We start from the raw sequence: 53869 nt of genomic DNA on the forward strand, positions 1-53869 counted from the left end.
AGCGCATGCAGGTGCCGATGATGGCCGCCCTGCTGGCCGGTATCGTGCTTGCCGCGGCGGGTGGCGGTGACGCTGGTTTCGCGGCCATCGCCGGCCACGGCGTATTGCTTGGGCATTTCGACGCTGAAGGTTTCCTGGGCAATGGCGCGCAGGAACGCATCAGGTTTTTGAATCAGCAGACCGCAACCGTCGCCGGTCTTGCCGTCCGCGTTGATCCCACCGCGGTGGGTCATGCAGGTCAGGGCCTCGATGGCCGTTTGCAATAGGGTATGACTGGGTTCGCCCTGCATATGGGCTATCAAACCGAAACCGCAGTTATCCTTGAATTCATCTGGTTGGTACAGACCTGCTTTCATAGACACTTTCTCACCAGGCTGCCTCTTATCGAGACAAATTTCTTTTCAATTCAACCAGTTGCTATCCACGCTGAACGTACGCCAGCTTTGTGGGGGCAAAAGGGAGGTCATTGTACACACCGACACAGACGCCCACAAATTTGACGACGAAATGTCGCAAATTCATGTCGCATTTATGAAAGGTTTAAAGCGATATTCCGTGCTAGTCAAAACTTTTTTTAGTTCGGACCGCGACGACTCAAAAGCTACTGTGACGCAGACACCACAACGCACGCGGCCCTGAAGGCAGCATGCGGATGCGGATTTTTGAGGTGCTGGGAGAGGCGGCCTGGGTAAGGCCGCCGAATCTTCAGCGAGTTGCTGCCAGTTCCTGTTGGACGCTGGCGACAGTGCGAGGCCAAGGTTTACCAGCCTGAACCTTCGCTGGCAAGGCCTTGATAGCGGTAACGGCTGCATCACGGCTGGTGAAGCTGCCGTAAGTGATCACATACAGCGGTTTGCCGTTGAGGACTTTCTTGAAATAACGGTACTGAGCGCCCTGCTCCTTGACGAAGTTCTGAGCAGTGGCTTCAGAACTGGTGCCCAGGATTTGCACGACATAGTTGCCTGGCGCCTGACCGGCGTACCAGCTACCGCCGGTGGCAGCGGCCTTGGCGACGGTGACAGGCTTCTCGGCGGGTTTCTCCACTGGCTTGGCGGCTGGAGCCGCCGGCTTGCTGACTGGAGCTGGAGCCGGCTTGACCACAGGCGCCGGCTTGGCGGCAGCGACCTGGGTCGGGGCCGGGGTCGGACGCACCTCAGGAGTCGGCGCCGGGCCGGCCGGCACACCTGCGGGCGGCGCAATGGTGGTCACGGTCGGCGGCGTGGCGCTGGAGCCTTCCACCGGAACGCCATCGTCGCCCTCGGTGATACCACCGGCGGCTTCAGCCAGCGGACCGCGCATGACCGGCTGCGACTGGCCGACCAATGGCAGCGGCATCGGCTGGGAGGAACCGGCGAACTCGACAGCCGGGCTGCCATTCCCCTTCGGTGCCTGCCCCAGCGGCAACTGAGCCTGTTCGTTCGCAGGCGCACCGGCGGTGTTTGGCGCCTTGCTGCGACCCGGCATCAGCCAGGCAGCGGCAACGGCCACCACGACCACTGCTGATATCGCCAATACGTGTTTCTTCGGCATATTGAACCCCATACTTGGACGCTTGACCGCTGAGCGGCTAGCAATCATGGCTTCGATCATTGCATCCCGGGCGACCTGGTTGATGTTGCCAGGCCAGCCATCGGAGCCTTCGTGAATATCACTGATCTGATCCGCGGAAAAAAGTTCGATCCCCCGCCCTGCGCCTTCGAGACGCTGCGCCAGGTATTCGCGGGTTTCTTCTTCGGTGTAAGGCTGCAGTTCGATGACATGGAAGCGTTCCTCTTCCTCGCTCAACTGCTCCAGGCCGGCAATCAGCGACGACTCGCCGAACAGGAACACATGCGGACGCCCTTCCGGCGCGCCGGCGGCGAGCGCCAGCAGCGCTTCGAGGGCGGACTCGTCGAGCTGCTCGGCGTCATCCACCAGCAGATAGACTTCCTGGCCGGTCAGCGCCAGTTGCACCACTTGCGCCAAGATCGGGCCGATCTCGGCCTGTTCGACGTTCAGCGCCTGGGCCACCTGCCGCAGCACGCCCGCCGCGTCACCGGCGCCGCGGGCGGAAACCACCACGCTCTGCACCGACTGCTTGTTGGTGCTGGCCACCAGCGCCTGGCGCAGCAACGTCTTACCGCTGCCCTGCGGGCCGGTCACGACCAGCAGCAGCTGGCTGTAGCGCGCCAGATGGTGCAACTGACCCAGCACAGGCTTGCGCTGGGCGGGAAAGAACTTGAAGCCCGGCACCCGTGGAGCGAAAGGGTCGTGGCTCAACTGATAATGGCCGAGGAAAGCCTCGTCGGCATGCAAACTAGTCATGGGAATCTTATTAACCTTTAAGCTGAGCCAGGGCGCGGTAATCCGCGCCCAGCGTGGCCTGTAAAACCTCTTTCGGATAATCGTCGGTCACTACGGCTTCGCCCATGCGGCGCAATAGCACCAGACGCAAACGACCATCGATCACTTTTTTGTCAATTGCCATGTGTTCGAGAAAATCCGCTTCGGTCATTTCCTCGGGCGGAATGACCGGCAAGCCCGCGCGCTGGAACAGGCGAATACCGCGGTCACGCTCCTCGGTGGTGATCCAGCCGAGGCGCGCGGACATTTCCAGGGCCATTACGGTGCCAGCAGCGACCGCCTCACCGTGCAACCAGACACCGTAGCCCATATGGGTTTCGATGGCGTGGCCGAAGGTGTGCCCCAGGTTGAGGGTGGCTCGCACGCCGGACTCACGCTCGTCGGCGCCGACCACGGCCGCCTTGGCCGCGCAGGAGCGTTCGATGGCATAGGTCAGCGCCTGCTGGTCCAGGGCGCGCAGGCGGTCGACGTTGGCTTCGAGCCAGGTAAGGAAAGGCTCGTCGCAGATCAAGCCGTACTTGATGACTTCCGCCAGGCCCGCCGACAGCTCGCGAGCCGGCAGGCTGTTGAGCGAGGCGGTATCGATCAGGACCACGTTCGGCTGATAGAAGGCGCCGACCATGTTCTTGCCCAGCGGATGGTTGATACCGGTCTTGCCCCCCACTGACGAATCGACCTGGGACAGCAAGGTGGTAGGAATCTGGATGAAATCGACGCCGCGCTGGTAGCAGGCCGCGGCAAAACCGGCCATGTCGCCAATCACACCGCCGCCGAGGGCGATGATCGTGGTGCGACGGTCGTGCCGCGCAGTCAGCAGGCCGTCGAAAATAAGCTGCAGGGTTTCCCAGTTCTTGAACGCTTCGCCGTCGGGCAAGACCACCGAGATCACCGAGAACTGCGCAAGGCTGCGTTTCAGACGCTCAAGGTACAGCGGCGCTACGGTTTCATTGGAAACGATCGCCACTTGCCGCCCGGCGATGTGCGGCGCCAGCAACTCGGGCCGGTCCAACAAACCTTCGCCAATATGAATCGGGTAGCTGCGCTCGCCTAGATCGACCTTAAGTGTCTGCATGTGTCCCCACAGTGAAGATGGAAGCTGGTGTCCTGCCCTGCATCAACGACGGGCATCGCCTGGTTTTCTGACGCTGCGCAATAGCCATGCGCCACACCTCCAGACGATTACGACAAGGCGCCGAGGATAGCGCATTTCCCGCCGGGCATTAACGGGGAGGCAGTTGCTGCAGGCGGTCCAGTATGTCCAGCACCACCAGGCGCGGTGGCCGTTCATCGGTTTCGACCACCAGATCGGCGATTTCCCGGTAGAGCGGGTCACGGATCGCCAACAGGTCGCGCAGGGTTTTCGCCGGATCGGCGGTGCGCAGCAGCGGCCGGTTGCGATCCCGCGCCGTACGGCCGACCTGCTGTTCGACCGAGGCATGCAGATAGACCACCCGGCCGCCGGCATGCAGCGCCAGGCGATTGGCCTCGCGCATCACCGCGCCGCCGCCGGTCGCCAGAACCACGCCGTCGGCAGCGCACAGCTCGGCGATCATGGCCTGCTCGCGATCACGAAAGCCCGGCTCGCCTTCCTTATCGAAGATCCACGGGATATTGGCGCCCGTGCGCAACTCAATTTCCTTATCGGAATCTTTGAATGGCAGGCGCAGCTCTTTGGCCAGCAAGCGACCAATGGTGCTCTTTCCAGCCCCCATTGGCCCAACAAGAATCAAATTTCGCACAGAATCAACGACTCACAGCAATCGCCTGGTTGTTCATGATACGCGGAGTGAGAAATACCAGCAGCTCGGATTTTTTCTCCGACACCACGTCACGCCGGAAAAGGCGGCCAAGATACGGCACATCGCCAAGAAATGGCACCTTATCTACAACCTTGCTTTGGGTATTGGAGAAAACCCCGCCGATGACGATGGTTTCTCCGTCGTTGACCAGTACCTTGGCGTTGACCTCGTTCTTCTTGATCGGCGGCACATCCTGGACCTTGTTCAGGTAATCCGGCTCATCCTTGGTGACCTTGACCTCCATGATGATGCGGTTATCCGGAGTGATCTGCGGCGTCACCTCCAGCGACAGCGACGCCTCCTTGAAAGACACCGATGTCGCCCCGCTGGAAGCGGCTTCCTGGTAGGGAATTTCCGTGCCCTTGAGGATCTTCGCCGTCTCCTTGTCGGAGGTAACGACCTTGGGCTGGGAGACGATTTCCCCGTTGCCGGTCTTTTCCATGGCCGTCAGCTCAAGGTCCAGCAACACGTTGTCGGTGATGAAGGCGATCCCCAGGCCGGAAGTATTGGCAGTGGCGCCCAGGTCGACGAAGGGTGAGTTGCTGCTGGTGCTGCCCGGCGTGCCTATGGTGGAAGAGCCGTTGGCGCCGTTGCTGACCCCCGAGGCGTTCCAGTTGCCCTGGTTCTGGAGCGAACCGCCCCAGCGCACGCCCAGGCTTTTGTCGTAGTCGACGTTCGCCTCGACGATGCGCGCCTCGATCATCACCTGGCGCACCGGGATATCCAGCTGGCTGACGATCCTGCGCAGCTCGTCCAGGCGTTCCCGGGTCTGGTAGGCAATGATGTTGTTGGTCCGCTCATCGACCGTGATCGAGCCACGCTCGTCGGACTTGTCCTCGGCCCGGGTGACCGACTGGAACAATTTGGCGATTTCCGTGGCCTTGGCGTAGTTGACTTGCAGCAGTTCGCGACGCAGCGGCTCCAGGTCGGCTATCTGTTTCTGCGATTCCAGCTCCTGGCGTTCGCGGGCGGCGATCTCATCGGCCGGCGCCACCAGCAGCACATTGCCGACCTTGCGCTTGTCCAGCCCCTTGGTCTTGAGTACCAGGTCCAGAGCCTGGTCCCACGGCACATTCTGCAGGCGCAGGGTGATGCCGCCCTGCACCGTGTCGCTGGCCACCAGGTTGAGGTTGGTGAAGTCGGCAATCAGTTGCAGCACCGAGCGGACCTCGATGTCCTGGAAGTTCAGCGAGAGTTTTTCGCCGTTGTAGACCGAGCGCTCAGCATTACGTTTCTGCAGGTCGCCTGAAGTCATCGGCCTGACGCTCACCGTCAGCTTGTTGTCTGTCTGGTAGGTCGAGTAATCGAAGGTGCCACCGGGCTCGATGGTGACAATGGCCTTGCCGGACTCCGCCCGGGCACTGACGAACTGCACGGGCGTGGCGAAATCCTTGACGTCCAGCCTGACCCGCAGGGGTTCCGGCAGGCGGGCCTTGGCAAACATGAGGACGAGCTTGCCGTCGCGTTCCTGTATATCTGGGCTCATTCCCGAATCGGAGAGGTCGATCAGCACATTGCCCTCGCCCTGCTCTCCACGCTGGAAATCCACGCTGCGAATCGACCGGCCCGCGGCAACCTTGGCCCGGCCGAGCGCTGCTGCAGAGAATCCCGCGGCATGCTGCTCCGCCGTCGCTCCCTGACCGATCACCACAAACAGCTGATTACCCGCGATCCGGGTGCTGTAGGGCGCCAACGTCGTCAGGCTGACCACCACCCGGGTGCGTTGCCCCGACTCGACCACCGTCACGCTACGGGCGTTGCCGTTCCCCAGGTCGCGGCTCTTGCTCGCCAGCTGGCTGACCACACCCGGCAAATCGAGGGCGATCCGCGCCGGCTGGTCGGTGGTGTAGCCACGCGGTTCGGGCACTGGCCCGTCGAAGCTCAGCTTCAGCTCCAGACGATCCCCCGGCAACGCCGCGACATCCAGGGCCTTGAGGTTGGCCGCCATGGCCATCGGCGAAAGCAGCGCCATCCATAGCGCAATGCCGAAGGCTGCAAAGATCCTGTTCATGATGCGAGTTCCACTATGAATGCTCTTTTAATGGAAGGGTCCGCGGTCGCTCCAGCCATGCTCCCGCTCCATCGGGAACGATCTCGACCACCTCGACCTGTGATTCGCTGATCGCGACGATCCGCCCTTCGTTACGCCCCAGGTAGTCGCCGACCTTCAGCCGATGCACGCCACCGGCGCCGCGCAACAGCGCAAAGACGCCGGACGCATTGGAAAGAGTGCCCACCATCTCGAACTGCTCGATGCTGAAACCCTCGAGAAACGCCTTGCTGCGGTTCGGGTCCGGCCTGACCCCGGGCGCCCCCATTCGGCGGCCCGCCAGATCCACCCGGACCGCGGGCTGAAACGGGCTGCGCAGGGGTGAAGCGTCGTAGATGAATGTTGGGTAAGACCCGAATACCGGCATTGGTTCAATCTCACCCGGCGGCCGCGACCGCGCCTCATTCATATAGGCATCCAGGTCGCTGAAGTCGTCATCGCCGCCACAACCGGCCAGCCCGACGGCGATCAGCACCAGCATCAAGCCGTGAATACGCTTCATGGACGTGGCACCTTGTAGCGGTAGGTCCTGGCCAGAATGTTCATGCGCAGCTTCGAGCCAGCCTGCGGCGTGACCGGTTTGATCTGGAAATCATGCAGGGTGACGATGCGCGGCAAGCCGGCCACGCCGCTGACGAAGGTCGCCAGCTCGTGATAGCCGCCCGTGACCGTGATCTGGATCGGCAACTCGACGTAAAACGGCCGGACCACCTCCGGCAGCAGCTTGATCTCTTCGAACTCCAGCCCGCTGCCAAGCCCGGTGCGACTGATGTCCTCGAGCAGGCCCGGCACCTCGGTATCGCTCGGCAACTGGCGCAGCATCAGATCAAAGGCCGTCTCCATGGCCTTCATCTGTTCGTTGTAGGGCCCCAGATTGGCCACCTGGCGCGCCTTGCTGGCGAACTGCTGTTTCAGCACCGCCTCATCCGCCCGGCGCTCGTCGAGTTGCAGCAGCTGGTCCTTGAGGTAAAGGTTGTAGCCAAGGGCCAGCACCAGCAGCATCACCGCTGCCGCGACCACGCCTTTGACCAGCGCCGGCCACGCCCCCATGTTGTGCATGTCCAGCTCGCCGAGATCGATCCGGCGCACTTGCCCCCACCCGCCAGACAGACTCATTGCCCATCCTCGCCCACAGCGGGCCGGGTCTGATGGACGGTCAGCTGGAACACATTGACCTGCTCGACGCCGTCCGCCCCGGCGGCCTTGACCTCGGTCAGGCTTGGCGTATCGAACCAGTCGGAAGCGTCCAGGTTGCGCATCAGGTCCGAAACCCGGTGGTTCGACTCAGCTGCCCCGGTAATCGAGAGGGTCTGTCCGCTCATCCTGACATCGGTGAAATACACCCCGTCCGGCAGGGTCCGGACCAACTGGTCAAAGACTCGGGCACTGGTGGAACGATTACCCTGCAGGTCCTGGATGATCTTCATCCGCTCCACCAACTGCTCGCGATGCAGCTTCAGCTCGCCGATCTTGGCAATCCTCTGGTCCAGCAAGGTGATCTGGGCCCCCACGTGATTGTTGCGCGCCAGCTGTCTGTCAATCGCCCGATCGATGATCCGGTCGCCCGCCAGCACCGCCCCCAGCGCCAGCGCCGCAGCTGCCGCCACCCCCAACAGGAAACGACGCCGCCGGCGCTCGCGCCGCTCTTCGCGCCAGGGAAGAAGATTGATCCGCGCCATCAGTCGAAACTCCGCAAGGCCAGCCCACAGGCAATCATCAAGGCCGGCGCATCACTGGCCAGCGCCGCGGCGTCGAACTTGCCGCCGATGCTCATGCCCGCAAAGGGGTTGGCCAGCAGTACCGGCAGGCCCAGGCGCTGCTCGATCAAGGGGGCAAGCCCCGGAACGGAGGCGCTGCCGCCCGCCAACAGAATGGAATCGAGCTGGCGCTGCAGGCTGGAGGCCTGGAAAAACTGCAGCGACCGCGCCACCTGCTGCACCACCGCCTCCTGGAAAGGTTGCAGCACCTCGCCGAGATAGTCGTCCGGCAGGCCACCCTGTTTTTTCGCCAGGTCGGCCTCCTCTTGCGACAGCCCGTAACGACGCTGGATGTGCTCGGTCAGTTGTTGCCCACCAAACAATTGCTCGCGGGAATAGATGACCTGCCCGGCCTGCATGATGCTCAGGGTGGTTAGAGTGGCGCCGATGTCGAGCAGCGCCACGGTCCCTGAAAGCGTCGGGCCAGCGGCCTGGGCGAACGAACGCTCCAGCGCGCAGACCTCCAGGTCCACCACCCGAGGCGTCAACCCCGCAAGTTCGAGTGCCGCCTCGCGAATCTCAATGTGTTCCCTGCGGCAGGCCGCCAACAGTACCTCGACGCGCTCGGGGTTGCGGGGCGAATAGCCGAGGACGTCGAAATCGATGGCCGCCTCGTCCAGGGGATAGGGAATGTACTGGTCGGCGTCGACCTTGAGCTGGCTTTCCCGGTCGTCGTCGGACAACCCGGCCTCCATCTCGATGACCTTGCTGATCACCGCCGAACCGGCCATCGCCAGTGCCGCGTTCTTCACCCCCGGCCGGGTCCTGGCCAGCAGGCGGGACAGGGCCTGCCCCACCCCCTCGGGCTCGACGATGTTCTTTTCGACCACGGCGTTGGCCGGCAACGGTTCCACCCCATAGGCCTCGACCCGGAAACAGTCGCCGGCACGGCTCAATTCGAGAAGCTTGACCGAGGTGGAACTGATATCGATCCCGAGAAGGGAACTCGCCTTTTTACTGAAGAGTCCTAGCACTACCAATTCCCTATGACTATCCGTGACTTACGGACTCTGTAATGTCCATTGCGTTCAATCGCCACGTCTTGACAGATGCGCAAATGACGCTCTCGGCGGAAAAGTGCTTATAATGCCCGGCGATTTTTCCGCTTTTATCTGCAGCGCGGGCCGCTCCCTGAACGCAAATGCCCTGACGCCTAATTCATTCCTTTCTCTGGAAATCCAAAAGCCTTGATTCGTCTGCTGAAGTTTTTCGGGTGGTCCATCGTCGCTGTGTTCTGCGGGCTGCTCCTCGCTCTCTCCGGCGCGTTTCTCTATCTTAGTCCTGGCCTGCCGTCGGTAGAGGCGCTCAGAAGTATCCAGTTGCAGATTCCCCTGCGGGTGTACAGCAGCGACGGCAAGTTGATCGCAGAATATGGCGAAATGCGCCGCACTCCGATCCGTTTCGCCGACATTCCCCCCAACTTCATCAATGCGTTACTAAGTGCTGAAGACGACAATTTCGCCAACCACTACGGCGTCGATCCCAGCAGCCTGATGCGTGCCGCGACCCAGTTGGTCAAGAGCGGACACATCCAGTCCGGCGGCAGCACCATCACCATGCAGGTGGCGAAGAACTTCTTCCTGAGCAGCGAACGCAGCTTCTCGCGCAAGACCACCGAGATCCTCTTGGCCCTGCAGATCGAGCGCCAGCTGACCAAGGACGAGATCCTCGAGCTGTACGTCAACAAGATCTACCTGGGTAACCGCGCCTACGGCATCGAGGCCGCGGCGCAGGTGTATTACGGCAAGTCGATCCGCGACGTCAGCCTGGCGCAGATGGCCATGATCGCCGGCCTGCCCAAGGCCCCCTCGCGGTTCAACCCGCTGGCCAACCCGGCGCGCAGCAAGGAGCGCCGCGACTGGATCCTTGGGCGCATGTACAAGCTCGGCAAGATCAGCGAGACCGATTACCAGGCCGCCATCGCCGAGCCGCTGAACGCCAGCTACCACGTGCCGACACCGGAAGTGAACGCGCCTTACGTCGCCGAAATGGCCCGCGCCGAGATGGTCGGCCGTTATGGCAGCGACGCCTATACCGAAGGTTTCCGCGTCACCACCACGGTGCCCAGCAACCTGCAGGAAATGGCCAATAACGCCATCCATGAAGGCCTGATCATCTACGACCAGCGCCACGGCTACCGCGGCCCCGAATCGCGCCTGCCGGGCAAGACCCACGCCGCCTGGGCCACCGAGCTGACCAAGCAACGCACTATCAGCGGCCTGGAGCCGGCGATCGTCACCCAGGTCGACAAGAATGGCCTGCAGGTGCTGACCCGCACCGGCGCCGAGCACGTCGGCTGGGACAGCATGAAATGGGCGCGGCCGTTCCTGAACACCAACAGCATGGGCGCCGCGCCCAAGCAGCCGAGCGATGTCGCTCAGGTCGGCGACCTGATTCGCGTGCAGCGCCAGGCGGACAACTCGCTCAAGTTCCGGCAGATCCCGGTCGTCCAGGGCGCGCTGGTGTCCCTCGACCCGCAAAACGGCGCCATCCGCTCGCTGGTGGGCGGCTTCGCCTTCGAGCAGAGCAACTACAACCGGGCGATGCAGGCCAAGCGCCAGCCGGGTTCCAGCTTCAAGCCGTTCATCTATAGCGCGGCACTGGATAATGGCTACACCGCCGCCAGCCTGGTGAACGATGCACCGATCGTGTTCGTCGACGAGTACCTGGACAAGGTCTGGCGCCCGAAAAACGACACCAATACCTTCCTCGGCCCGATCCGCATGCGCGAGGCGCTGTACAAGTCGCGCAACCTGGTTTCGATCCGCCTCCTGCAAAGCCTGGGCGTGGACCGCACCATCGACTACATCAGCAAGTTCGGCTTCAACAAGCAGGACCTGCCGCGCAACCTGTCCCTGGCCCTGGGCACCGCGACCCTGACGCCGATGGAAATCGCCACCGGCTGGAGCGTGTTCGCCAACGGCGGCTACAAGGTCACGCCGTACATCATCGACAAGATCGAGAGCCGCAACGGCGAAACCCTGTTCACCGCCAACCCGCCGAGCGTCCCGGTGGGCGACCTGGCCAGCAGCGGGATCGCCGCGCCGGAACCCCAGGGCTTCACGGTGAACAGCGTCGCCGGCGAAACCCCGGGCCAGGTCCCTGTGCGGGCGCCTGTGGCGGCCGAGCGCATCATCGACGGCCGCACCACTTACATCCTCAACAGCATGCTGGAGGACGTGATCAAGCTCGGCACCGGGCGACGCGCCCTGGCCCTGGGCCGCAGCGACCTGGCCGGCAAGACCGGTACCACCAACGAATCCAAGGACGCCTGGTTCTCCGGCTACAACGCCGACTACGTGACCACGGTCTGGACCGGTTTCGACCAGCCGGAAAGCCTGGGCCGTCGGGAATACGGCGGCACCGTGGCCCTGCCGATCTGGATGAGCTACATGGGCGCCGCCCTCAAGGACAAGCCGGCCCATACCCAGGCCGAGCCGGAAGGCATCCTCAGCCTGCGGGTGGACCCGGTCAGCGGCCGCGCCGCGACGCCGGGCACGCCGAATGCCTACTTCGAGCTGTTCAAGAGCGAAGACACGCCGCCTTCGGTCAACGAACTGGGTAATGGCTATGCGCCTGGCAGCCCGCTGCCGGCGGATGAGGCGGCGCCGATCGATCTGTTCTAAAGCGCAGCTACAAGCCTCAAGCTGCAGGAAAGAGCAACACTGGCTTTCTCTTGCGGCTTGAGGCCTGAAACCTCCCCATAAAAAAACCCGGCTCGAAGGCCGGGTTTTTTTATGGGCTGCTGTTAGCCGTTGAACACGTCATCCACGCTTTTCAGCGGGTAGTTCTTCGGATACGGCAGGGTCGCCACACCGGTCTCGATCGCGGCCTTGGCCACGGCATCGGATACCACGGTGATCAGACGAGCATCCATCGGCTTCGGAATGATGTACTCACGACCGAACTCCAGGGAGTCGACGCCATAGGCTGCGCACACTTCCTTCGGCACTGGCAGCTTGGCCAGGTCCTTCAGGGCGTTGGCTGCGGCGATCTTCATTTCCTCGTTGATGCGCTTGGCGCGAACGTCCAGGGCACCACGGAAGATGAACGGGAAGCCCAGTACGTTGTTGACCTGGTTCGGGTAGTCCGAACGGCCGGTGGCCATGATCACGTCGTCACGGGTGGCGTGGGCCAGTTCCGGGGCGATTTCCGGATCGGGGTTCGAGCAGGCGAACACGATCGGGTTCGCGGCCATGGAGCTCAGGCCTTCGGCGCTCAGCAGGTTCGGTCCGGACAGACCGACGAACACGTCGGCGCCTTTCAGGGCGTCGGCCAGGGTGCGCTTGTCGGTGGCGTGGGCGAAGACCGCCTTGTACTGGTTCAGGTCGTCACGCTCGGAGTGGATCACGCCGGTACGGTCGACCATGAAGATGTTTTCGATCTTGGCGCCCATGCTCACCAGCAGTTTCATGCAGGAGATAGCGGCGGCGCCGGCGCCCAGGCAGACGATCTTGGCTTCCGACAGGGTCTTGCCGGCGATTTCCAGGGCGTTGATCATGCCGGCTGCGGTCACGATCGCGGTGCCATGCTGGTCATCGTGGAATACCGGGATGTCGCACTGTTCGATCAGGGCGCGCTCGATCTCGAAGCACTCTGGTGCCTTGATGTCTTCCAGGTTGATGCCACCGAAGGTGATGGAGATGCGCTTGACGGTGTCGATGAAGGCTTGCGGGCTTTCGGAATCGACTTCGATGTCGAATACGTCGATGCCGGCGAAGCGCTTGAACAGCACGCCCTTGCCTTCCATGACCGGCTTGGAGGCCAGTGGGCCGAGGTTACCCAGGCCGAGAATCGCGGTGCCATCGGAAATGACTGCAACCAGGTTGCCCTTGCCGGTGTACTTGTAGGCCAGCTCAGGATCGCGGGCGATTTCGCGTACTGGTTCGGCTACGCCGGGGCTGTAGGCCAGCGACAGGTCGCGGGCGGTAGCGGTGGCCTTGGTGAGCTCGACACTCAGTTTCCCTGGACGGGGATTGGCGTGATATTCGAGAGCGGCAGTTTTCAAATCAGACATGTGGGCAATTCCGCTTTTACTGTTGGACAGACGGACCGCCGAGGATACTCGCGTCGCAAAGTCCCCACAAGACTGACCGGTCACCCCTGTCAAGGCCCCTAGCCTACGACTTTGGGCCAAGAGCCGCGGAACACAAGGGGTAGACTGTTCACAATCCAAATAAAAAATGTCTACAATTTTTTATTCATTGAACCAGTTCGAACATTCCCGGATGGGTCAGCGGCAACATCCAGCGCGCCTGACCCGATTTCAAACCGCCCTTGCGCGATCGGTCGAGCACCCAGCCGCGTGCCTCGATCTGCCGCCCCGGCAGGCGCTCCAGCAACGCGGCATCGAATTGGCCGAGCAGATTGGGTGCAATGCGCAATACAACCGAGTCCTGCAATTCGATCCAGACACCGCCACGATTGCGTTGCACCTTGCTCACCCGACCGCTGAGCAGGGCGAAGCCGGACGCCTTGATCTGATCCGCTTTCAGAACAGAGGATTGCCGCCACAAGCCCAGCCGGGCCTGGCGCGCACTGCGCTCGGCGGCCTGCTGGCAACTCAACAAATCGACGTTCGGCGCGACCGCCACCTGGTAACCCAGGCCTTCGGCCAGCAATTGCGCTTCGAGGTTGGCGCCATCGGCGCCATAGACATGGGCCAGGGTCCGCCCATAGCGATCCTGGCCTTCCCGACCAAGGCGCAGGCCGACCCGGCCGTCGCTGGCCTTCACCAGCGCCTGCAGCCGCTGGCGGGCGGCGACCGCGAAGGGTTCGTCCGCGCGGCCTTTCTTGCCCAGCTCCGGCGCATTGAGGCCGATCATGCGCACGCTGCGACCATCGGCAAGGCGCAAGGTGTCGCCATCCACCACCCGCTGCACCTGCGCGAAGGCCAGCCCGTCAGGCGCCGGGCAGAACGCCTGGGCGCTGGAGAGCCAAATCGCGGACATAAAAAAGGCGCCCGCAAGGGACGCCTTTTTCATCAGCGAGGAAAAGCTGTAGCAGCTTTCCAGACCGATCAGCCTTAGGCCTTTTTCGCGCCGAAAGCACCGAAACGGTCGGCGAACTTCTGAACGCGACCACCGGTGTCCAGAGTCTTCTGCTTACCGGTGTAGAACGGGTGGCATTCGTTGCAAACGTCGATCGCCAGCGGCTTAGCGAAGGTCGAACGAGTTTCGAACTTGTTGCCGCAGCTGCAAGTTACGGCAACGACTGGGTATTCTGGATGGATATCGGCTTTCATGGTGTCTTCCTCAGGCTAGCGTGCCGCCACCCAACACTATTGTTGAATACCGCACGTAATTAGGGCGCGGATTCTACCAGACCTTGGCGATCACGCAAGCTGTCCCTCACTCCGACCGTCTGCTAGGCTCCCGGCCTTCTTTGCCGCCCGTTCGATGAGACTTCCCCGCGTGCCCAACGCCATTCTGCGCCTCGCCCTGCCCTCGCCCCTGCGCCGCCTGTTCGACTACCGGGCCCCGGCCGGTGTGCGGCGTAACCAGCTGCATCCGGGCATGCGCCTGCGGGTCCCGTTCGGCCGCCGGGAGATGATCGGCATCCTGGTCGAGGTCACGGACAGCAGCGAAGTGCCGGCCGACAAGCTCAAGCCGGCGCTGGCCCTGCTGGACGCCGCCCCGCCGCTGCCGCCCACGCTGTTCAAGCTGTGCCTGTGGACCGCGCAGTACTACCAGCACAGCCTCGGCGACACCTTGAGCTGGGCGCTCCCGGTGCTGCTGCGCCAGGGCGAGCCGGCCGAAGTGCGCCAGGAACGCTTCTGGTCGGTCAGCCCCGGCGCCAGCCTCGACGACCCGCGCATCGCCCGCGCCCCGCGCCAGCGTGAAGCCCTGGCGACCCTGGCCCAGCACCCTCACGGCGTCGCCCATCCATTGCTGAGCAAGCTGATGCTGAGCAAGGACAGCCTCGACCTGCTGCTGGCCAAGGACCTGGTCCGGATAGAGGTGCGCCGGCACACCGCCGTCGAACGCCACGAACACTGGCTGGCCCAGCCGGAATTGCCGCTCAACGGCGAACAGCGCGCGGCTTACGAGGCCATTCGCGCAGGCTTCGACAGTTACCACGCGTTCCTGCTGGCCGGGGTCACCGGCAGCGGCAAGACCGAGGTCTACCTGCAACTGATCCGCGAAACCCTGGAGGCCGGCAAGCAGGCCCTGGTGCTGATCCCGGAAATCAACCTCGGCCCGCAGACCCTGGCGCGCTTCGAGCAGCGCTTCAACGCGCGCATCGCCCTGCTGCACTCGGCCGTCAACGACCGCGAGCGCCTGGACGCCTGGCTGGCGGCGCGGGACGGCGAGGCCGACATTATTATCGGCACCCGCTCGGCGCTGTTCACGCCGATGAAGAACCCCGGGCTGATCATCATCGACGAAGAGCACGACGGCTCCTATAAACAGCAGGAAGGCCTGCGCTACCACGCCCGCGACCTGGCCCTGGTCCGCGCCCGCCAGGAAAACATCCCCATTGTGCTGGGCTCCGCCACCCCGTCGCTGGAAAGCCTGCACAACGCCCACACCGGCCGTTACGGCCTGCTGCGCCTGAACGAACGGGCCGGCGGCGCCAAGCAGCCGCGCTTCCTGCGCCTGGACGTGAAGAGCCGGCCGCTGGACAGCGGCATTTCCGGCCCCATGCAGCAAGCCATCGGCCAGACCCTGGCAGCGGGCCAGCAGGTGCTGGTGTTCCTCAATCGCCGGGGTTTCGCGCCGACCCTGCTGTGCCATGACTGCGGCTGGATGTCCGAGTGCGAACGCTGCGACGCACGGATGACCGTGCACCAGCGCTACGGCGAACTGCGCTGCCACCATTGCGGCCACTCCGAACGCGTACCGCGCAATTGCCCGCAATGCGGCAAGGTCGACCTGCGCCCGGTCGGCGCGGGCACCGAGCGCGCCGAAGAGCGGCTGGCGATCCTGTTCCCGGATTACCCGGTGCTGCGGGTCGACCGCGACAGCACCTCGCGCAAGGACGCGATGAACCAGCTGTTCGCCACCATCCAGAAGGGTCAGCCCTGCATCCTGGTGGGTACCCAGATGCTCGCCAAGGGCCACCATTTCCCCCGGGTGACCCTGGTGTCGATCCTCGATGCCGACGGCGGCCTGTTCTCCGGCGACTTCCGCGCCAGCGAGCGCATGGCGCAGTTGATCGTCCAGGTCGCCGGCCGGGCCGGACGGGCCGAAGAGCCAGGCAAGGTGATCATCCAGACGCACCTGGCCGACCATCCGCTGCTGGTGCAGCTGACCGAACAGGGGTATTTCGCCTTTGCCGAACAGGCCTTGAGCGAACGCCGCGCCGCCGGCCTGCCACCGTTCGCCCACCTGGCCCTGCTGCGCGCCGAGGCGCACAAGCCGGGCCAGGCCGAAGGCTTCCTCGACGAGGCCTGCAGCGAAGCCGAGCGGCGGCTGGCACAAATGAACCTGGGCGGTATCGAGCTGCTGGGGCCGGTACCAGCCCCCATGGAGCGCCGCGCCGGGCGCTACCGCGCGCAACTGCTGTTGCAGGCCAACGCCCGGGCGCCGCTGCACAAACTGCTGAGCCACTGGCTGCTGGCCCTGGAACAGATGCCCAGCGGGCGCCAGGTACGCTGGTCGCTGGATGTTGACCCTGTGGACCTGTATTGATAGAAAAACCGCCACCGCGAGCAGGCCGGTTTGCGCAGAGGCGAGGCTGGCCCGCGATAAGGCCCGAATAGCCACCGCATATCCACCAACGGCCCGCTATAGTTGGCAAGCCCGTCTTCGCAACGGATAATGCCCAGTTTTTCCACCTGCGCATCGAAGCGCCGCCGCGCCAGCGGTCGAAAGAGAAGACCATGAAAGACACCATTCGCCAGCTCATCCAGCAAGCCATCACCCAACTCGTCACCGAAGGTGTGTTGCCAGAAGGCCTGACGCCGGCGATCCAGGTAGAAAACTCCCGCGACAAGACCCACGGCGACTTCGCCAGCAACATCGCCATGATGCTGGCCAAGCCGGCCGGCATGAAGCCACGGGACCTGGCGGAAAAAATCATCGCCGCCCTGCCCGCCGACGAGCAGGTCAGCAAGGCCGAGATCGCCGGCCCCGGCTTCATCAACTTCTTCCAGAACACCCAGGCCCTGGCCAACCGCCTGGACGCCGCCCTGGCCGACGCCCGCCTCGGCGTGCGCAAGGCCGGCGCGCTGCAGCGCACCGTGGTCGACCTGTCGGCGCCGAACCTGGCCAAGGAAATGCACGTCGGCCACCTGCGCTCGACCATCATCGGCGACGGCGTGGCGCGGGTCCTGGAGTTCCTCGGCGACGAAGTGATCCGCCAGAACCACGTGGGCGACTGGGGCACCCAGTTCGGCATGCTGATGGCCTACCTGCAGGAAAACCCGATCACCAGCGACGAGCTGTCGGACCTGGAAAACTTCTACCGCGCCGCCAAACAGCGCTTCGACGAGTCCGAAGAGTTCGCCGACCGTGCCCGTGGCCTGGTGGTCAAGCTGCAGGCCGGCGACGCGGATTGCCTGGAGCTGTGGACCAAGTTCAAGGACATCTCCCTGTCCCACTGCCAGAAAATCTATGAGCTGCTGAACGTCAAGCTGACCATGGCCGACGTGAAGGGCGAAAGCGCCTACAACGACGACCTGATCAACGTGGTCAACGACCTCAAGGCCCAAGGCATGCTGGTGGAGAGCAACGGCGCCCAGTGCGTGTTCCTCGACGAGTTCAAGAACGCCGAAGGCGAGCCGCTGCCGGTGATCATCGTCAAGGCCGATGGTGGCTACCTGTACGCCACCACCGACCTGGCCGCCGTGCGCTACCGCAGCGGCCAGCTCAAGGCCGACCGCGCGCTGTATTTCGTCGACCAGCGCCAGGCCTTGCACTTCCAGCAGGTGTTCGCCGTAGCCCGCAAAGCCGGCTTCATCACCCATCCGATGGACATGGAGCACATGGGCTTCGGCACCATGAACGGCGCCGACGGCCGTCCGTTCAAGACCCGTGACGGCGGCACCGTGAAGCTGATCGACCTGCTGACCGAAGCCGAAGAGCGCGCCTACAGCCTGGTCAAGGAAAAGAACCCGGAGCTGGCCGAGGCCGACCTGCGCACCATCGCCAAGGTAGTGGGCATCGACTCGGTGAAATACGCCGACCTGTCCAAGCATCGCACCAGCGACTACAGCTTCAACTTCGACCTGATGCTGAATTTCGAAGGCAACACCGCGCCTTACCTGCTGTACGCCTACACCCGCGCCGCCGGTGTGTTCCGCAAGCTGGGCAAGGACTTCAGCGAAGTACAGGGCCAGATCAGCCTGCAAGCCGCCCAGGAACTGGAACTGGCGGCCAAGCTGGCGCAGTTTGGCGAAGTGCTGAACAACGTGGCCGACAAGGGCACGCCGCACACCCTGTGCACCTACCTGTACGACGTGGCCGGGCTGTTCTCCAGCTTCTATGAAAACTGCCCGATCCTCAGTGCCGAATCGCCGACGCAGATGCAGAGCCGCTTGCGCCTCACCGAGCTGACCCGTCGTACCCTCAAGCAGGGCCTGGAATTGCTGGGCCTGAAAGTCCTGGAGCACATGTAAGTTGGCTGCCAAGAAAAAACCTGCACCCAAGCGTGGCGCCAGCCGTTACCAAGCTCCTGCAAAGCAACCGATCCCGGGTTGGTTGTGGATGGCCATCGGCCTGGCCGTGGGCGCCTTCATCGTGTTCCTGATGAAGCTGGAGCCAGGTAAAGGCGGCGACAGCGTCAAGCGCGAACGGCCGGAGCAACAGAAGAGCGCCACCAAGGTCGTCGAAGCCAACAAGACCCCGCCGAGCCCGCAGCAACCGGTGAAACCGAAGTACGACTTCTACACCCTGCTGCCGGAATCGGAGGTGATAGTACCGCCGGAAGCCGTGCCGGAAAAAACCCTGCCGACGCCACAGACCGCGCCGGTAGTGCCGACCACACCGGTAACCCCGGCGGAAGCGGCGAAGATCGACACCGCGCGGGCCCAGGCCGCCCTGTCGGGGATCACCCCGCCACCCGCGCCGCCGGTGGCACAGCCGGCTCAGCCGGCGAAGGCCGCGCCGGTGACCAGGTTCTTCCTGCAGGCTGGCTCGTTCCGCAAGCAGGCCGACGCCGACAAGGTCCGCGCGCAGATCATCCTGCTGGGGCAACCGGTGTCCGTCGAGTCCGGCACCGTCAAGGAAGAGACCTGGTACCGCGTATTGGTAGGTCCGTTCAGCAACCGCGAACAGTTGACCACTGCGCAGAAGCAACTGGCCGGCGCCGGCTTCAGCAACCTGCTGTTACAACAGCGCCAGAACCGCTGACGCAGCCGATCGCGGCAAGCCTCACTCCTACAGAACCTGCAGGAACGAGGCTTGCCCGCGATAGCGCCCTCACGGGCACCCTCTCTCCCGCAGCAAATACCGCTCGTCCCACAACCCGCGCCGCAGTTGAAAAACCTCGCGCCACCCCCATATGAGTTTCCATCAGGGCATTTTCGCCCCGCAGCGTGGAGACTCTCCCCTTGACCACCATCGTTTCAGTCCGCCGCCACGGCAAAGTCGTCATGGGCGGCGACGGCCAGGTTTCCCTCGGCAATACCGTGATGAAAGGCAACGCGAAAAAAGTTCGCCGCCTGTATCACGGCCAGGTCATCGCCGGTTTCGCCGGAGCCACCGCTGACGCCTTCACCCTGTTCGAACGCTTCGAAGGCCAGCTCGAGAAACACCAGGGACATCTGGTGCGCGCGGCCGTCGAACTCGCCAAGGAGTGGCGCACCGACCGCTCCCTCAGCCGCCTCGAAGCCATGCTCGCGGTCGCCAACAAGGACGCCTCCTTGATCATCACCGGCAACGGTGACGTGGTCGAGCCGGAAGACGGCCTCATCGCCATGGGCTCCGGCGGTGCCTACGCCCAGGCCGCGGCCAGCGCCCTGCTGAAGAAAACCGACCTGTCGGCCCGCGAAATCGTCGAAACCGCCCTGGGCATCGCTGGCGACATCTGCGTATTCACCAACCATAACCAGACCATTGAGGAGCAGGATCTCGCGGAATAAGCCTGTGCACGCCACAGCATTCATTCTTGCTTGAGGACCGCCAATTACTATGCCCATGACTCCCCGCGAAATCGTCCACGAACTCAACCGCCATATCATCGGCCAGGACGATGCCAAGCGCGCCGTCGCCATTGCGCTGCGTAACCGCTGGCGCCGCATGCAGCTGCCCGCCGAGCTGCGTGTCGAAGTGACCCCGAAGAACATCCTGATGATCGGCCCGACCGGCGTCGGCAAGACCGAGATCGCCCGGCGCCTGGCCAAGCTGGCCAACGCTCCGTTCATCAAGGTCGAAGCGACCAAGTTCACCGAAGTCGGTTATGTCGGCCGCGACGTCGAGTCCATCATCCGTGACCTGGCCGATGCCGCGATCAAGATGTTCCGCGAGCAGGAAATGATCCGCGTCCGCCACCGCGCCGAAGACGCCGCCGAAGATCGCATCCTCGACGCCCTGCTGCCACCGGCGCGCATGGGTTTCAGCAACGAAGACGCCGCCCCGGCCCAGGACTCCAACACCCGCCAGCTGTTCCGCAAGCGCCTGCGCGAAGGCCAGCTGGATGACAAGGAAATCGAAATCGAAGTGGCTGAAGTCAGCGGCGTCGACATTTCGGCGCCACCGGGCATGGAAGAAATGACCAACCAGCTGCAGAGCCTCTTCGCCAACATGGGCAAGGGCCAGCGCAAGAGCCGCAAGCTCAAGGTCAAGGACGCGCTCAAGCTGATCCGCGACGAGGAAGCCAGCCGCCTGGTCAACGATGACGAACTCAAGGCCAAGGCCCTGGAAGCGGTCGAGCAGCACGGCATCGTGTTCATCGACGAAATCGACAAGGTTGCCAAGCGTGGCAACTCCGGCGGTGTCGACGTCTCTCGCGAAGGCGTACAGCGCGACCTGCTGCCACTGATCGAAGGCTGCACCGTCAACACCAAGCTGGGCATGGTCAAGACCGACCACATCCTGTTCATCGCGTCCGGCGCGTTCCACCTGAGCAAGCCGAGCGACCTGGTGCCCGAGCTGCAAGGCCGCCTGCCGATCCGCGTCGAACTCAAGGCGCTGTCGCCGGAAGACTTCGAGCGCATTCTCAGCGAGCCTCACGCCTCCCTGACCGAGCAATACTGCGCACTGCTGAAAACCGAAGGCCTGGCCATCGAGTTCCAGGCGGACGGTATCAAGCGCCTGGCGGAGATCGCCTGGCAGGTCAACGAGAAGACCGAGAACATCGGTGCCCGTCGCCTGCACACCCTGCTCGAGCGCCTGCTCGAAGAGGTTTCGTTCAGCGCCGGCGACCTGGCCAGCGCCCACAACGAAGAGCCGATCCGGATCGATGCCGCCTACGTCAACAGCCACCTGGGCGAATTGGCACAGAACGAAGACCTGTCCCGTTATATCCTGTAACGAGCACCTCCCGGTGTAGAAGCGAGCTTGCTCGCGATGGACTCAAGAACGCCGCGCCTCCCTGAGGCCCGGCGTTGTCGTTGATGGCTATCGCGAGCAATCCTGCTCCTGCACAAGAGGGTTTCTTGTACAGACGGACGCAGGCTGCACCATGACCACTCGACTCCCCACCGCCATCAACCTGCACAAAGCCTCGAAGACCCTGACGCTGACCTACGCGCCGGACGAGGTCTATCACCTGCCCGCCGAATTCCTGCGGGTGCATTCCCCCTCCGCCGAGGTCCAGGGCCACGGCAAACCCATCCTGCAATTTGGCAAGATCGGCGTCGGCCTGACCAAGGTCGAACCGGCCGGTCAGTACGCACTGAAATTGACCTTCGACGACGGCCACGACAGCGGCCTGTTCACCTGGGACTATTTGTACCAGTTGGCGGTGCGTCAGGAGGCTCTGTGGAGCGACTATCTCGCCGAACTCGAAGCCGCCGGAAAATCCCGCGATCCAAATGAGTCTATCGTCAAGCTGATGCTCTAGATCGGGTATCCGGCGCTTTAGAGCGCATTTTCTAGATTCATCTGTTTGAATGCTGGGCTGCATGGCCAATGAGTGGCCTGCTTGCGAAAAAAAATAAACTCGGGTAACCAATGGAACTGGCAGGTTCCCTGCAGTATTTCTGAGCTAAAAGTAGTAGTGCAGAATCAACGGTCACCCGAGCAGTAGTACCTGGCATTTTTGCTGTGTGACTACACAGCAGGTCCGGTACTCGTCTCAGGACAATGGAGCGTCGTAGATGAGTAACAAGAACAACGATGACCTGAAACGCCAAGCCTCGGAAAACACTCTGGGCCTGAATCCTGTCATCGGTTTACGTCGGAAAGATCTGCTTACCTCTGCCCGCATGGTGCTGACCCAGGCCATCAGACAACCACTACACAGTGCCAAACACGTGGCCCATTTCGGCGTCGAATTGAAGAACGTGATGTTCGGCAAATCGACGTTGCAGCCCGAGAGCGACGACCGTCGCTTCAACGATCCGGCCTGGAGCCAGAACCCGCTGTACAAACGCTATCTGCAAACCTATCTGGCGTGGCGCAAGGAGCTCCATGACTGGATCGGCCAGAGCAATCTCTCCGAACAGGACATCAGCCGCGGCCACTTCGTCATCAACCTGATGACCGAAGCCATGGCGCCGACCAACACCGCCGCCAACCCGGCGGCGGTCAAACGCTTCTTCGAGACCGGCGGCAAGAGCCTGCTCGACGGTCTCTCCCACCTGGCCAAGGACCTGGTGCACAACGGCGGCATGCCGAGCCAGGTCAACATGGACGCCTTCGAAATCGGCAAGAACCTGGGTACCAGCGAAGGCGCGGTGGTGTTTCGCAACGACGTGCTGGAGCTGATCCAGTACCGCCCGGTGACCGAGCAGGTGCACGAACGCCCGTTGCTGGTGGTCCCGCCACAGATCAACAAGTTCTATGTGTTCGACCTGAGCCCGGACAAGAGCCTGGCGCGCTTCTGCCTGCGCAACAACGTGCAGACCTTTATCGTCAGTTGGCGCAACCCGACCAAGGCCCAGCGCGAGTGGGGCCTGTCGACCTACATCGAAGCGCTGAAGGAGGCGGTCGATGTGGTCACCGCCATCACCGGCAGCAAGGACGTGAACATGCTCGGCGCCTGCTCCGGTGGCATCACCTGCACCGCGCTGCTGGGGCACTATGCGGCACTGGGGGAGAAGAAGGTCAATGCCCTGACCCTGCTGGTCAGCGTGCTCGACACCACCGTGGACACCCAGGTGGCGCTGTTCGTCGACGAGCAGACCCTGGAGGCCGCCAAGCGCCACTCCTATCAGGCGGGCGTGCTGGAAGGTCGCGACATGGCCAAGGTCTTCGCCTGGATGCGCCCCAACGACCTGATCTGGAATTACTGGGTCAACAACTACCTACTGGGTAACGAACCGCCGGTGTTCGACATCCTGTTCTGGAACAACGACACCACCCGGTTGCCCGCGGCCTTCCACGGCGACCTGATCGAAATGTTCAAAAACAACCCGTTGACCCGCGCCAACGCACTGGAAGTGTGCGGCACGCCGATCGACCTGAAGCAGGTGACCTCCGACATCTTCTCCGTGGCCGGCACCGCCGACCACATCACCCCGTGGAAGTCCTGCTACAAGTCGGCCCAGCTGTTCGGCGGCAAGGTCGAGTTCCTGCTGTCCAACAGCGGGCATATCCAGAGCATCCTCAACCCGCCGGGCAACCCCAAGGCGCGCTACATGACCAGCGAAGAGATGCCGGCCAATGCCGACGACTGGCAGGAAAACTCCACCAAGCACACCGACTCCTGGTGGCTGCACTGGCAGGCCTGGCAGGCGGAACGCTCGGGCAAGCTGAAAAAGACCCCGAGCACTCTCGGCAACAAGGCGTACCCCGCGGCCGAGGCGGCGCCAGGTACTTACGTCCATGAACGTTAACCGATAGCACCACCTGCAGGAGCGAGCTTGCTCGCGAAGAACCGGCTCACCCGACGCCACCCTCGCGCCCGGAATGCCGCCATCGCGAGCCCGCTCGCTCCTGCGCATGTAATGACTTCACCAACAGGGCCAAGGCATGCCACAACCGTTCATATTCCGCACCGTCGATCTGGATGGCCAGACCATCCGCACCGCGGTACGCCCCGGCAAGCCTCATCTGACCCCCTTGCTGATTTTCAATGGCATAGGTGCCAACCTCGAGCTGGTGTTCCCGTTCGTCCAGGCGCTGGACCCGGACCTGGAAGTCATCGCCTTCGACGTACCGGGCGTTGGCGGCTCCTCGACGCCGAGCCGGCCCTACCGTTTTCCCGGCCTGGCCAAGCTGACCGCGCGCATGCTCGATTACCTCGACTATGGGCAGGTCAACGTGGTGGGCGTGTCCTGGGGTGGAGCGCTGGCCCAGCAGTTCGCCTACGACTACCCCGAACGCTGCAAGAAACTGGTGCTGGCCGCTACTGCCGCAGGCGCCTTCATGGTGCCGGGCAAACCCAAGGTGCTGTGGATGATGGCCAGCCCCCGGCGCTACATCCAGCCCTCCCATGTGATCCGCATCGCCCCCCTGATCTACGGTGGCTCGTTCCGCCGCGATCCCAATCTCGCCGCCGAGCACGCCAGCAAGGTTCGCTCGGCGGGCAAGCTGGGCTACTACTGGCAGCTGTTCGCCGGCTTCGGCTGGACCAGCATCCACTGGCTGCACAAGATCCACCAGCCGACCCTGGTGCTGGCCGGCGACGACGACCCGCTGATCCCGCTGATCAACATGCGCATGCTGGCCTGGCGAATCCCCAACGCCCAGTTGCACATCATCGACGACGGTCATCTGTTCCTGATTACCCGGGCCGAAGCCGTCGCGCCGATCATCATGAAGTTCCTCGAGGAAGAACGACAACGAGCGGTGATGCACCCCCATCCGACACCGTTCAGCGGCATGTAGCAAAAAGCGTCTGTCGACAGGATCGTCGCGCGCGCAGGATGGTTCAGGACGAACTATGGTGTTTGTCTTGATGTGCTTGTTGATAGCTTGACGAAGGAGTGTTGAAGCATGCGAGACAAACCAGCGACGGGCTCGTTACCCACATCCGCTGCCTACATCAATGCCCAGAGTGCGATTACCGGCTTGCGCGGCCGCGACCTGTTGTCGACGCTGCGCAGCGTGGCCACCCACAGCCTGCGCAACCCGATCTACAGCGCCCGCCACGCCTTGGCCCTGGGTGGCCAGCTGGGCCGGGTACTGCTGGGTGAGACATTGCACAAACCCAACCCTCAGGACAACCGGTTCACCGATCCGACCTGGAGCCTGAACCCATTCTACCGACGCGGCCTGCAGGCCTATCTCAGCTGGCAGAAGCAAATCAAAAGCTGGATCGACGAAAGCGGCATGAGCGCCGACGACCAGGCCCGCGCGCACTTTGCCTTCAGCCTGCTCAACGATGCCGTCGCACCGTCCAACACCCTGCTCAATCCGCTGGCGATCAAGGAGCTATTCAACTCCGGCGGCAACAGCGTGATCCGCGGCATCGGTCACCTGCTCGATGACCTGCTGCACAACAACGGTTTGCCCAGCCAGGTCACCAAGCAGGCCTTCGAAGTCGGCCGGAACCTGGCTACCACCCCCGGCTCGGTGGTGTTTCGCAACGAGCTGCTGGAACTGATCCAGTACAAGCCGATGAGCGAAAAACAGTACGCCCGGCCCTTGCTGGTAGTGCCGCCGCAGATCAACAAGTTCTATATCTTCGACCTCAGCCCCCATAACAGCTTTGTGCAGTTCGCCCTGAAAAACGGCCTGCAGACCTTCATGATCAGCTGGCGCAACCCCGATGTCCGGCATCGCGAGTGGGGCCTGTCGAGCTATGTCGAGGCGGTGGAAGAAGCCATGAATGTCTGCCGGGCGATCACCGGCAGTCGCGACGTGAACCTGATGGGCGCTTGCGCCGGCGGCCTGACCATTGCCGCGCTGCAAGGCCACCTGCAAGCCAAACGGCAATTGCGCCGGGTCTGCAGCAGCACCTATCTGGTCAGCCTGCTCGATAGCCAGCTGGACAGTCCGGCGACCCTGTTCGCCGACGAGCAGACCCTGGAGGCGGCCAAGCGGCGCTCCTATCAGCGGGGCGTACTCGATGGTCGCGACATGGCCAAGGTCTTCGCCTGGATGCGGCCCAACGACCTGATCTGGAATTACTGGGTCAACAACTACCTGCTGGGCAAGGAGCCGCCGGCGTTCGACATCCTCTACTGGAACAACGACAACACCCGCCTGCCCGCGGCCTTTCACGGCGACCTGCTGGACTTCTTCAAGCACAACCCGCTGGGCCACCCCGGCGGCCTGGAAGTCTGCGGCACGCCCATCGACCTGCAGAAAGTCACGATCGACAGCTTCAGCGTCGCCGGGATCAACGATCACATCACCCCCTGGGACGCGGTGTATCGCTCGACCCTGCTGCTGGGTGGCGAGCGGCGTTTCGTGCTGTCCAACAGCGGGCATGTGCAAAGCATCCTCAACCCACCGAGCAACCCCAAGGCCAACTACGTCGAGAACGGCAAGCTCAGCAGCGACCCACGGGCCTGGTACTACGATGCCAAGCACGTCGACGGCAGTTGGTGGACGCAATGGCTGGAATGGATCCAGCAACGCTCCGGCGCCCAGCGCGACAGCCTGACGGCCCTGGGCAACCAGAACTACCCACCCATGGAAGCGGCGCCTGGCACCTACGTGCGCGTACGCTGAATTTCCCCGCGCCGCGGCCCCGGGTCGCGGCCTGACCGAACAGCCAAGAAGACTGGATGAAAACCCGCGACCGGATCCTCGAATGTGCCCTGCAGTTGTTCAATCACAAGGGCGAACCCAATGTCTCGACCATGGAAGTTGCCAACGAAATGGGGATCAGCCCCGGCAACCTCTACTATCACTTTCACGGCAAGGAACCCTTGGTCCTCGGGCTGTTCGAACGTTTTCAGAACGAACTGGCCCCCCTGCTCGATCCCCCCGCCGATGTCCACCTGACGCCTGATGACTACTGGCTGTTCCTGCACCTGATCGTCGAGCGCCTGGCGCACTACCGCTTCCTGTTCCAGGACCTGTCCAACCTGGCCGGGCGCCTGCCGAAGCTGGCCAAGGGGATTCGCAACCTGCTCAATGCCCTGAAGCGCACCCTGGCTTCGCTGCTGGCCCGGCTCAAGGCGTCGGGACAACTGGTCAGCGATACCCAGGCGCTGGGGCAGTTGGTGGAGCAGATCACCATGACCCTGCTGTTCTCGCTGGACTATCAGCGCATTCTCGATCGCGAAGGCGAAGTGCGGGTGGTGGTGTACCAGATCATGATGCTGGTGGCGCCGCACCTGCTGCCACCGGCCAAGCTGGCCACCGAGCAGATGGCCCTGCGCTACCTCGACGAGCACGATTGAGCACCCGGCAAGGTCCCCGAACAAAAACGCCCGACCTTTGCAGGCCGGGCGTTTTTGCGTGTCCCGAGAAAATCAGGACTGACTGGTTGGCGTCGAGGGTGCTGGCGCGACAGTCGGGGTAACGGCAGGGGTTGGCGCCACGGCGGAGTTCGCCGGGCTGACCGGTGCTGCCGGCTTGGCGGCGACCACTGGCTTCGGTGCAGCGGCCTTTGGGGCTGCCGGTTTTTTCACCGCAGGCTTCTTGGCCGCAGGTTTCGCGGCAGGCTTGGCGGCTGCGGTTTTAGCTGCGGGCTTGGCAGCCGGTTTGGCCGCCGGCTTGGCTGCCGCGGTCTTGGCGGCGGGTTTCGCCGCAGGCTTGGCGGCCGCTTTAGCTGCCGGTTTGGCCGCTGCCTTTGCCAGAGGCTTGGCTGCTGGCTTGGCCGCTGCAGTCTTGGCCGCGACCGGAGCCACCTTGGCGCCTGTGAGTTTTTCGATCTGCTTGGTCAGGGTATCGACCTTGGTGTGCAGCGCCTTGACTTCATTGCGGCTAGGCACGCCCAGACGCGAAATGGCACTGTTCAAGCGCTTGTCAAAAGCCCCTTCCAGCTCGTCCCACTTGCCCAGCGCGCGGTCCTTGACGCCGCTGATGCGCGATTTTGCCGAGTTCGCGGTGTCCTTGGCGGCGTCGACTTTCTTGCCGACAGCGCTTTTGGTGAGCTTCTCGGCTTTCTCGCCGTCTTTGACCAGCGACTCGAAAAGCTTGCTGCCGTCAGTGTCGATTTTCGAGTACACGCCTAAACCAGCAAGCCAGATTTTACGGGAGTAGTCTTCGACCTTCCCGATCCACGAGCTGCCTTCTTTTTCAGTATTCTTTTTACCAGCCATCCCGTTCTCCTTAATGTTTACGCGCGACACGTTCGAGCAATGCCGTTAGCCCATCGAGCTTAGCAGAGAGTGTCTCAACGTCATGTTTAGACGGAATGCCGATGCGATTCAAGGCACTGGCGACGCGCGTGTCAAAAGCCTTTTCGACTTTATCCAGCTGCAGTTCGACCTTGCCTTTGAGACTGGTGACATCCCCCTTCACTTCATCGATCTGGGTATTGGCGGCCTCAAGTTGTTCAGTCACAACTTTTTTGCCTTTCTTTTCAACGGATTGACCCGCTTTGACGAGTTCCTGGAAGTACTCGCTGCCCTCTTGACCGACCTTGGTGTAGGCACCCAGGCCAGCCAGCCAGATCTTGCGGGCATAGGATTTGACTTCACTCAGAGTGGTTGATGCGGCATCAACTTTTTTCTTCAGAATTACTTTGGCCATTGGTGCACCTCACGCGCAGAAGGTTTGAGGAACTTGCCCGCAGAAAGTGGGCTCAGGCACAAAGTAGTGAGAAAAATTAGAATCGGCACCCTAACCAATGTCATGAAAGGCTGGGTGCCCGCTGCAAAAGCCGGCGGGCCAACGAGGCTGTTCCAGAGGTCATTGCGACACCCTCGATCGCCGGCAAACCGACCTTCGCCACAGCGGCTCAGACCAGGGCTTTATCCAGGGCCTTTTCGATTTCCGACTTGATCATGCCGCTCATGGCGGACATCAACAGGCCCAGTTCGACATCGACCCGGATCGAATCGTCGCCCACCCGCACCGCGCCTTTGACTCCGGAACGCTTGAGGTTCAGGGTATCGCCCGACCACTGCGGCTCCAGGCCATACTGATCGGCCAGTTTCTGCGCCAATTGGTCAGCCTTTTCGCGGGCTGCTTCCTTACCCAGGCCATGGGCACGCTCAACACTTATATGGGCCATTGAATGACTCCTGCTTTATCGGGACTTGCCTGAAGCGTCTTGAACTGCGCTGCGTCAAAACGCCCCGGCGCTGCACTATCTTACATTCAGCCTTGCCAAGACAAAGGCCGCCACCGGGATTAGAATGTCCCGCATTCTTTTTTGGTGACCGCGATATGACTGACCAGCGCAAAGGCAGCGATGCCGAACCCACCACTCACTTCGGCTTCAAAAACGTTCCGGAAAGCCAGAAGGCGGAAAAAGTCGCTGAGGTATTCCACTCGGTAGCCGCCAAGTACGACCTGATGAACGACGTCCTGTCCGGCGGCATGCATCGCCTGTGGAAACGCTTCACGATCGAGTTGTCCGGCGTACGCCCTGGCAATCGCGTGCTGGACATCGCCGGCGGCACCGGTGACCTGACCCGCAAGTTTTCCCATCTGGTCGGCCCTACCGGGCAGGTGGTGCTGGCGGATATCAACGCCTCCATGCTCAAGGTCGGTCGCGACCGCCTGCTCGACAAGGGCGTGGCCGGCAATATCGAATTCGTCCAGGCCGACGCGGAAAAGCTGCCCTTCCCGGACAACCATTTCGACGTGGTGACCATCGCCTTCGGCCTGCGCAACGTGACCCACAAGGAAGAAGCCCTGCGTTCGATGCTGCGGGTGCTCAAGCCCGGTGGCCGCCTGCTGGTGCTGGAGTTCTCCAAGCCGACCAACGCGCTGATGTCCAAGGTCTACGACGCCTATTCGTTCGCCTTCATGCCGCTGGCCGGCAAGCTGATCACCAACGACTCGGAAAGCTATCGCTACCTGGCCGAATCGATCCGCATGCACCCGAACCAGGAAACCCTGAAGTCGATGATGGTCGAGGCCGGTTTCGATCGCGTGACCTATCACAACATGACCGCGGGCATCGTCGCCCTGCACCGCGGCATCAAGCCCTGATGTTGCTCAGCGGCCTGCTCGCCAGCGTCGAACACGGCCTCAACCGTGTCCTGCGCCTCGACAGCACGGCTTTGCCACGCTTGCAGTATTTGAACGGCAAGGTGATTGCCGTCGATTGCCGCAGCCCGAGCGTGCAGCTGTTCATCATTCCCGGCGATGAGGGGCTGACCCTCGCCGCGCATTGGGCGGCCGACGTCGATTGCACCCTGCGCGCGCCGGCTTCCAGCCTGGTACGCCTGGCCCTGAGCCGGGACAAGACCGCGGTGCTGCACAGCCCCGAGGTCGAGCTGGAGGGCGACAGCGGCGTGCTGCTGGAACTGGCCGCCATCCTCCAGGACCTGGAGCTGGACTGGGAGTACGAACTCTCGCGCTGGCTGGGCCCGGTGGCCACCCAGTTGTTCAGCGGCCATGTGCGCAGCCGCGCGCGCTGGTATCGCCAGGGTTTCGCCAGCCTGAACCAGAACCTCGCCGAGTACCTGGCCGAAGAGTCGCGCACCCTGGTGGGCCAGCGCGAAGCCGAAGCCCGTTTCAGCGAACTGGACCGGGTCAAGCTCGACCTGGAACGCCTCGAGGCGCGCTTCGAGCGCCTTTCCCGATCCCTTGACCCAAGCGATAACGCATGAAGCTGCTTGCCGTCCGCCGTTTGTTGCGCATCCAGCGCGTCGTGATCCGCTACCGCCTCGATGACCTGCTGTTCGCCCTGCCCCTGCCCTGGTTCCTCCTGGCGCTGCGCTATGCCTTGCCCTGGCGCTGGTTCCCGCGCAAGCTGCTGGAGCTGAGCCGCGGCGCGCGCCTGCGCCTGGCCCTGCAGGACCTGGGGCCGATCTTCATCAAGTTCGGGCAGATTCTCTCGACCCGTCGCGACCTGCTGCCCGAAGACATCGCCGACGAGCTGATGCTGCTGCAGGACCGCGTACCGCCCTTCGACTCGAAGACCTCGGTAACCCTGATCGAGGAACAGCTGGGCAAGAAGATCGACGAGGTGTTCAGCCGCTTCGACATCGAGCCCCTGGCCTCCGCCTCGGTGGCGCAGGTCCACGCCGCCCAGCTCAAGAGCGGCGAAGAAGTGGTGGTCAAGGTCATCCGCCCAGGCCTCAAGCCGGTCATCGCGCAGGATCTGGCCTGGCTGTTCATCCTCGCCCGCGCCGCCGAAAAGGTCTCGGCCGACGCCCGCCTGCTGCACCCGGTGGACGTGGTCAGCGATTACGAAAAGACCATCTACGACGAACTCGACCTGCTGCGCGAGGCGGCCAACGCCAGCCAGCTCAAGCGCAACTTCGACGGCTCGCCGCTGCTCTACGTGCCACAGGTCTACTGGGACTGGTGCCGGCCGAAAGTACTGGTCATGGAGCGCATCTATGGGATCCAGGTGACGGACCTGGCGACCCTGGCCGACCAGCGCACCGACATGAAGATGCTCGCCGAGCGTGGCGTGGAGATCTTCTTCACCCAGGTGTTCCGCGACAGTTTCTTCCATGCCGACATGCACCCCGGCAACATCTTCGTCAGCACCGTGCAGCCCTGGAGCCCGCAGTACATTGCCATCGACTGCGGCATCGTCGGCAGCCTGACCCCGGAAGACCAGGACTACCTGGCCCGCAACCTGTTCGCCTTCTTCAAGCGCGACTATCGCCGAGTGGCGCAGTTGCACATCGATTCGGGCTGGGTTCCGGCCGAGACCAAACTCAACGAATTCGAAGCGGCGATCCGCACCGTGTGCGAACCGATCTTCGAAAAACCGTTAAAAGATATTTCCTTCGGCCAGGTGCTGATGCGCCTGTTCCAGACCGCTCGCCGCTTCAACATGGAAGTGCAGCCGCAGCTGGTGTTGCTGCAAAAGACCCTGCTGAACATCGAAGGCCTGGGTCGCCAGCTGTATCCGGAACTGGACCTGTGGAACACCGCCCAGCCGTTCCTCGAACGCTGGATGCGCGAGCGCGTCAGCCCGAAAGCCTTGCTGGGCAACCTGCACAGCCAGGTCGAGCAGTTGCCGCACCTGGCCAGCATGACCCGCGACCTGCTCGAACGCATGTCCCAACCCCATGCCCAGGACCCTTCGCCACCCTGGCAGCGGCGTAAGGACGACTGGTTCCTGCGTCTTCTGGGCACGGCGCACCTGGGCACTGGCGCGATCCTCGCGGCAGGCGGCCCCCTGCACGAGCTGGGTTACTGGCCGGCCGGCATCATGATGGCCGTAGGCTTGTATCTGGTCGTGCGCCGATAGCCAGCAAGGCCGGTGGCTGTCACACTGTTTTCCATCGCCGAGGCTCGACGAGCACGTCGAACCCTGTTGTCGGAGTCGAAGATGAAAGATTGGCTGGACGAGATCAAATGGGACGCTGACGGCCTGGTGCCGGCCATCGCCCAGGATCACAAGACCGGGCGCGTGCTGATGATGGCCTGGATGAACCGCGAGGCCCTGTGCCTGACCGCCGCCGAAAACCGTGCCATCTACTGGTCACGTTCGCGTGGCAAGCTATGGCGCAAGGGCGAAGAGTCCGGGCATGTACAGAAGCTTCACGAAATGCGCCTGGACTGCGATGCCGACGTCATCATCCTGATGGTCGAACAGATCGGCGACATCGCCTGCCACACAGGCCGCCAGAGCTGCTTCTACCGCGTCTATGAAAACGGCGGCTGGAAAACGGTCGACCCGGTACTCAAAGACCCGCACGCGATCTATCAAGCAGGACACTGAAATGAGCGATACCCTGACCCGTCTGGCCCAGGTGCTGGAAGAGCGCAAAGGCGCCGCCGCCGACACCTCCTATGTCGCCAGCCTGTATCACAAGGGCCTGAACAAGATTCTGGAGAAAGTCGGCGAGGAATCGGTGGAAACCATCATCGCCGCCAAGGATGCCGCCAGCAGCGGCGACTGCAGCGATGTCATCTACGAAACCGCCGACCTGTGGTTCCATACCCTGGTCATGCTCGCCCAGCTGGGGCAGCATCCGCAGGCCGTTCTCGATGAACTGGACCGGCGCTTCGGATTGTCCGGACACGCCGAGAAAGCCTCGCGCCCGTCCGCCTGAACATCATTTAGAGAGGAAACGCAGCATGGGCATTTTTGACTGGAAACACTGGATCGTCATTCTGGTTGTCGTGGTGCTGGTGTTCGGCACCAAGAAACTGAAAAACCTCGGTACCGATGTCGGCGAATCGATCAAAGGCTTTCGCAAGGCCATGAACGACGACGAGAAGCCGGCCGAACCCGCAGCGCCATCGACCGCCCAGCCTGCCGCGCCGGTTCAACCGCAAAACGCGCCGCTGAACCAGCCGCACACCATCGACGTGCAGGCGCAGAAAGTCGAAGAGCCGACCCGCAAAGACTCGTGAGCACTGACTAATGTTTGGTATCAGCTTCTCTGAACTGCTGCTCGTCGGCCTGGTGGCCCTGCTGGTGCTCGGCCCCGAGCGTCTGCCGGGCGCCGCGCGCACGGCTGGCCTGTGGGTCGGCCGCTTGAAGCGCAGCTTCAACGCGATCAAACAGGAAGTTGAACGGGAAATCGGTGCCGATGAAATTCGTCGGCAACTGCACAACGAACACATTCTGTCGCTGGAGCAGGAAGCACGGAAAATCCTCAATCCGACCCAGCAACAGCCGACGCCGGTGGAGCCCGTGGCCGAGCCGGGCACTCAGGCGCCCGCCACGGCACCTGAAGCCCCAGCCAGCCCTGCCGCCGCTGCGGCGCCTGCCCCGGCCGAACCGGTTGCGCCTGTCGCGCCAGCCCCCCACGACTCCACTTTGCCGCCGCGAGCCCCATGAGCGATATTCCGGAAAACGACCAACACATGCCGCTGGTGTCGCACCTCACCGAGTTGCGCACCCGGTTGCTGCGCTGCGTGGCGGCGATCTTCCTGATCTTCGCCGGGCTGTTCGCCTTCACCCAGCAGATCTACACCATCGTCTCCACGCCCCTGCGCCAATACCTGCCGGCGGGCGCGACGATGATTGCCACCGACGTGGCGTCGCCGTTCCTGACCCCGCTCAAGCTGACGATGATGGTGTCGCTGTTCCTGGCGATCCCGGTGATCCTGCACCAGATCTGGGGTTTCATCGCCCCCGGCCTGTACAAGCATGAAAAACGCATCGCCGTGCCGCTGCTGGTCTCCAGCATCCTGCTGTTCTATATCGGCATGGCCTTCGCCTACTTCCTGGTGTTCCCGCTGATCTTCAAGTTCTTCGCCTCGGCCACCCCGGCCGGCGTGGAAATGATGACCGACATCACCAGCTACCTCGACTTCGTCATGACCCTGTTCTTCGCCTTCGGCGTGGCGTTCGAGATCCCGGTGGCGGTGGTCCTGCTGGTGTGGATCGGCGTGGTCGACGTCGCCTACCTGAAGAAAATCCGTCCGTACGTGATCATCGGCTGCTTCGTGGTCGGCATGATTCTCACCCCGCCGGACATCTTCTCCCAGACCCTGCTCGCGGTACCGATGTGGCTGCTGTTCGAGATCGGCATCCTGTTCGGCAGCCTGATCAGCAAGCGTGGCGACCATCCGGACGACAAACCGGCCGAAGACCACAACGACCAACCGCCAGCGACCCAAGCGTGAACCTGCTGCTGCTCGAGGAGGCCGACTTCATCGCGGCCGACCGGGCGATCCTGCGCGATCGCCGCCTGACCCACATGCAGGAAGTCCATCGGGCCGCGGTGGGCGACAGCCTGCGGGTAGGCCGGATCGGCGGTCTGATGGGGTCCGCCGAACTGCTGCGCCTGGAGGCCCGGGAAGCCGAACTGCAAGTGCGCCTCGACCAGCCGCCGCCAGCCAAGCTGCCGCTGACCCTGGTGCTGGCCCTGCCCCGCCCGAAAATGCTCCGCCGGGTGCTGCAGACCGTCGCCGCCATGGGCGTGCCCCGGCTGGTGCTGGTGAACAGCTACCGGGTCGAGAAAAGCTTCTGGCAGACCCCCTTCCTCGAACCCGAGGCGATTCGCGAGCAACTGATCCTCGGCCTGGAGCAGGCGCGCGACAGCGTGTTGCCAGAAGTGGTCATCGAAAAACGCTTCAAACCCTTCGTCGAGGACCGCCTGCCGGCATGGGTCGAAGGCACCCTGGGGCTGGTGGGCCACCCTGGCCAGTATCCGGCCTGCCCTCGCGGCCTGGATGAGCCGGTGACCCTGGCCATCGGCCCGGAAGGCGGCTGGATCCCTTACGAAATCGACCTGTTGGGCAAGGCCGGCCTGCAACCGGTACAGCTCGGCGAACGCATCCTGCGGGTCGAGACCGCCGTCACCGCCCTTCTCGCCCGCCTGTTCTGATCCCCCGCCCATTGAGCCCGCGATGACGCCGTGCCTGACACGACGCTATCGCGGGCAAGCCTCGCTCCGACACCTGCACGAACGCTTCAGATTTATCTGATGCAGCCGATAGTCTCTCTATAAAACCCAATAATGGTCCAAGGGAGTTCGCGGCATGTACCGTTGGTTAGCCCAGAGTCTGGGAAATGTGAGCGTCAACCTCAAACTCGGCATTGGCTTCGGTCTGGTGCTGCTACTGACCCTGCTGATTACCGTGACGGGCTGGACGGGCCTGGGCAGCGTGATCGATCGCGGCGACAAACTGGGCTACATCTCCAGCCTCAACGAGCTGACCAAGGACCTGCGCAACGCGCGCCTGGACTATGAAATGCGCCGCGGCGAACAAGGCCCGGGGCCGGTCAACGACCTGCTGAGCAAGCTCGACGAAGGCCTGCAAAGCGCGCGCAAGATGATGGTAATGCCCGAAAGCCTGGCCATGGTCGACCAGCAGATCGCCGCTGTCGGCGAGTACAAGCTGGCCTTCGCCGACATCACCCGCGCCACCGCCGGCCGCGAAGCCGCCCGCGCCAAGCTGGGCGCCACCGCCGACAACGCCGTGGCCCGGGTGGCCGAGGTGGAAAAATCCCTGCTGCAGGGCGACAGCGTGGCGCAATTCAACAGCGTCATCGACCTCAGCAAGCTGATCCAGCAGGCGCGCTTCCAGGTCCGTGGCTACACCTACAGCGGCAAGGCCGAGGCCGAACAACCGGCGCTGGACGCCATCGACAACGCCCTGGCTTACCTCGCCAGCCTGCCGGCCAAGCTGCCGGAGCATCATCTGGCCAACCTGCAACAGGCCACCGACTCCCTGAAGGGCTACCGCGCCGCGGTCAGCGAATTCCGCGACGCCCAGGTGGCCAGCGCCGCCGCTCTCAAGCGCATGGCGGCCCAGGGCGATCGCCTGATGGAAATCAGCAAGCAGCTGACCATTGCGCAAACCGAGGTACGCGACAGCGACGCCGCCCAGGCCAAGAGCACCCTGGCCATCGTCACGGCGCTGGCCCTGCTGTTCGGCCTGATCGCTGCCGCGAGCATCACCCGGCAGATCGTCACCCCTCTGCGCCAGACCCTTCAGGTGGTCGAGCGTGTCGCCTCGGGCGACCTCAGCCAGGACCTGCAGGTGGAGCGCCGCGACGAACTCGGCCAACTGCAACGGGCCATGCAGCGCATGACCCAGAGCCTGCGCGAACTGATCGGCGGCATCAGCGACGGCGTCACCCAGATTGCCAGCGCCGCGGAACAGCTGTCGGCCGTGACCGAACAGACCAGCGCCGGGGTCAACAACCAGAAAGTCGAGACCGACCAGGTCGCCACCGCCATGAATGAGATGGCCGCCACGGTCCAGGAAGTCGCGCGTAACGCCGAAGAAGCCTCGGAAGCGGCGGTCGCCGCCGATCAGCAGGCCCGCGAAGGCGACAAGGTGGTGGGCGAAGCGATCGCACAGATCGAGCGCCTGGCTGCCGAGGTCGGCAACTCCACCGAGGCCATGAGCCACCTGAAGCAGGAAAGCGACAAGATCGGTAGCGTGTTGGACGTGATCAAGTCGGTCGCCCAGCAGACCAACCTGCTGGCCCTCAACGCCGCCATCGAAGCCGCCCGCGCGGGGGAAGCCGGCCGTGGTTTCGCCGTGGTCGCCGACGAGGTGCGCAGCCTGGCGCAGCGCACCCAGAAGTCCACCGAAGAGATCGAAGAACTGATCGTCGGCCTGCAGAACGGCACCCAGGAAGTGGCCACCATCATGGACAACAGCCGCAACCTGACCGACAGCAGCGTCGAACTGACCCGGCGCGCCGGTGGTTCCCTGGAAAACATCACCCGTACCGTGTCGGCGATCCAGTCCATGAACCAGCAGATCGCCGCCGCTGCCGAACAACAGAGCGCGGTGGCCGAGGAAATCAACAGAAGCGTGCTGAACGTGCGCGATGTGTCCGAACAGACCTCGGCAGCCAGCGAGGAAACTGCGGCCTCCAGCGTCGAGCTGGCGCGCCTGGGGACCCATCTGCAGACCCTGGTGGGACGCTTCCGGGTTTAAAGGACGGCAGGCCTGTAGCCGCTGCCGAGCGCAGCGAGGCTGCGATCGCCCCAAAGGGGCGCGGCGATTCCGAGGTCGCCGAAGGTTCGGCGGGAGATCGGGAACCAAGGCCCTGCGGGCCTTATCGCAGCCTCGCAAGCTCGGCAGCGGCTACGGGCGTATTCCAGGCAACTACCGGGGTTACAGGACCTGACGCAGGAAGGCCTGGGCTCGCGGGTCCTTCGGTGCGTCGAAGAACTCGGCTGGCGAGGCGTCTTCCAGCAGTTTGCCGTGATCGAAAAACAGCACCCGGTCCGCCACTTCCCGGGCAAAGCCCATTTCGTGGGTCACGCAGACCATGGTCATGCCTTCCAGGGCCAGGGTTTTCATCACGTCCAGCACTTCGCCGACCATTTCCGGGTCCAGCGCCGAAGTCGGCTCGTCGAACAGCATGACCTTGGGCTCCATGGCCAGCGCCCGGGCGATGGCCACGCGCTGCTGCTGGCCGCCGGAGAGGCGCGACGGGAACTCATGGGCCTTCTGCGCGATGCCGACCTTCTCCAGCAGTGCCAGGGCCTTGGCCTCGCGCTCCTGCTTGCCGCGCTTGCGCACCACCTTCTGCGCCAGGCAGAGGTTGTCCAGCACGGTCATGTGCGGGAACAGGTTGAAATGCTGGAACACCATGCCGACTTCGCGGCGGTAGGCGTTCACATCGGTCTTCGGGTCGGCCAGTTGCAGGCCATCGATGCTCACCGAGCCGGAGTCGAACTGCTCCAGGCCGTTGAGGCAGCGCAGGAAGGTCGACTTGCCGGAGCCGGACGGGCCGATCACCACCAGCACTTCGCCCTTGGCCACGTTGGTGCTGACGCTATCCACCGCGCGGACCACCTGACCCCGGGCGTCGAAGACTTTTACCAGATCGCGGACTTCAATCACTTTGCGCGAGCCTCCGCTCAAGCCGGCTGGCCATCTTCGACAGCGGCAGGTTGATCAACAGGTACAGGGCCGCCACACAGAACAGGATCTCGAACGGCGAAAACGAGGTGGTGATGACTTCCCGGCCGCTCTTGAGCAGCTCGGTGATGGCGATCACCGACACCAGCGAAGTGTCCTTGACCAGGCTGATGAACTGCCCCGCCAGCGGTGGCAGCACGCGCTTGAAGGCCTGTGGCAGCACCACATGGCGCATCGACTGGCTGGCATTCAGGCCCAGGGAACGGGCCGCTTCGTTCTGGCCACGGGCGATCGACTGCACGCCGGCGCGGACGATTTCCGCCACATAGGCCCCGGTGAACAGCGACAGTGCGGCGATCCCGGCGAACTCCCGGGACAGGTTCAGCACGGTACCGATGAAGAAATAGAAAATGAAGATCTGCACCAGCAGCGGCGTACCGCGCACCAGCTCGACATAAAGGGTCGACAGATCCCGCAGGGTCGGGTTGTTCGAGAGCCGGCAGAGCCCGGTCGCCAGGCCGATGAACAGCCCCAGCACGCCGGACACCACCGACAGCCACAGGGTGGTCCACAGCCCCAGCAGCAGCGGCCCGGCCGCCCAGTGGCGGGTCACGCCGATCACATCGCCTTCGGCCACATCGTCGCCGCGGGCGACCTGCAGGCTGCTCTCGTCGACCGTCAGCCGTTGCTCGTCGCCGGCATCGTTGCGCAGCGTGACCTCGGCCTGGCCGCCTTTGCGCACCAGTTCGCTGACGGTGGCAATGTCCGACGCCCGCTGCGATTCCTCGGCCTGGTAGGCGAAGTACTGCGGCACGCGATTCCAGCGCCATTCATAGGACATCAGCGAGGTGGCGTAATACAACGCGCCCGCCAGGCCGATCAGCACCAGCACGGTCAGTACGTGCCAGGGCCATTGGGCTTTTTTCTGTTTGATCACTTTGCAGGTTCCAGCTGTGTGCAGCGGGGGGAGGTTCTGTGTTGCCGATCAGGACGCCATCGCGAGCAAGCCCGCTCCTACACAGAGCACGCTGGCCCGCGATCGACCGTGCGGCGGTCGCCCAGGCCTTATTCCATGTCCTTGAGCCACTCGGTGCTCTTGAACCACTTGTCATGGATACGATCGTAGGTGCCGTCTTCGTGGATCTGGTGCAGGAAGTTGTTGATGAAGTTGATGCTGTCGTAGTCGCCCTTCTTCAGGCCGAAGGCCAGGGGCTCGTAGGTGAACGGCTTGTCGAGGAAGACCAGCTTGCCGTTGCCGACCTTGCTCAGCGCCACCACGTTGTACGGGGCGTCGTAGATGAAGGCGTCGGCCTTGCCGTTGACCACGTCGAGTACCGCTTCCTGCTCGTTGTCGTAGCCGTGGTACTTGGCCTTGGCGATCAGCTTCTTGGCGACCATTTCGCCGGTGGTGCCCAGCTTGGAGGTGATGCGGTAATCGGCGGTGTTCAGGTCCTTATAGGACTTGACGGTGCCTTCCAGCTCCTTGCGGATCAGCAGGGTCTGGCCGACCACGATGAAGGGTTCGCTGAAGTTCAGGCGCAGGTTGCGCTCCTGGGTCAGGGTCATGCCGCTGCCGATCATGTCGAACTTGTCGGTCAACAGGGCCGGGATGATGCCGTCGTAGCCGGTGGATACCAGCTCGAGCTTGACGCCCATGGCCTTGGTCATGGCCTTGAGGATGTCGACCTCGAACCCGATGATCTCGCCGCGCTTGTTGGTCATCTCGAACGGCATATAGGTCGGGTCCATGCCGACTTTCAGCGAGCCGCGCTTGACCGCATCATCGATGGCGCCAGCCTGGGCGGCATTGACCGCCACCAAAGCCGTGACGCCGAGCAGCAGCATCGAGAGATACTTCTTCATCTTCAAGTCCCCTGAACCCATTTTATTGTGAGGCGAACCCGCGACAGGTTTTCCTTGGAAAACCGATGGATACGGGCACCAGGAAGGCCCGCTCGCAGCAATTCGGGGTGCGATGCTAACTCACCCGACCGTTTGCACAAGGGCCTAAGCAGGATTTGTTGTTACAGACGGGGAGCGATAAAAGCCGGGCCCACAAACAACAACGCCCTTGAGTGGGTCTCAAGGGCGCTGTCATCAGGCCGGTTGGGCGATTGCCGCTTGCGGTCGCAACGGCAACAACGGTGCATGGGGATCTTCATCCACCGATTGCCGCCAGGCGCCCAGCCAGTCGGCGAGACCTTCGCTCCAGACCTGCTCGTGCAGGCGGGCCAGGGCCACCGGGTCGCTCAGCAGCGCCAGGCGCTCGCCGTTGTTCAGCGCTGCCGGCCCTACCTTCACGGCATGCCGCACCCGTTCGATGCGCAACCACTCGATCGGCTCGGCCTGGCCGTGCCGGGAGGTCGCCAGGGCGCAGGCCAGGGCGTTCTGCTGCGGATCGACCACGGCCCGGATGAAACCGTCGTTCAGCGCATGCCAACGGTTTTCATGGGTGTACTGGTCGGTGGACAGCAGCTCCTGGGGCGGCGCGTATTCCTCGGGAATCAGGAACAGGTTCTCGTCGCGGGACTTCAGGCCCAGGCCGACCCGGCTGGAAATCACCGACACCGGAATCGACAGCATCAGCGAACCGACGATCGGCACCAGCCACCAGAGGAAGCTCGGGTTCAGCCAGATCACCAGCAGCGCCCAGCAGAAGCCCAGCAGGGTCTGCGGACCATGGCGGCGCACCGCTTCGCTCCACGGCGTGGAGTCGTCGTCACGTTGCGGCGAGTTCCAGGTCGCGGCCCAGCCGAGGAACGCGGCCAGCACGAAACGGGTGTGGAAGATCATCCGCACCGGCGCCAGCAGCATGGAGAACAGCATCTCCAGGAGCATCGACAGGGTCACCTTGAACTTGCCGCCGAACTCTTTCGCGCCCTTGGCCCAGATCAGGATGATGCTCAGCAGCTTCGGCAGGAACAGCAGCACGATAGTGGTCGAGAACAGCGCGATCGCCTTGTCCGGATGCCATTGCGGCCACAGCGGATAAAGCTGGCGCGGCTCCAGGAAGTACTGCGGCTCCATCAGGGTGTTGACCGCCAGCAGGGCCGTCGACAGCACCAGGAAGAAAAACCACAGCGGCGCCGACAGGTAGGACATCACCCCGGTGAGGAACACCGCACGGTGCACCGGGTGCATGCCCTTGACCAGGAACAGGCGGAAGTTCATCAGGTTGCCGTGGCACCAGCGACGGTCGCGCTTGAGCTCGTCCAGCAGGTTCGGCGGCAGCTCTTCATAGCTGCCCGGCAGGTCGTAGGCGATCCACACGCCCCAGCCGGCACGCCGCATCAGTGCCGCTTCGACGAAGTCGTGGGACAGGATCGCCCCGGCGAACGCGCCTTTGCCGGGCAACGGCGCCAGGGCGCAGTGCTCGATGAACGGCTTCATGCGGATGATCGCGTTGTGGCCCCAGTAGTGGGACTCGCCCAGCTGCCAGAAGTGCAGGCCGGCGGTGAACAGCGGACCGTAGACCCGGGTGGCGAACTGCTGCATGCGCGCATACAGAGTGTCCATGCCCGAGGCTTTCGGCGCGGTCTGGATGATGCCCGCGTCCGGCGTGGCTTCCATCAGGCGCACCAGGCTGGTCAGGCATTCGCCGCTCATCACGCTGTCGGCGTCGAGTACGACCATGTACTTGTAGTCGCCACCCCAGCGCCGGCAGAAGTCGTCGAGGTTACCGCTCTTGCGCTTCACCCGACGGCGACGGCGGCGATAGAAGATCTTGCCGAAACCCTTGGTTTCGCGGCAGACGTCCAGCCAGGCCTGTTGCTCGGCCACGCAGATATCGGTGTCGTTACTGTCGCTGAGCACGAAGAAATCGAAACGGTCCAGGTCCCCGGTGGCCGCGACCGACTCGAAGGTCGCTCGCAGGCCGGCGAACACCCGCGGCACGTCTTCGTTGCAGATCGGCATCACCAGCGCGGTACGGGCATCCTGGGGGATCGGCTCGTTGCCGGCGCTTTTACCGGAAATGCGGTACTTGTCATGCCCGGTGAGCAGCTCGAGGAAACCCATCAGCGCGGTCCAGAAACCGGCCGAGACCCAGCAGAACAGGATGCCGAACAGAATCAGGATGCTGGTCTGCAAGGCGTACGGCAGGACCTGGGTCGCGGTCTGCATCAGCGGCTGATGCAGGACTTCTTCCAGGTCGACGAACGACCAGCCCTGGTACGGCATGATGCCTTTCATGTACCAGCCGGCGACGATGGTCTGGCCGAGCATCAGCAACAGCAGGATATAGCGACGGATCGAACCCACGGTGCGCCAGCGCGCCGCCGGCAACACCCGCTCATCCTTCTTCGGCGCCGGCGGGTTGGTGCGCCCGGTCAGACGCCGCCAGATACGCACCAGGACATTGGTGCGCCATGGCTCGGGAACCACCTTGGTCCGACGGATCGGCGGCGTGGCCTTGAGGCACACGCGACCGCTGGCGTCGATCGCCAGCATCTCGGCCTCTTCCAGTTCCTCGGCGGAATTGAGGGTCAGCCGGCGGCCCACCGAGGCCTGGGCGGCATCGGTGGGTGCGTCGAAGGTCGCGGACGACAGGCGTTCGTGCAGTTCGCTGAAGGACTTGCAGCCCGCGAGTTCCGCGCGCTGCTCATCGGTCATTGGCAGGTGCGCCAGGTACTCGGCAAGAGTCTCTGGCTGGGTTTGAGAGTTACTCATCGGCAGGCAACTGGTAGCTCCAGGTCTCGGTCAGGACTTGCTCGGTCGGGACAGATTCCGGTGTGGCTGGGGCCGCCTCGGCAGCAGGCTGCTTGGCGTCTTTATGGTTCTTGGCGTCCTTGGCCGGCTTGGCTTCAGCCTGCTTGGCATCCGCCTCTTTCTTCTCCTGCTGCTTGGCCGCGACCTTGTCGGCCTTGGCGATCGAGGAGCTGGAAGCCGGCACGGCCTTGGCCGGCTCGACAGGCGCGGCGTTCTTGACCAGGGCCGCACGCATCTCGGTGGCCTTGCTCGGGTCCTTGATCTTCATCCGCAGGGTCAGGCGCCAGCCCTTGGTTTCAGGGTTGTAACGCACGCTGTTTTCCACCAGCTCGGCGTTGTCGCCGACGCTGACCTGGCTGCGCACTTCGGTGTCTTCCGGCAAGGCCGCGAGGGACGGGCCCTGGAAGTCCACCAGGTAGGCCACGCTGCCGTCCGGCTGGCGGATCAGGTTGGATTGCTTGACGTCACCGGTGGAACGCAGGGTCTGCTCGACCCAGGAGCTGTCCGGCGAATGCAGGGACGCTTCGTCGATGGTCCAGTGCAGGCGATAGGCGAAATCGAACGGCTGGCCTGGCTCAGGCTGCTTTTCCGGGCTCCAGAAAGCCACGATGTTGTCGTTGGTTTCGTCCGCGGTCGGGATCTCTACCAGGTCGACGGTGCCTTTGCCCCAGTCGCCCTTCGGCTCGATCCAGGCGCTTGGGCGCTTGTCGTAGCGGTCGTCGAGGTCTTCGTAGTGGCTGAAGTCACGGCCACGCTGCAGCAGGCCGAAACCACGCGGGTTCTCCACCGAGAAGTTGCTCACGGCCAGGTGTTTCGGGTTGTTCAGCGGACGCCAGATCCACTCGCCATTGCCGGCATGGATCGACAGGCCGCTGGAGTCGTGCAGCTCGCGACGGTAGTTGAGGACCTTCGACGGCTGGTTGGCGCCGAACAGGAACATGCTGGTCAGCGGGGCGATGCCCAGCTTGCCGACCTTGTCACGCAGGAACATCTGGGCCTTGACGTCGACGATGGTGTCGCTGCCCGGACGCAGGGTCAGGCGATAGGCGCCAGTGGCGCGCGGCGAATCCAGCAGGGCGAAGATCACCAGGTGCTTGTCGGTCGGCTTGGGTTGCTGGATCCAGAACTCGGTGAAGCGCGGGAATTCCTCACCGGACGGCAGTGCGGTATCGATGGCCAGGCCACGGGCCGAAAGACCATAGACGTGCCCCTTGCCGACGACGCGGAAGTAGCTCGCGCCGAGCATGGTCATGATTTCGTCCTGCTTGTCCGCCTTGTTGATCGGGTACAACACGCGGAAACCGGCGTAGCCGAGCTGCTCGGTGGCCTTGGGATCGAACTTGAGGTCGCCGAAATCGAAACGACTCGCGTCGTATTTGATTTCTTCGACGGTGTTCGCCGTGATTTCGTTGATTTTCACCGGCGTGTCGAAATGCATGCCCTGGTGATAGAAGGACAGCTTGAATGGGGTCTTCTGCTTGGCCCATTCGGCCTTTTCGGTCAGGAAGCGGATTTTCTGATAGTCCGCGAATTTCATCTCGCGAAATTCGTTCGGCAGGTTACTGCGCGGGGCCTCGTACTTCTGCGCGGCCAGATCCTTCGCCTTGGCCGATACATCATCCAGATTGAATGCCCAGAGTTGGCCTGCGCTGAGCATGCACAGCAGTGCAGAGCCTGTCAGCAGTGCGTTTCGTAACCGTTTGGCAGACAATTTTGGTGCATTACAGGGACTAACAATCACGAGCAACCCTCGCCGAAAAACAGATCAAAAAACCAACGGCCAGCTATCTATGTGCCAGGTTGGCGAGCATTGTTCCGACTCCGATGGGGCTAAATGATTCCCCAAACGGTTCCGAACAAGTCTCTACATAAGTCAAAAACGGACCAACGAACGCTGATCCCCGTAGCGCGCGATTATCTAGTAGGCCGCGTTACAACGCATCAGGGGCGAACAAGTATTTATCGTGAAAAATGCCTGTTTCTGATCAGTTTCGACCGAAAAAGATGTTTCAAGCACTTTCACGTCTGTAACAGGAAGGTTACCGGGCCATCATTGACCAGATGGACCTGCATATCCGCCCCGAAGCGCCCTGATGCTACTTTGCCATGCAACTGTTGCGCCTTGCACAACAGATAGTCAAAAAGTTCTTCGCCGAGAGCCGGTGGCGCGGCCGTGGAAAAGCTCGGGCGCAAGCCGCTCTTGGTGTCCGCGGCCAGGGTGAATTGCGAAACCAGCAGCAAGCCACCTTCCACATCGGCCAGGGACAAATTCATCTTGCCCTCGGCATCACTGAACACCCGATAGTTAAGCAGCTTGTTGAGCAGTTTGTCGGCACTGGCCCGAGTATCCTCGGGCTCCACCGCGACCAGCACCAGCAACCCCTGATCCACCGCGCCGACGATTTCGCCCGCCACTTCGACCCGCGCGCCACGCACGCGCTGCAACAGGCCCTTCATGCTTCTTCGGGCGGCAGGTCGAGCAGGCGCCGGGCCATCTTGTTCGCGGCACGCACCAGGGCATCGGTGATCCCCGGCTCGGACGCGGCGTGGCCGGCGTCGCGGATCACCTGCAGCTCGCTGTTCGGCCAGGCCTGGTGCAGTTCCCAGGCGTTGTCCAGCGGACAGATCACGTCGTAGCGGCCATGCACGATCACGCCCGGCAAGTGGGCGATCTTGTCCATGTCGCGAATCAGCTGGTTCGGCTCGAGGAAGGCATGGTTGGTGAAGTAATGGCATTCGATCCGGGCGATCGACAGCGCGCGCTGCGGCTCGGAGAAACGATCGACCACCAGCGGGTTCGGCCGCAGGGTGGCGGTGCGCCCCTCCCAGATCGACCAGGCCTTGGCCGCGTGCATCTGGGCGATCTGGTCGTTGCCGACCAGGCGCTTGTGGAAGGCCGCGAGCAGATCGTCGCGCTCGTCCAGCGGGATAGGCGCCACGTAGTCCTGCCAGTAGTCGGGGAACAGGCGGCTGGCGCCGGCCTGGTAGAACCATTCGATTTCCTGCGGACGGCACAGAAAGATCCCCCGCAGAATCAGGCCATGGACCCGCTCGGGATGGGTTTGCGCGTACGCCAGGGCCAGGGTCGAGCCCCAGGAACCGCCGAACACCACCCATTTTTCGATGCCCAGGTGCAGGCGGATCCGCTCGAGGTCGGCGACCAGGTCCCAGGTGGTGTTGTTTTCCAGGCTGGCGTGCGGCGTGGAACGCCCGCAACCGCGCTGGTCGAAGGTAACGATGCGATACAGGTTCGGATCGAAATAGCGGCGACTCTGGGCATCGCACCCGGCTCCCGGACCGCCGTGGATGAACACCACCGGCAAGCCTTCCGGGGAACCGCTTTCGTCGACATACAGCACATGGGGTTCGTCGACGGCCAGATCGTGCCGGGCATAGGGTTTGATCTGCGGGTACAAAGTCTGCATTGCGCGCTCCGTATGGGGTTGAGGTCATCCCTGGGGGGACTTCAATTATTCTGCCGTCCGGCATCATAAACCCGAATTACGGAATGAGCATGTCCTTGGAAAAAATGCGGTTGTTCAGCGCCCCTCGGAAAGCCAGGCGCATCTGTAGCCGTTGCCGCAGGCGGCAGCGGCTACAGGTTTGCCCTCGGTTTCAGCGCCCGTAACGCTTCTGTCCCCAGGCCAGCAGCCCTTGCAGCAGTTGCTTGAGCACCGCCTGGGTCGGCGCCGCCAGGTCGTCGCGGTAGCGGAACGGCTCGAACTCTTCCATATAGGTGCTCTGCGCCAGCTCCAGTTGCACGGCATGGATGTTTTCGGCCGGATTGCCGTAATGCCGGGTGATATGGCCGCCTTTGAAACGACCGTTGAGCACATGGCTGTAGTTGTCGTGGCGGGCGCAGATCGCTTCCAGCTGGCTGGCCAGCTCGACATCGCAACTGGCGCCATTGAAGGTGCCCAGGTTGAAGTCCGGCAGCTTGCCTTCGAACAAATGCGGAATCAGCGAACGGATCGAGTGCGCATCGAACAGCAAGGCATAGCCGAACTCGGCCTTCAGCCGCGCCAGCTCCTGCTGCAGGGTGCGGTGATAAGGGGTCCAGACCTGCTCCAGGTAAGTGGCGCGCTCCTGCTTCGACGGCTCCAGCCCCTCGCGGAACAGCGGCACGCCGTCGAACAGCGTGGCCGGGTACAAGCCAGTGGTGGCGCCGACATATAAAGGCTTGTCGTCGGACGGACGATTGAGGTCGATGACAAAGCGCGAATACTCGGCTGCCAGGGTGCTGGCGCCCAGTTCCTCGGCGAAGGCATAGAGCTGCGGAATGTGCCAGTCGGTGTCCGGCAGGCTTTGCGCCTCGGGGATCAGCCCGGCCTCGACCGCCGGGGTCAGGCGCAGGCCGGCGTGGGGCATGCTGATCAGCAGCGGTACCCGGCCTTGTTTGAAGTTCAGAACCTTATCCACAAGCCTTCTCCTATAAGTCCACTTCAACGCCGTGGCGCACGACGCGTTTTTCCAGGTCGCCGCCCAGCCAGTAGGCCAGGTCGGCGGGGCGATCGATCTGCCAGGCGACGAAGTCCGCCACCTTACCGGCCTCCAGCGAACCGTGGGTCCGGTCCATACCCAGCGCGGTAGCCGCGTGCAGGGTCACCCCCGCCAGGGCCTCTTCCGGGGTCATGCGGAAACAGGTGCAGGCCATGTTCAGCATCAGGCGCAGGGACAACGCCGGCGAAGTGCCGGGGTTGAGGTCGCTGGCCACGGCGATCTTCACCCCGTGCTTGCGCAGGGCGTCCATCGGCGGCAACTGGGTTTCCCGCAGGAAATAGAACGCCCCCGGCAGCAGCACGGCGACGGTGCCGGCCTGGGCCATGGCGATGGCGTCTTCCTCGGTCATGAACTCCAGGTGGTCGGCCGACAACGCGTGATAACGCGCCGCCAGGCTGGAACCATGCAGTGACGACAGCTGCTCGGCGTGCAGCTTCACCGGCAGGCCGAGCTTCTGCGCGGCAACGAACACCCGCTCCACCTGCTCCGGCGAGAACGCCAGGTACTCGCAGAACGCATCCACCGCGTCCACCAGCCCCTCGGCGGCCAGGGCCGGGAGCATTTCGCTGCAGATGTGCTCGATATAGTCGTCCGCGCGCTCGGCGTACTCCGGCGGCAAGGCGTGGGCCGCCAGGCAGGTGCTGCGCACGCTGACCGGCAGCTCGGCGCCCAGGCGCCGGATCACCCGCAGGATCTTGCGTTCGCTGGCCAGGTCCAGGCCATAGCCGGACTTGATCTCGACACTGGTGACACCGTCGCGCAGTAGGCTCTTCAAGCGTTTCTGCGCGCTGGCGAACAGTTCATCCTCGCTCGCCGCCCGGGTGGCCCGGACGGTGCTGGCGATGCCGCCACCGGCCGCGGCGATCTCGGCGTAGCTCACCCCTTGCAGGCGTTGCTCGAACTCGCCGCTGCGGTTGCCGCCAAACACCGTATGGGTGTGACAGTCGATCAGGCCCGGGGTGACCCAGGCCCCCGCCAGGTCATGCAGCTCGGCGTAGTCGCCGGCCGGGACCTGATCGCGCGGGCCGATCCACTCTATGAGCGCTCCTGACGTCACGATGGCAGCATCCTCGATGATCGAGTAAGTACCTTGCGCCATGCTTGCGACATGGCAGTGTTGCCAGAGAGTTTTCATCCAGGGCCTCCGTGGTTATCGATGAGAAAAAGAAGGGTCGCGCTTGACCAGCGCCGCCTGCCCGGCAGCGGGCTTGACCCAGATCAGGTACGCCAGCACCAGCAGGGCGATCCAGACCACGCCGACGATCAGTGCCGCCTGGGTGTCCGGGAAGTAGCCCAGCACGCCGAAGATGAACAGCATGAAGGCAATCGCCGCCATCGGCGCATACGGCCAGAACGGCACCGGGAACTTCAGCTGCGCCACCTGCTCGGCGGTCATGGAACGACGCATGGCCACCTGGGTGAAGAGAATCATCAGCCAGACCCAGACCGTGGCGAAAGTAGCGATCGACGCGATCAGCAGGAAAACGTTCTCCGGAATCAGGTAGTTCAGCAATACCCCCAGCAACAGGGCGATGCTCATGACTACAACAGTCATCCACGGCACGCCGTAGCGCGACAGCTGGGCAAAGCCCTTGGGCGCCTGCCCTTGCTGGGCCAGGCCGTACATCATGCGGCCGGCGCCGAAGATGTCGCTGTTGATCGCCGACACCGCCGCCGAGATCACCACGATATTGAGGATGGTCGCCGCCGAGCCGATACCCAGGTTGGAGAAGATCTGCACGAACGGACTGCCCTGGGTACCGATCTGCTGCCACGGGAAGATGGCCATCAGGACGAACAGGGTCAGCACGTAGAACAGCAGGATCCGCAGCGGCACGGCGTTGATCGCCTTGGGCAGCACGCGATCCGGGTCCTTGGCTTCACCCGCGGTGACGCCAATGATTTCGATGCCGCCAAAAGCAAACATCACCACGGCAAAGGAGGCGATCAGGCCACCGACGCCGTTGGGCATGAAGCCGCCGTGTTCCCACAGGTTGCTGATGCCGGTCACCGCCGAAGCCGATGAACTGCCGATACCGAACAGCATGATGCCGAAACCGCCCAGAATCATGGCGACGATGGCGCCGACCTTGAGCAGCGACAGCCAGAACTCCATCTCGCCGAACACTTTGACGTTGCACAGGTTCAGCCCGCCGATCAGCGAGACGATACCGAGTACCCAGATCCAGCGCGGTACGTCCGGGTACCAGAACCCCATATAGATGCCGAAGGCCGTGACGTCGGCCAGGCCGACGATGACCATCTCGAAGGCATAGGTCCAACCGAGAATAAAACCGGCCATCGGTCCCAGATAGGTGCTGGCGTATTGACCGAACGAGCCGGACACCGGGTTGTGCACGGCCATCTCGCCCAGCGCGCGCATCACCATGAACACCGCGGCGCCACCGATCAGGTAGGCCAGGAGCACCGCGGGGCCGGCCATCTGGATGGCCGAGGCAGAACCATAAAACAGCCCGGTGCCGATCGCCGACCCCAGTGCCATGAAGCGAATATGTCGGGCGGATAGCCCGCGTTTCAATCCTTGAGCTTGCTGCTGCATTTCCCGCTCCTAATTATTGTTATCGGAGAAAACCCAAACCGTAACCGCTGCCGGGGTACGAGGCTGCGAAGCGGTCCGCAGGACCACCCTCACATCGCAGCCTCGTGCCCCGGCAGCGGCTACAGGCATGGGGTTACAGGCTCGGCAACAGCTTGGCCAGTACCAGGTCGTTCAGGCAACGGGATGCCAGCAACGCGCTCGCGGCCTCGATGTCCGGCGCGAAGAAGCGGTCCTTCTCGTAGTACGGCACTTTGCTGCGCAGGGTGCCACGGGCTTTTTCCAGCTTGGCCGAGGTCTTCAGGCCGTCACGCAGGTCCAGGCCCTGGCAGGCTGCCAGCCATTCCACGGCGAGGATGCCACGGGTGTTCCCGGCCATCTCCCACAGGCGCTTGCCAGCGGCAGGCGCCATGGACACGTGGTCTTCCTGGTTGGCCGAAGTCGGCAGGCTGTCCACCGAGTGCGGATGGGCCAGCGCCTTGTTTTCGCTGGCCAGGGCCGCAGCGGTCACCTGGGCGATCATGAAGCCGGAGTTGACCCCGCCATTGGCCACCAGGAACGGCGGCAGCTGGGACATGTGCTTGTCCATCATCAACGAAATGCGGCGCTCGCTCAGGGAGCCGATTTCGGCGATGGCCAGGGCAATGTTGTCGGCGGCCATGGCCACCGGCTCGGCGTGGAAGTTACCACCGGAGATCACGTCACCCTCGGCGGCGAACACCAGCGGGTTGTCGGACACAGCGTTGGCTTCGATCACCAGCACCTCGGCGGCCTGGCGGAACTGGGTCAGGCAGGCGCCCATGACTTGCGGCTGGCAACGCAGAGAGTACGGATCCTGCACCTTTTCGCAGTTCTCGTGCGACTTGGAGACTTCGCTGCTGTCGCCCAGCAGGTCGCGGTAGGCCGCGGCGGTGTCGATCTGACCTTTCTGGCCACGGGCGGTATGAATCCGTGCATCGAACGGCGAACGCGAGCCCAGCACGGCCTCGACGGTCAGGCCGCCGCAGGCCAGGGCGCCGGCGAACAGGTCTTCGCCTTCGAACAGGCCGCGCAGGGCAAAGGCGGTGGACACCTGGGTGCCGTTGAGCAGCGCCAGGCCTTCCTTCGCCGCCAGGGTCAGCGGCTTGAGGCCTGCCACGCTCAGCGCTTCGGTCGCGTTCAGCCACTGTCCCTTGTAACGGGCCTTGCCTTCGCCCAGCAGCACCAGGGACATATGGGCCAGCGGCGCGAGGTCGCCGGAAGCGCCAACCGAGCCCTTGAGCGGGATGTGCGGGTACACCTCGGCATTGATCAGGGCGATCAGCGCGTCGATCACCTGGCGGCGGATACCGGAGAAGCCGCGGCTCAGGCTGTTGACCTTGAGCACCATGATCAGGCGCACCAGATCGTCGCCGATCGGCTCGCCGACGCCGGCGGCATGGGACAGCACCAGGGAGCGCTGGAGGTTTTCCAGGTCTTCGCTGGCGATGCGGGTCGAGGCCAGCAGGCCGAAACCGGTGTTGATGCCATAGGCGGTGCGGTTTTCGGCAATGATTTGCTCAACGCAGGCGACGCTGGCGTCGATCTGCGCCGAGGCGCTGTTGTCGAGACTGAGCGTTACCGGCTGCTGGAAGACGGCCCGCAGTTGAGCCAGGGTCAGTTGGCCGGGAATCAGATTTAGTGCAGTCACATTTATGCTCCTTTTGAGAGTTTGTTGTTAACGACCAGTCGCTCCGGAAGTCTCCGTTATCCGTCGCCGCCCGCTTTTTGAGCGGGTGGCGCCTTGGCACGCTGGTTTTGTGGAAACCGTTGTCGTTGAAAAACCGTTCTTGCAGGGCGTTGCTCAATGCACGCCCGGTAACACCTCTTGCAGCAAGGCCGGGGCCTTGAGCAGCGCCGCGGCACGGGCGATGTCCGGTGCCAGCCAGCGGTCCTGGTCATAGGCCGGAATGTGCCGGCGCAGCAACTTCCAGGCGGCGTCGGTGCCGGCACCGAAACGCTGGTCCTTGAGGAATTCGAAGGCCTGGGCGGCCAGCAGGTACTCGATGGCGAGAATCTGGGTGCAGTTGTCCAGCGCACGGTGCAGCTTCAGCGCAGCATTGGTGCCCAGGCTCAGGTGATCTTCCTGCAGGCCCGAGGTGACGTAGTTGTCGAGCACCGCCGGCTGTGCCAGCTGGCGGTTTTCCGCGCACAACGAGGCGGCCACGTACTGCACGATCATCATCCCGGAGTTGACCCCCGGGTTACTCACCAGGAACGCCGGCAGACCACTGACGTGCGGGTTGATCAGACGGTCCAGGCGCCGCTCGGCGATCGAGCCGATCTCGGCCATGGCCATCGCCAGCAGGTCCGCCGCCAGGGCCACCGACTGACCGTGGGGGTTGGCCTGGGACATCACCCGGTACTGGTCCGGCGTACCCAGCAACATCGGGTTGTCGGTGACCGAGTTGAGCTCGGTTTCGATCTGCTGCGTCGCATGGGCCAGCTGATCGCGGGCCGCGCCATGAACCTGCGGGATGGAACGGATGCTCAGCGCGTCCTGGGTGCGGATCCCCTTGCTGGCAGCGATCACTTCGCTGCCGTCGAGCAGGCCGCGCAGGTTGCGCCCCACTTGCTGCATGCCCGGGTGCGGCTTGAGCGCGATGATCTCGGCATCGAACGCGGCGATCTGCCCGCGCTGGGCCTCGAAACTCATGGCGCCGATCACATCGGCCCACTGCACCAGGCGCGTGGCGTCGGCCAGGGCCAGGCAACCCAGCCCGGTCATGCACGGCGTGCCATTGACCAGGCACAGGCCGTCCTTGGCCCCCAGTTGCACCGGCTTCAGGCCTTCCGCCGCCAGCGCCTGCTCGGCCGGGACGACCTGCCCGCGATAGCTGACCTGGCCGACGCCCAGCAAGGCGATGCCGATATGCGCCATGTGGGTCAGGTAACCCACCGAACCCTGGGACGGCACTTGCGGGGTGATCCCGCGATTGAGCAAAGCCAGCAGCGCCTCGACCACTTGCCGATGGATGCCGGACTTGCCGTGGCTGTAATTGACCACCGCGGCGCAGAGAATCGCCCGGGTCTGCTCGTCGCGTAGCGGCGCGCCCACGCCACAGGCATGGCTGAGCAAGGTGTTGCGCGACAGTTGGCTGAGCTGTTCGTCCGCAAGGGAAACGTTGCACAGCGCACCCAGGCCGGTGTTGACGCCATAGGCGCGCTCGCCGCTGACGACGATGCGCTGGACGATGGCCTGGGCATTGTCGATGCGCGCCCAGGCCTGGGCCGACAGCTCCAGCTGCGCCCCCTGCCGCGCCACCGCGACCACATCCTGCCAACGCACCGGGGCGTCGGCGATAACGATTTTTCCAGCCAGCGACATATTCGACCTCATGGGTACGACTTGAACATTGATGCAGCCTTAGCGCCGCCTTCGCGGGCAAGCCTCGCTCCTACAGGAAGCCAGGCCCGCCCCACCCTTCAAACCACCGCCGCGCGCCGCTGCACGAAACGGTCGACGTACTCGTCCGCCGGCGAATGCAGGATCTCTTTCGGCGTGCCGACCTGGATCAGCCGGCCGTCCTTGAGGATCGCGATGCGGTTGCCTGCTGCAGGGCGTTGCCGGTCGGGCAGGTGTTGAGGAAGGCGTTCAGCGCTTCGTGGTACCACTGGAACAGGCGCTCTTGCGGGCTGGTTTCCAGGTACGGCACATGCAGTTCGATCACGTGTTTCTGGCCGATCCGGTCGAGACGGCCAATCCGCTGCTCCAGCAGGTCCGGGTCTGGAGGGCCCTGGTACTCGGGTTTACCGTGGCTTGAGGAGCGCGACACAGGGAGCGCGAGCAGGCTCAGGAGTGAACACAATGTCCAGCGTTA

48 protein-coding genes and 3 pseudogenes are annotated in these 53869 nt (G+C 63.4%); 22 read left to right on the plus strand and 29 right to left on the minus strand.

Annotated elements, in window-relative coordinates:
• From ACQKQA_RS16290 to ACQKQA_RS16330, 9 genes are all read right to left on the minus strand, one after another.
• Positions 1-356 (minus strand): hypothetical protein (locus tag ACQKQA_RS16290; RefSeq protein WP_427559409.1); only part of this gene is annotated, 356 nt, incomplete at its 3' end.
• 349 nt (positions 357-705) lie between these two features.
• A complete protein-coding gene (locus ACQKQA_RS16295; RefSeq protein WP_427559411.1) occupies positions 706-2304 on the minus strand; it encodes an SPOR domain-containing protein in 1599 nt (532 codons plus the stop codon).
• Positions 2305-2314: 10 nt separating this feature from the next.
• Entirely contained in the window at positions 2315-3415 is a 1101-nt protein-coding gene (gene aroB / locus ACQKQA_RS16300; RefSeq protein WP_427559414.1) for a 3-dehydroquinate synthase, read from the minus strand.
• 148 nt (positions 3416-3563) lie between these two features.
• Positions 3564-4082, minus strand: coding sequence for a shikimate kinase AroK (gene aroK / locus ACQKQA_RS16305; protein WP_044460777.1), 519 nt, complete (start codon positions 4080-4082; stop codon positions 3564-3566).
• Positions 4083-4086: 4 nt separating this feature from the next.
• Positions 4087-6153, minus strand: coding sequence for a type IV pilus secretin PilQ (pilQ, locus tag ACQKQA_RS16310; protein WP_427559417.1), 2067 nt, complete (start codon positions 6151-6153; stop codon positions 4087-4089).
• A 13-nt stretch (positions 6154-6166) separates the two neighbouring features.
• On the minus strand, positions 6167-6694 hold the full coding sequence (locus ACQKQA_RS16315; RefSeq protein ID WP_427559419.1) for a pilus assembly protein PilP: 528 nt from the start codon (positions 6692-6694) through the stop codon (positions 6167-6169).
• Positions 6691-7308, minus strand: coding sequence for a type 4a pilus biogenesis protein PilO (locus tag ACQKQA_RS16320; RefSeq protein WP_427559422.1), 618 nt, complete (start codon positions 7306-7308; stop codon positions 6691-6693). Before ACQKQA_RS16320 ends, ACQKQA_RS16315 begins: the two co-directional genes overlap by 4 nt.
• Positions 7305-7871, minus strand: coding sequence for a PilN domain-containing protein (locus ACQKQA_RS16325; protein WP_427559424.1), 567 nt, complete (start codon positions 7869-7871; stop codon positions 7305-7307). The genes ACQKQA_RS16320 and ACQKQA_RS16325 overlap by 4 nt, the downstream gene beginning before the upstream one ends.
• Positions 7871-8923, minus strand: a complete 1053-nt coding sequence (locus tag ACQKQA_RS16330) for a pilus assembly protein PilM (RefSeq protein ID WP_427559427.1) — start codon at positions 8921-8923, stop codon at positions 7871-7873. Before ACQKQA_RS16330 ends, ACQKQA_RS16325 begins: the two co-directional genes overlap by 1 nt.
• A gap of 216 nt (positions 8924-9139) precedes the next feature.
• Here ACQKQA_RS16330 and ACQKQA_RS16335 point away from each other — a divergent pair, with 216 nt between their 5' ends.
• A complete protein-coding gene (locus ACQKQA_RS16335; protein WP_427559523.1) occupies positions 9140-11575 on the plus strand; it encodes a penicillin-binding protein 1A in 2436 nt (811 codons plus the stop codon).
• A 122-nt stretch (positions 11576-11697) separates the two neighbouring features.
• On the opposite strand, the gene ACQKQA_RS16340 is transcribed toward ACQKQA_RS16335, so the two are convergent.
• From ACQKQA_RS16340 to rpmE, 3 genes are all read right to left on the minus strand, one after another.
• Positions 11698-12966: a malic enzyme-like NAD(P)-binding protein gene (locus tag ACQKQA_RS16340; protein ID WP_427559429.1), complete on the minus strand. Its 1269-nt coding sequence runs from the start codon at positions 12964-12966 to the stop codon at positions 11698-11700.
• A gap of 184 nt (positions 12967-13150) precedes the next feature.
• Entirely contained in the window at positions 13151-13933 is a 783-nt protein-coding gene (locus ACQKQA_RS16345) for a thermonuclease family protein (RefSeq protein ID WP_427559431.1), read from the minus strand.
• 41 nt (positions 13934-13974) lie between these two features.
• Positions 13975-14193 (minus strand): 50S ribosomal protein L31, encoded by a 219-nt coding sequence (rpmE, locus tag ACQKQA_RS16350; protein ID WP_427559434.1) that lies wholly within the window; start codon positions 14191-14193, stop codon positions 13975-13977.
• Between the two features lie 169 nt (positions 14194-14362).
• Here rpmE and ACQKQA_RS16355 point away from each other — a divergent pair, with 169 nt between their 5' ends.
• The 10 genes from ACQKQA_RS16355 (at position 14363) to ACQKQA_RS16400 (ending at position 27294) form a co-directional block, all read left to right on the plus strand.
• A complete protein-coding gene (locus ACQKQA_RS16355; protein ID WP_427559436.1) occupies positions 14363-16582 on the plus strand; it encodes a primosomal protein N' in 2220 nt (739 codons plus the stop codon).
• Between the two features lie 191 nt (positions 16583-16773).
• Positions 16774-18510: an arginine--tRNA ligase gene (argS, locus tag ACQKQA_RS16360; protein ID WP_427559438.1), complete on the plus strand. Its 1737-nt coding sequence runs from the start codon at positions 16774-16776 to the stop codon at positions 18508-18510.
• 1 nt (position 18511) lies between these two features.
• Positions 18512-19243, plus strand: a complete 732-nt coding sequence (locus ACQKQA_RS16365; RefSeq protein WP_427559441.1) for an SPOR domain-containing protein — start codon at positions 18512-18514, stop codon at positions 19241-19243.
• 200 nt (positions 19244-19443) lie between these two features.
• A complete protein-coding gene (gene hslV, locus ACQKQA_RS16370) occupies positions 19444-19974 on the plus strand; it encodes an ATP-dependent protease subunit HslV (protein ID WP_427559443.1) in 531 nt (176 codons plus the stop codon).
• 49 nt (positions 19975-20023) lie between these two features.
• Positions 20024-21364 (plus strand): ATP-dependent protease ATPase subunit HslU, encoded by a 1341-nt coding sequence (gene hslU / locus ACQKQA_RS16375; RefSeq protein ID WP_427559446.1) that lies wholly within the window; start codon positions 20024-20026, stop codon positions 21362-21364.
• A gap of 151 nt (positions 21365-21515) precedes the next feature.
• Positions 21516-21896, plus strand: a complete 381-nt coding sequence (locus ACQKQA_RS16380; RefSeq protein WP_427559449.1) for a gamma-butyrobetaine hydroxylase-like domain-containing protein — start codon at positions 21516-21518, stop codon at positions 21894-21896.
• A gap of 256 nt (positions 21897-22152) precedes the next feature.
• On the plus strand, positions 22153-23832 hold the full coding sequence (gene phaC, locus ACQKQA_RS16385) for a class II poly(R)-hydroxyalkanoic acid synthase (protein WP_427559451.1): 1680 nt from the start codon (positions 22153-22155) through the stop codon (positions 23830-23832).
• A 136-nt stretch (positions 23833-23968) separates the two neighbouring features.
• Positions 23969-24826 carry a poly(3-hydroxyalkanoate) depolymerase gene (phaZ, locus tag ACQKQA_RS16390; RefSeq protein WP_427559453.1) on the plus strand — a complete coding sequence of 286 codons (858 nt, stop codon included), beginning with the start codon at positions 23969-23971 and terminating at the stop codon, positions 24824-24826.
• A 108-nt stretch (positions 24827-24934) separates the two neighbouring features.
• Complete coding sequence (gene phaC / locus ACQKQA_RS16395) at positions 24935-26617, plus strand: class II poly(R)-hydroxyalkanoic acid synthase (RefSeq protein ID WP_427559455.1); 1683 nt, start codon at positions 24935-24937, stop codon at positions 26615-26617.
• 56 nt (positions 26618-26673) lie between these two features.
• Entirely contained in the window at positions 26674-27294 is a 621-nt protein-coding gene (locus ACQKQA_RS16400) for a TetR/AcrR family transcriptional regulator (protein WP_427559458.1), read from the plus strand.
• A 72-nt stretch (positions 27295-27366) separates the two neighbouring features.
• On the opposite strand, the gene ACQKQA_RS16405 is transcribed toward ACQKQA_RS16400, so the two are convergent.
• The 3 genes from ACQKQA_RS16405 to ACQKQA_RS16415 form a co-directional block, all read right to left on the minus strand.
• Complete coding sequence (locus tag ACQKQA_RS16405; protein ID WP_427559460.1) at positions 27367-28158, minus strand: phasin family protein; 792 nt, start codon at positions 28156-28158, stop codon at positions 27367-27369.
• Between the two features lie 10 nt (positions 28159-28168).
• Positions 28169-28591, minus strand: coding sequence for a phasin family protein (locus ACQKQA_RS16410; protein WP_427559462.1), 423 nt, complete (start codon positions 28589-28591; stop codon positions 28169-28171).
• Positions 28592-28799: 208 nt separating this feature from the next.
• Positions 28800-29075: a polyhydroxyalkanoic acid system family protein gene (locus ACQKQA_RS16415; protein WP_427559464.1), complete on the minus strand. Its 276-nt coding sequence runs from the start codon at positions 29073-29075 to the stop codon at positions 28800-28802.
• Positions 29076-29230: 155 nt separating this feature from the next.
• Here ACQKQA_RS16415 and ubiE point away from each other — a divergent pair, with 155 nt between their 5' ends.
• From ubiE to ACQKQA_RS16470, 11 genes and pseudogenes are all read left to right on the plus strand, one after another.
• On the plus strand, positions 29231-30001 hold the full coding sequence (gene ubiE / locus ACQKQA_RS16420; protein WP_427559466.1) for a bifunctional demethylmenaquinone methyltransferase/2-methoxy-6-polyprenyl-1,4-benzoquinol methylase UbiE: 771 nt from the start codon (positions 29231-29233) through the stop codon (positions 29999-30001).
• Positions 30001-30624 carry a ubiquinone biosynthesis accessory factor UbiJ gene (locus ACQKQA_RS16425; RefSeq protein ID WP_427559469.1) on the plus strand — a complete coding sequence of 208 codons (624 nt, stop codon included), beginning with the start codon at positions 30001-30003 and terminating at the stop codon, positions 30622-30624. Before ubiE ends, ACQKQA_RS16425 begins: the two co-directional genes overlap by 1 nt.
• Positions 30621-32225: a ubiquinone biosynthesis regulatory protein kinase UbiB gene (ubiB, locus tag ACQKQA_RS16430; RefSeq protein ID WP_427559471.1), complete on the plus strand. Its 1605-nt coding sequence runs from the start codon at positions 30621-30623 to the stop codon at positions 32223-32225. Before ACQKQA_RS16425 ends, ubiB begins: the two co-directional genes overlap by 4 nt.
• 81 nt (positions 32226-32306) lie before the next feature.
• Positions 32307-32699 (plus strand): phosphoribosyl-AMP cyclohydrolase, encoded by a 393-nt coding sequence (gene hisI, locus ACQKQA_RS16435; RefSeq protein WP_427559475.1) that lies wholly within the window; start codon positions 32307-32309, stop codon positions 32697-32699.
• 1 nt (position 32700) lies between these two features.
• On the plus strand, positions 32701-33033 hold the full coding sequence (locus ACQKQA_RS16440; protein ID WP_044460753.1) for a phosphoribosyl-ATP diphosphatase: 333 nt from the start codon (positions 32701-32703) through the stop codon (positions 33031-33033).
• A gap of 25 nt (positions 33034-33058) precedes the next feature.
• Complete coding sequence (locus ACQKQA_RS16445) at positions 33059-33337, plus strand: twin-arginine translocase TatA/TatE family subunit (protein WP_427559479.1); 279 nt, start codon at positions 33059-33061, stop codon at positions 33335-33337.
• A 10-nt stretch (positions 33338-33347) separates the two neighbouring features.
• Positions 33348-33767: a Sec-independent protein translocase protein TatB gene (gene tatB, locus ACQKQA_RS16450; protein WP_427559482.1), complete on the plus strand. Its 420-nt coding sequence runs from the start codon at positions 33348-33350 to the stop codon at positions 33765-33767.
• Positions 33764-34558 carry a twin-arginine translocase subunit TatC gene (gene tatC / locus ACQKQA_RS16455; RefSeq protein ID WP_427559485.1) on the plus strand — a complete coding sequence of 265 codons (795 nt, stop codon included), beginning with the start codon at positions 33764-33766 and terminating at the stop codon, positions 34556-34558. Before tatB ends, tatC begins: the two co-directional genes overlap by 4 nt.
• Positions 34555-35262, plus strand: coding sequence for a 16S rRNA (uracil(1498)-N(3))-methyltransferase (locus tag ACQKQA_RS16460; RefSeq protein ID WP_427559488.1), 708 nt, complete (start codon positions 34555-34557; stop codon positions 35260-35262). Before tatC ends, ACQKQA_RS16460 begins: the two co-directional genes overlap by 4 nt.
• Positions 35263-35416: 154 nt before the next feature.
• A pseudogene (locus ACQKQA_RS16465) lies at positions 35417-36430 on the plus strand (methyl-accepting chemotaxis protein); the annotation flags it as partial.
• Positions 36431-36628: 198 nt separating this feature from the next.
• Positions 36629-37333 carry a methyl-accepting chemotaxis protein gene (locus tag ACQKQA_RS16470; protein ID WP_427559526.1) on the plus strand — a complete coding sequence of 235 codons (705 nt, stop codon included), beginning with the start codon at positions 36629-36631 and terminating at the stop codon, positions 37331-37333.
• Between the two features lie 180 nt (positions 37334-37513).
• Here ACQKQA_RS16470 and ACQKQA_RS16475 read toward each other — a convergent pair whose 3' ends face one another.
• The 14 genes and pseudogenes from ACQKQA_RS16475 to ACQKQA_RS16540 form a co-directional block, all read right to left on the minus strand.
• A complete protein-coding gene (locus ACQKQA_RS16475) occupies positions 37514-38248 on the minus strand; it encodes an amino acid ABC transporter ATP-binding protein (protein WP_427559491.1) in 735 nt (244 codons plus the stop codon).
• Positions 38241-39200, minus strand: a complete 960-nt coding sequence (locus tag ACQKQA_RS16480) for an amino acid ABC transporter permease (protein WP_427559529.1) — start codon at positions 39198-39200, stop codon at positions 38241-38243. The genes ACQKQA_RS16475 and ACQKQA_RS16480 overlap by 8 nt, the downstream gene beginning before the upstream one ends.
• Before the next feature lie 131 nt (positions 39201-39331).
• Positions 39332-40129: a transporter substrate-binding domain-containing protein gene (locus ACQKQA_RS16485; RefSeq protein WP_427559494.1), complete on the minus strand. Its 798-nt coding sequence runs from the start codon at positions 40127-40129 to the stop codon at positions 39332-39334.
• Between the two features lie 234 nt (positions 40130-40363).
• A complete protein-coding gene (gene mdoH, locus ACQKQA_RS16490; protein ID WP_427559496.1) occupies positions 40364-42934 on the minus strand; it encodes a glucans biosynthesis glucosyltransferase MdoH in 2571 nt (856 codons plus the stop codon).
• Complete coding sequence (locus ACQKQA_RS16495) at positions 42927-44714, minus strand: glucan biosynthesis protein G (RefSeq protein ID WP_427559498.1); 1788 nt, start codon at positions 44712-44714, stop codon at positions 42927-42929. The genes mdoH and ACQKQA_RS16495 overlap by 8 nt, the downstream gene beginning before the upstream one ends.
• Positions 44715-44992: 278 nt before the next feature.
• On the minus strand, positions 44993-45430 hold the full coding sequence (gene dtd, locus ACQKQA_RS16500) for a D-aminoacyl-tRNA deacylase (RefSeq protein WP_427559501.1): 438 nt from the start codon (positions 45428-45430) through the stop codon (positions 44993-44995).
• On the minus strand, positions 45427-46398 hold the full coding sequence (gene pip, locus ACQKQA_RS16505) for a prolyl aminopeptidase (protein WP_427559504.1): 972 nt from the start codon (positions 46396-46398) through the stop codon (positions 45427-45429). The genes dtd and pip overlap by 4 nt, the downstream gene beginning before the upstream one ends.
• A gap of 190 nt (positions 46399-46588) precedes the next feature.
• A complete protein-coding gene (gene hutG / locus ACQKQA_RS16510; protein ID WP_427559507.1) occupies positions 46589-47392 on the minus strand; it encodes an N-formylglutamate deformylase in 804 nt (267 codons plus the stop codon).
• A gap of 10 nt (positions 47393-47402) precedes the next feature.
• A complete protein-coding gene (gene hutI / locus ACQKQA_RS16515; protein ID WP_427559510.1) occupies positions 47403-48608 on the minus strand; it encodes an imidazolonepropionase in 1206 nt (401 codons plus the stop codon).
• A 15-nt stretch (positions 48609-48623) separates the two neighbouring features.
• A complete protein-coding gene (locus ACQKQA_RS16520) occupies positions 48624-50033 on the minus strand; it encodes an amino acid permease (protein ID WP_427559513.1) in 1410 nt (469 codons plus the stop codon).
• Between the two features lie 133 nt (positions 50034-50166).
• On the minus strand, positions 50167-51699 hold the full coding sequence (gene hutH, locus ACQKQA_RS16525) for a histidine ammonia-lyase (protein WP_427559516.1): 1533 nt from the start codon (positions 51697-51699) through the stop codon (positions 50167-50169).
• Positions 51700-51852: 153 nt separating this feature from the next.
• The gene (gene hutH, locus ACQKQA_RS16530; protein ID WP_427559520.1) at positions 51853-53376 is read right to left on the minus strand and encodes a histidine ammonia-lyase; all 1524 of its coding nucleotides are present in this window, start codon (positions 53374-53376) and stop codon (positions 51853-51855) included.
• A gap of 98 nt (positions 53377-53474) precedes the next feature.
• Positions 53475-53600 (minus strand): annotated as a pseudogene (locus ACQKQA_RS16535) (glycine betaine/L-proline ABC transporter ATP-binding protein); the annotation flags it as partial.
• Positions 53585-53782, minus strand: a pseudogene (locus ACQKQA_RS16540) (hypothetical protein); the annotation flags it as partial. The pseudogenes ACQKQA_RS16540 and ACQKQA_RS16535, both read right to left, overlap by 16 nt.
• Between the last annotated feature and the right edge of the window lie 87 nt (positions 53783-53869).

Origin of the sequence: Pseudomonas sp. NPDC089530, from assembly GCF_050280705.1 — a bacterium.
Classification (GTDB): Bacteria; Pseudomonadota; Gammaproteobacteria; order Pseudomonadales; family Pseudomonadaceae; genus Aquipseudomonas.

Excerpts from the sequence above, each read along its gene's own strand:
- ACQKQA_RS16295 (WP_427559411.1), bottom strand. The coding sequence starts at position 2,304 with ATGACTAGTTTGCATGCCGACGAGGCTTTCCTCGGCCATTATCAGTTG.
- aroB (WP_427559414.1), bottom strand. The coding sequence starts at position 3,415 with ATGCAGACACTTAAGGTCGATCTAGGCGAGCGCAGCTACCCGATTCAT.
- pilQ (WP_427559417.1), bottom strand. The coding sequence starts at position 6,153 with ATGAACAGGATCTTTGCAGCCTTCGGCATTGCGCTATGGATGGCGCTG.
- ACQKQA_RS16315 (WP_427559419.1), bottom strand. The coding sequence starts at position 6,694 with ATGAAGCGTATTCACGGCTTGATGCTGGTGCTGATCGCCGTCGGGCTG.
- ACQKQA_RS16320 (WP_427559422.1), bottom strand. The coding sequence starts at position 7,308 with ATGAGTCTGTCTGGCGGGTGGGGGCAAGTGCGCCGGATCGATCTCGGC.
- ACQKQA_RS16325 (WP_427559424.1), bottom strand. The coding sequence starts at position 7,871 with ATGGCGCGGATCAATCTTCTTCCCTGGCGCGAAGAGCGGCGCGAGCGC.
- ACQKQA_RS16340 (WP_427559429.1), bottom strand. The coding sequence starts at position 12,966 with ATGTCTGATTTGAAAACTGCCGCTCTCGAATATCACGCCAATCCCCGT.
- ACQKQA_RS16345 (WP_427559431.1), bottom strand. The coding sequence starts at position 13,933 with ATGAAAAAGGCGTCCCTTGCGGGCGCCTTTTTTATGTCCGCGATTTGG.
- rpmE (WP_427559434.1), bottom strand. The coding sequence starts at position 14,193 with ATGAAAGCCGATATCCATCCAGAATACCCAGTCGTTGCCGTAACTTGC.
- argS (WP_427559438.1), top strand. The coding sequence starts at position 16,774 with ATGAAAGACACCATTCGCCAGCTCATCCAGCAAGCCATCACCCAACTC.
- hslU (WP_427559446.1), top strand. The coding sequence starts at position 20,024 with ATGCCCATGACTCCCCGCGAAATCGTCCACGAACTCAACCGCCATATC.
- ACQKQA_RS16380 (WP_427559449.1), top strand. The coding sequence starts at position 21,516 with ATGACCACTCGACTCCCCACCGCCATCAACCTGCACAAAGCCTCGAAG.
- phaC (WP_427559451.1), top strand. The coding sequence starts at position 22,153 with ATGAGTAACAAGAACAACGATGACCTGAAACGCCAAGCCTCGGAAAAC.
- phaZ (WP_427559453.1), top strand. The coding sequence starts at position 23,969 with ATGCCACAACCGTTCATATTCCGCACCGTCGATCTGGATGGCCAGACC.
- phaC (WP_427559455.1), top strand. The coding sequence starts at position 24,935 with ATGCGAGACAAACCAGCGACGGGCTCGTTACCCACATCCGCTGCCTAC.
- ACQKQA_RS16400 (WP_427559458.1), top strand. The coding sequence starts at position 26,674 with ATGAAAACCCGCGACCGGATCCTCGAATGTGCCCTGCAGTTGTTCAAT.
- ACQKQA_RS16405 (WP_427559460.1), bottom strand. The coding sequence starts at position 28,158 with ATGGCTGGTAAAAAGAATACTGAAAAAGAAGGCAGCTCGTGGATCGGG.
- ACQKQA_RS16410 (WP_427559462.1), bottom strand. The coding sequence starts at position 28,591 with ATGGCCAAAGTAATTCTGAAGAAAAAAGTTGATGCCGCATCAACCACT.
- ACQKQA_RS16415 (WP_427559464.1), bottom strand. The coding sequence starts at position 29,075 with ATGGCCCATATAAGTGTTGAGCGTGCCCATGGCCTGGGTAAGGAAGCA.
- ubiE (WP_427559466.1), top strand. The coding sequence starts at position 29,231 with ATGACTGACCAGCGCAAAGGCAGCGATGCCGAACCCACCACTCACTTC.
- ACQKQA_RS16425 (WP_427559469.1), top strand. The coding sequence starts at position 30,001 with ATGTTGCTCAGCGGCCTGCTCGCCAGCGTCGAACACGGCCTCAACCGT.
- ubiB (WP_427559471.1), top strand. The coding sequence starts at position 30,621 with ATGAAGCTGCTTGCCGTCCGCCGTTTGTTGCGCATCCAGCGCGTCGTG.
- hisI (WP_427559475.1), top strand. The coding sequence starts at position 32,307 with ATGAAAGATTGGCTGGACGAGATCAAATGGGACGCTGACGGCCTGGTG.
- ACQKQA_RS16440 (WP_044460753.1), top strand. The coding sequence starts at position 32,701 with ATGAGCGATACCCTGACCCGTCTGGCCCAGGTGCTGGAAGAGCGCAAA.
- ACQKQA_RS16445 (WP_427559479.1), top strand. The coding sequence starts at position 33,059 with ATGGGCATTTTTGACTGGAAACACTGGATCGTCATTCTGGTTGTCGTG.
- tatB (WP_427559482.1), top strand. The coding sequence starts at position 33,348 with ATGTTTGGTATCAGCTTCTCTGAACTGCTGCTCGTCGGCCTGGTGGCC.
- tatC (WP_427559485.1), top strand. The coding sequence starts at position 33,764 with ATGAGCGATATTCCGGAAAACGACCAACACATGCCGCTGGTGTCGCAC.
- ACQKQA_RS16470 (WP_427559526.1), top strand. The coding sequence starts at position 36,629 with ATGGCCGCCACGGTCCAGGAAGTCGCGCGTAACGCCGAAGAAGCCTCG.
- ACQKQA_RS16485 (WP_427559494.1), bottom strand. The coding sequence starts at position 40,129 with ATGAAGAAGTATCTCTCGATGCTGCTGCTCGGCGTCACGGCTTTGGTG.
- mdoH (WP_427559496.1), bottom strand. The coding sequence starts at position 42,934 with ATGAGTAACTCTCAAACCCAGCCAGAGACTCTTGCCGAGTACCTGGCG.
- dtd (WP_427559501.1), bottom strand. The coding sequence starts at position 45,430 with ATGAAGGGCCTGTTGCAGCGCGTGCGTGGCGCGCGGGTCGAAGTGGCG.
- pip (WP_427559504.1), bottom strand. The coding sequence starts at position 46,398 with ATGCAGACTTTGTACCCGCAGATCAAACCCTATGCCCGGCACGATCTG.
- hutI (WP_427559510.1), bottom strand. The coding sequence starts at position 48,608 with ATGAAAACTCTCTGGCAACACTGCCATGTCGCAAGCATGGCGCAAGGT.
- ACQKQA_RS16520 (WP_427559513.1), bottom strand. The coding sequence starts at position 50,033 with ATGCAGCAGCAAGCTCAAGGATTGAAACGCGGGCTATCCGCCCGACAT.
- hutH (WP_427559520.1), bottom strand. The coding sequence starts at position 53,376 with ATGTCGCTGGCTGGAAAAATCGTTATCGCCGACGCCCCGGTGCGTTGG.